The 45,110-nt window shown below is 71.2% G+C and carries 37 protein-coding genes (1 of these 37 only partly in view); 26 read left to right on the forward strand and 11 right to left on the reverse strand.

All coding sequences use genetic code 11. The features are described 5' to 3' along the window. From ACWDR4_RS27845 to mgtA, 4 genes are all read left to right on the forward strand, one after another. Positions 1-1,881 carry the 3' portion of a beta-galactosidase gene (locus ACWDR4_RS27845; RefSeq protein WP_450412757.1) on the forward strand. The gene continues 471 nt to the left of window position 1, outside the view, so only the last 1,881 of its 2,352 coding nucleotides appear in the window; its start codon lies off the left edge, out of view; it ends in the stop codon at positions 1,879-1,881. Positions 1,882-1,981: 100 nt separating this feature from the next. Further along, positions 1,982-3,049, forward strand: a complete 1,068-nt coding sequence (locus ACWDR4_RS27850) for a LacI family DNA-binding transcriptional regulator (RefSeq protein ID WP_450412759.1) — start codon at positions 1,982-1,984, stop codon at positions 3,047-3,049. Between the two features lie 9 nt (positions 3,050-3,058). Beyond that, positions 3,059-3,415, forward strand: a complete 357-nt coding sequence (locus ACWDR4_RS27855; RefSeq protein WP_450412761.1) for an ArsR/SmtB family transcription factor — start codon at positions 3,059-3,061, stop codon at positions 3,413-3,415. Further along, the gene (mgtA, locus tag ACWDR4_RS27860) at positions 3,405-5,906 is read left to right on the forward strand and encodes a magnesium-translocating P-type ATPase (RefSeq protein ID WP_450412763.1); all 2,502 of its coding nucleotides are present in this window, start codon (positions 3,405-3,407) and stop codon (positions 5,904-5,906) included. The genes ACWDR4_RS27855 and mgtA overlap by 11 nt, the downstream gene beginning before the upstream one ends. Before the next feature lie 7 nt (positions 5,907-5,913). On the opposite strand, the gene ACWDR4_RS27865 is transcribed toward mgtA, so the two are convergent. Then, the gene (locus ACWDR4_RS27865) at positions 5,914-7,422 is read right to left on the reverse strand and encodes an LCP family protein (RefSeq protein WP_450412765.1); all 1,509 of its coding nucleotides are present in this window, start codon (positions 7,420-7,422) and stop codon (positions 5,914-5,916) included. An 86-nt stretch (positions 7,423-7,508) separates the two neighbouring features. On the opposite strand from ACWDR4_RS27865, the gene tatA reads away from it, so the two are divergent. Both tatA and ACWDR4_RS27875 read left to right on the forward strand, forming a co-directional pair. Next, on the forward strand, positions 7,509-7,748 hold the full coding sequence (gene tatA, locus ACWDR4_RS27870; protein ID WP_450412767.1) for a Sec-independent protein translocase subunit TatA: 240 nt from the start codon (positions 7,509-7,511) through the stop codon (positions 7,746-7,748). A 10-nt stretch (positions 7,749-7,758) separates the two neighbouring features. Further along, on the forward strand, positions 7,759-8,502 hold the full coding sequence (locus tag ACWDR4_RS27875) for a Type 1 glutamine amidotransferase-like domain-containing protein (RefSeq protein ID WP_450412769.1): 744 nt from the start codon (positions 7,759-7,761) through the stop codon (positions 8,500-8,502). Here the strand turns inward: ACWDR4_RS27875 and ACWDR4_RS27880 are convergent. Then, positions 8,421-8,972, reverse strand: coding sequence for a DUF6114 domain-containing protein (locus tag ACWDR4_RS27880; RefSeq protein ID WP_450412771.1), 552 nt, complete (start codon positions 8,970-8,972; stop codon positions 8,421-8,423). The genes ACWDR4_RS27875 and ACWDR4_RS27880 overlap by 82 nt on opposite strands. Beyond that, positions 8,972-9,703, reverse strand: coding sequence for a DUF6230 family protein (locus ACWDR4_RS27885; protein ID WP_450412773.1), 732 nt, complete (start codon positions 9,701-9,703; stop codon positions 8,972-8,974). Before ACWDR4_RS27885 ends, ACWDR4_RS27880 begins: the two co-directional genes overlap by 1 nt. Before the next feature lie 812 nt (positions 9,704-10,515). Between ACWDR4_RS27885 and ACWDR4_RS27890 the strand changes: the two genes are divergently transcribed. Continuing rightward, the gene (locus ACWDR4_RS27890; protein ID WP_450412775.1) at positions 10,516-11,175 is read left to right on the forward strand and encodes a Tat pathway signal sequence domain protein; all 660 of its coding nucleotides are present in this window, start codon (positions 10,516-10,518) and stop codon (positions 11,173-11,175) included. Between the two features lie 33 nt (positions 11,176-11,208). Here ACWDR4_RS27890 and ACWDR4_RS27895 read toward each other — a convergent pair whose 3' ends face one another. Beyond that, positions 11,209-12,174, reverse strand: coding sequence for a lytic polysaccharide monooxygenase (locus tag ACWDR4_RS27895; RefSeq protein WP_450412777.1), 966 nt, complete (start codon positions 12,172-12,174; stop codon positions 11,209-11,211). A 463-nt stretch (positions 12,175-12,637) separates the two neighbouring features. Between ACWDR4_RS27895 and ACWDR4_RS27900 the strand changes: the two genes are divergently transcribed. Next, the gene (locus ACWDR4_RS27900; RefSeq protein ID WP_450412779.1) at positions 12,638-14,434 is read left to right on the forward strand and encodes a S8 family peptidase; all 1,797 of its coding nucleotides are present in this window, start codon (positions 12,638-12,640) and stop codon (positions 14,432-14,434) included. A gap of 195 nt (positions 14,435-14,629) precedes the next feature. Here the strand turns inward: ACWDR4_RS27900 and ACWDR4_RS27905 are convergent, their stop codons facing one another. Together ACWDR4_RS27905 and ACWDR4_RS27910 are read right to left on the reverse strand one after the other, a co-directional pair. Further along, positions 14,630-15,484, reverse strand: coding sequence for an NAD(P)H-binding protein (locus ACWDR4_RS27905; protein ID WP_450412781.1), 855 nt, complete (start codon positions 15,482-15,484; stop codon positions 14,630-14,632). After that, complete coding sequence (locus ACWDR4_RS27910; RefSeq protein ID WP_450412783.1) at positions 15,481-16,122, reverse strand: ScbR family autoregulator-binding transcription factor; 642 nt, start codon at positions 16,120-16,122, stop codon at positions 15,481-15,483. Before ACWDR4_RS27910 ends, ACWDR4_RS27905 begins: the two co-directional genes overlap by 4 nt. 260 nt (positions 16,123-16,382) lie before the next feature. On the opposite strand from ACWDR4_RS27910, the gene ACWDR4_RS27915 reads away from it, so the two are divergent. From ACWDR4_RS27915 to ACWDR4_RS27955, 9 genes are all read left to right on the forward strand, one after another. Continuing rightward, positions 16,383-17,279, forward strand: a complete 897-nt coding sequence (locus ACWDR4_RS27915; RefSeq protein WP_450412785.1) for a ScbA/BarX family gamma-butyrolactone biosynthesis protein — start codon at positions 16,383-16,385, stop codon at positions 17,277-17,279. A 75-nt stretch (positions 17,280-17,354) separates the two neighbouring features. Beyond that, positions 17,355-18,005 carry a ScbR family autoregulator-binding transcription factor gene (locus ACWDR4_RS27920; protein ID WP_369034686.1) on the forward strand — a complete coding sequence of 217 codons (651 nt, stop codon included), beginning with the start codon at positions 17,355-17,357 and terminating at the stop codon, positions 18,003-18,005. A 202-nt stretch (positions 18,006-18,207) separates the two neighbouring features. Then, complete coding sequence (locus ACWDR4_RS27925; RefSeq protein ID WP_450412788.1) at positions 18,208-19,455, forward strand: damage-control phosphatase ARMT1 family protein; 1,248 nt, start codon at positions 18,208-18,210, stop codon at positions 19,453-19,455. Positions 19,456-19,535: 80 nt separating this feature from the next. Beyond that, the gene (locus ACWDR4_RS27930) at positions 19,536-20,537 is read left to right on the forward strand and encodes an ABC transporter substrate-binding protein (RefSeq protein ID WP_450412790.1); all 1,002 of its coding nucleotides are present in this window, start codon (positions 19,536-19,538) and stop codon (positions 20,535-20,537) included. Next, on the forward strand, positions 20,534-21,460 hold the full coding sequence (locus tag ACWDR4_RS27935) for an ABC transporter permease (RefSeq protein WP_450412792.1): 927 nt from the start codon (positions 20,534-20,536) through the stop codon (positions 21,458-21,460). The genes ACWDR4_RS27930 and ACWDR4_RS27935 overlap by 4 nt, the downstream gene beginning before the upstream one ends. Further along, positions 21,457-22,377, forward strand: a complete 921-nt coding sequence (locus ACWDR4_RS27940) for an ABC transporter permease (protein ID WP_450412794.1) — start codon at positions 21,457-21,459, stop codon at positions 22,375-22,377. The genes ACWDR4_RS27935 and ACWDR4_RS27940 overlap by 4 nt, the downstream gene beginning before the upstream one ends. A 77-nt stretch (positions 22,378-22,454) precedes the next feature. Continuing rightward, positions 22,455-23,219: an ABC transporter ATP-binding protein gene (locus ACWDR4_RS27945; protein ID WP_450412796.1), complete on the forward strand. Its 765-nt coding sequence runs from the start codon at positions 22,455-22,457 to the stop codon at positions 23,217-23,219. A gap of 147 nt (positions 23,220-23,366) precedes the next feature. Then, positions 23,367-25,520 carry a germacradienol/geosmin synthase Cyc2 gene (gene cyc2 / locus ACWDR4_RS27950; RefSeq protein WP_450412798.1) on the forward strand — a complete coding sequence of 718 codons (2,154 nt, stop codon included), beginning with the start codon at positions 23,367-23,369 and terminating at the stop codon, positions 25,518-25,520. 334 nt (positions 25,521-25,854) lie between these two features. Continuing rightward, positions 25,855-26,547, forward strand: coding sequence for a PDZ domain-containing protein (locus ACWDR4_RS27955; RefSeq protein ID WP_450412800.1), 693 nt, complete (start codon positions 25,855-25,857; stop codon positions 26,545-26,547). A gap of 62 nt (positions 26,548-26,609) precedes the next feature. Here ACWDR4_RS27955 and ACWDR4_RS27960 read toward each other — a convergent pair whose 3' ends face one another. Then, positions 26,610-27,365 (reverse strand): metallophosphoesterase, encoded by a 756-nt coding sequence (locus tag ACWDR4_RS27960; RefSeq protein ID WP_450412803.1) that lies wholly within the window; start codon positions 27,363-27,365, stop codon positions 26,610-26,612. A gap of 204 nt (positions 27,366-27,569) precedes the next feature. On the opposite strand from ACWDR4_RS27960, the gene ACWDR4_RS27965 reads away from it, so the two are divergent. Further along, positions 27,570-28,697, forward strand: coding sequence for an aminopeptidase P family protein (locus ACWDR4_RS27965; protein WP_450412805.1), 1,128 nt, complete (start codon positions 27,570-27,572; stop codon positions 28,695-28,697). Between the two features lie 61 nt (positions 28,698-28,758). Continuing rightward, complete coding sequence (locus tag ACWDR4_RS27970; RefSeq protein WP_450412806.1) at positions 28,759-29,706, forward strand: aminoglycoside phosphotransferase family protein; 948 nt, start codon at positions 28,759-28,761, stop codon at positions 29,704-29,706. A gap of 21 nt (positions 29,707-29,727) precedes the next feature. Here the strand turns inward: ACWDR4_RS27970 and treZ are convergent, their stop codons facing one another. Next, the gene (treZ, locus tag ACWDR4_RS27975) at positions 29,728-31,473 is read right to left on the reverse strand and encodes a malto-oligosyltrehalose trehalohydrolase (protein WP_450412807.1); all 1,746 of its coding nucleotides are present in this window, start codon (positions 31,471-31,473) and stop codon (positions 29,728-29,730) included. A 183-nt stretch (positions 31,474-31,656) separates the two neighbouring features. On the opposite strand from treZ, the gene ACWDR4_RS27980 reads away from it, so the two are divergent. From ACWDR4_RS27980 to ACWDR4_RS27990, 3 genes are all read left to right on the forward strand, one after another. Further along, complete coding sequence (locus ACWDR4_RS27980) at positions 31,657-32,208, forward strand: FHA domain-containing protein (RefSeq protein WP_450412808.1); 552 nt, start codon at positions 31,657-31,659, stop codon at positions 32,206-32,208. Positions 32,209-32,373: 165 nt separating this feature from the next. After that, on the forward strand, positions 32,374-33,699 hold the full coding sequence (locus ACWDR4_RS27985; RefSeq protein ID WP_450412810.1) for a M14 family zinc carboxypeptidase: 1,326 nt from the start codon (positions 32,374-32,376) through the stop codon (positions 33,697-33,699). Then, positions 33,696-34,154 (forward strand): SSI family serine proteinase inhibitor, encoded by a 459-nt coding sequence (locus tag ACWDR4_RS27990; RefSeq protein WP_450412812.1) that lies wholly within the window; start codon positions 33,696-33,698, stop codon positions 34,152-34,154. The genes ACWDR4_RS27985 and ACWDR4_RS27990 overlap by 4 nt, the downstream gene beginning before the upstream one ends. Positions 34,155-34,212: 58 nt before the next feature. On the opposite strand, the gene ACWDR4_RS27995 is transcribed toward ACWDR4_RS27990, so the two are convergent. The 3 genes from ACWDR4_RS27995 to glgX form a co-directional block, all read right to left on the reverse strand. Then, positions 34,213-35,472 carry a M14 family zinc carboxypeptidase gene (locus ACWDR4_RS27995; RefSeq protein ID WP_450412814.1) on the reverse strand — a complete coding sequence of 420 codons (1,260 nt, stop codon included), beginning with the start codon at positions 35,470-35,472 and terminating at the stop codon, positions 34,213-34,215. Between the two features lie 346 nt (positions 35,473-35,818). Then, a complete protein-coding gene (treY, locus tag ACWDR4_RS28000) occupies positions 35,819-38,203 on the reverse strand; it encodes a malto-oligosyltrehalose synthase (protein WP_450412816.1) in 2,385 nt (794 codons plus the stop codon). Positions 38,204-38,249: 46 nt separating this feature from the next. After that, a complete protein-coding gene (glgX, locus tag ACWDR4_RS28005) occupies positions 38,250-40,388 on the reverse strand; it encodes a glycogen debranching protein GlgX (protein ID WP_450412818.1) in 2,139 nt (712 codons plus the stop codon). Positions 40,389-40,577: 189 nt separating this feature from the next. Here glgX and ACWDR4_RS28010 point away from each other — a divergent pair, with 189 nt between their 5' ends. The 4 genes from ACWDR4_RS28010 (at position 40,578) to ACWDR4_RS28025 (ending at position 44,991) form a co-directional block, all read left to right on the forward strand. Continuing rightward, positions 40,578-41,402, forward strand: a complete 825-nt coding sequence (locus ACWDR4_RS28010; protein ID WP_450412820.1) for a Tat pathway signal sequence domain protein — start codon at positions 40,578-40,580, stop codon at positions 41,400-41,402. 78 nt (positions 41,403-41,480) lie between these two features. Then, positions 41,481-42,776 (forward strand): copper amine oxidase, encoded by a 1,296-nt coding sequence (locus ACWDR4_RS28015; RefSeq protein ID WP_450412822.1) that lies wholly within the window; start codon positions 41,481-41,483, stop codon positions 42,774-42,776. Between the two features lie 114 nt (positions 42,777-42,890). Continuing rightward, positions 42,891-44,129, forward strand: a complete 1,239-nt coding sequence (locus ACWDR4_RS28020) for an SAV2148 family HEPN domain-containing protein (RefSeq protein WP_450412828.1) — start codon at positions 42,891-42,893, stop codon at positions 44,127-44,129. Between the two features lie 142 nt (positions 44,130-44,271). Next, on the forward strand, positions 44,272-44,991 hold the full coding sequence (locus ACWDR4_RS28025) for an exonuclease domain-containing protein (RefSeq protein ID WP_450412824.1): 720 nt from the start codon (positions 44,272-44,274) through the stop codon (positions 44,989-44,991). Positions 44,992-45,110 lie beyond the last annotated feature (119 nt).

Raw genomic sequence — 45,110 nt, forward strand, 5'->3', positions numbered from 1 at the left:
TGGTTCGCGGCGATCGCCGAGCAGTTGAAGGGGCTCGACCGGGCGCACGGCGGCCCGATCGTCGCCATCCAGATCGAGAACGAGCTGTACGACCAGCCCGGCCATCTCCTCACCCTGAAGCGGATGGCGCAGGAGGCCGGGCTGAGCGCACCGCTCTGGACCTCGACGGCCTGGGGCGGGGTCCGACTCCCGCCCGACGAACTGCTTCCGCTGTACGGCGGCTACACCGAGACCTTCTGGACCGAGTGGGACGGCGGCTGGTCCGACACCTGCCGCAAGCACTTCTTCTTCACCCACCAGCGCGACGACGAGGGCATCGGCTCCGACCTGCGCCCGACACACGTACGGGGCGGAGAACCGGCGCCGACCGACCGATTCCCCTGGGCCACCTGTGAGTTGGGCGGCGGGATGGCCGTGGCCTACCACCGCCGCCCACGTGTCGACGCCGCCGACATCGGCGCGCTCGGGCTCACGAAGATCGGGTGCGGCTCGGTCTGGCAGGGCTACTACATGTTCCACGGCGGCACGAATCCCGCCGGTGAGCTGACCACCCTCCAGGAGTCCCACGCCACCGACTACCCGAACGACCTCCCTGTCCTGACGTACGACTTCCAGGCGCCGCTCGGCGAGTACGGGCAGTACCGGCCCTCGTACGACGAACTGCGCCTCCAGCACCTGCTGTTGGCGGACTTCGGCGAGCGCATCGCACCCATGGAGTCCGTGCTGCCCGAGCGGCAGCCGGCCGGGCAGGACGACCGGGAGACGCTGCGATGGGCCGTGCGCAGTGACGGTGACTCCGGTCTTCTCTTCGTCAACAACCATCAGCCGCACGAGCCGTTGCCCGACCATCCGGACACGTCGTTCACGGTCGGGTTTCCGGAAGGGCCCGAACTGACCGTGCCCAGCGCGCCGGTGACGGTTCCTCAAGGTGCCTATTTCTGCTGGCCGTTACGGCTCGACGTGGCCGGACTGCGGCTCGACTGGGCCACCGCTCAGCCGGTGTGCACGGTCGACGTCAACGGACGTACCGTCCTGGTGCTCGTCGCCACGGACGGGATTCCCGTCGAACTGGCCCTGGATGTCCGGACGTTGAGGTATGTGCACACGCCCATGGGGAAGGTCGGGTCCGCCGACGGGCGCTTCCTCGTCACCGGGCTGCGGCCCGGGACCGATGCCCTCGTCGAGGTCGGCACGCTGGACGGCGGACAGGTCGGCCTGCTGGTGCTGGACGCGGCGACGGCCCGTACCGCCTACCGGGGTGTGGCCTGGGGCGCCGAGCGGCTGGTCCTGTGCGACGCCGGGGACGGGGTCGTCTTCGACGAGCCGGCCGGGGAGGTGCGGTTGCACAGCTCGGCGGCGGAGACCTCCTTCGCCGTACTGCCCGCGCCCGGACGGGCTCCCGGCGAGAACCTGGCCGTGACCGCCGACGGGGTGTTCACCCGCTACACGCTCCCCACGGGTGGCGACTCGGGCACCCTCGACGTCTCTCTCCTCCGGGCCGCCGGACCCGCTCCCGACATCGTCACCGGCGTACAGGACCGGGCCAGTGCGCCCGCCGACAAGTACTTCGACACGGCTGCCGCCGAGTACCTCATCGACGTACCGGACGAACTCCCGCGCAGGGGAACGCTGTTGCGCGTCCACTGGACCGGAGACGTGGCCCGTGCCTACGTCGGGGACACGCTGGTCGCCGATCAGTTCTACGCGGGGCGGGTCTGGGAGATCGCCCTCGACCGGATCCCGGACGGCGCCCTGCGCGTGAAGGTGCTGCCGTTCGCCGCCGAGACACCCGTGTACCTGCCGGTGCCCGCACCGGTGGGGGAGGCCGGGATCTCGCGCGTTGAATGGGTCACCGTACGGACTCAGGTGATCGTCGTGTAGGTCCCGGTCGGTGGTGAGCGTCGCCCGGCGGCCTATCCTGTGGGCCAGCCGGGCGGGGCACGACCGCCACCCACGGGACGAAGCCGAAGGAAGCATCCCCATGACCCGAAGTGCCGGTGGCGGCGCCGCTCCCAAGGGACGCAGCCGGCGCAACTTCGCGGGAACGCGGCCGGTGATGGACGACGTGGCGCGGCTGGCCGGTGTCTCCAAGCAGACCGTGTCGCGGGTGCTCAACGACAACCCCGCCGTGCGGGCCGAGACCCGGGAAGCCGTCCTCGATGCCATGCGCTCGCTCGGGTACCGGCCGAGCCGCAGCGCGCGTTCGCTGGCCAGCGGGCGGACCCGGATGCTCGGGGTGATCTCCTTCGACGCGGCCCGCTACGGGCCCGCCTCCACACTCACCGCGATCAACACCGCGGCCCAGGAGGCGGGTTACCTGGTCAGCTCCATCGCCCTCGACACCGCCGACCGGGACACCGTCGTCCAGGCCGTGGACCGGCTGTCGGCGGAGGGCGCCGACGGGGTCATCGCCATCGCCCCGCAGCGCCGGGTGGGCAAGGCGCTCGCCGAGGCCCACCTCGACACCCCCCTCGTCGTGATGGACAACGCCCTGGGCGACGACACCCCCATGGTCACCGCCGACTCCCGGGGCGGAGCGCGCGCGGCCACCGAACACCTGCTCGACCTCGGCCACCGTACGGTCCGGCACATCGCCGGGCCGACCGGCTGGACCTCCGCCGAACGCCGGGCCGCGAGCTGGCGCGAGACCCTGGAGAAGGCCGGGGCCGAGGTGCCCGAGCCGCTCGTCGGCGACTGGAGCGCCGACTCCGGCTACGAACTGGGCCGGCGACTCGCCCGCGATCCGGACGTCACCGCCGTCTTCGCCTCCAACGACCAGATGGCGCTCGGCGCGCTGCGCGCCTTCCACGAGGCCGGCCGTCGGGTCCCGGACGACGTCAGCGTCGTCGGCTACGACGACATCCCGGAAGCCGCCCATCTGCTGCCCCCGCTCACCACCATCCGCACCGACTTCCAGGAGATCGGCACGTGTTCGCTGCGGCTGCTCCTGGCGCGGATCGACGGCCGGGCGGACCCGGACACGGGCCTTGTCACGGTCATCCCGGCCCACCTCATCGTGCGGAGCAGCACGGGCCCCGTACGGGCCTAAACTGGCCCGGTGGTAACAGGTACGGGCAGCTCCGGTTCCGACGATCCGTCCGCCGAGGTGCTGGCGGAGGCCGCCGGGGCCTTCGGGCTGCTCGCCTCACCCGCCCGGCTGCACATCGTGTGGGCGCTGGCGCAGGGCGAGAGCGATGTGAGCGGGCTCGCCGAGCGGGTCGGCGGCGCGCTGCCCGCCGTGAGCCAGCACCTCACCAAACTGAAGCTCGCCGGGCTCGTCCGGTCGAGGCGCGAAGGGCGCCGGCAGGTGTACTTCGTCGACGACCCGGACGTCGTGACCGTCGTACGGCTGCTGGTCGGGCGGCTGACCGACCGCGCCGAGCACACCCCCGTACGGCACCTCCGTGGAGTCTGATCTTCGGACGCCGCACCGACTCGACGACTTCCCGCGCGGTCTGACCGACGACGAGGCCGAGGCGCGGCTGGCGGACGTCGGGGAGAACGTGGTCCCGGCCGCCCGTCCGATCCGCCGGCCCGTCCGGTTCGTACGGAGTCTGCGGGACCCCTTCACCGCCGTACTGCTCTGCCTCGGGCTCGTCTCGGCGGGCGTCACCGCCTGGGGGACGGCCTCGGTGATCGTGTCCCTGGTCGCGGTCAGCTGTGTGCTGCGTGCCTCGGGCGAGCATCGGGCGGAACGTTTCCTCAGCGGGTTGCGCGAGCTGGTCGCCGGTACAGCGACCGTCCTGCGCCGCCCGGCGGCGGGCGGGCCGCCGCTCGCCCGGGAGATCCCGGTCGCCGAACTCGTGCCCGGCGATGTGATCCGGCTCGGGCCCGGTGACCTGGTCCCGGCGGACGTACGGCTGCTGCGCGCGACCGGGCTGACCGTGCGCCAGGCGCCGCTCACGGGTGAGTCGACGCCGGTGGCGAAGGGCGTACGGCCGGATGCGGCGGACCGGGGCGTGTTCGCGCGGCCCGAGCTGTGCTTCCAGGGCAGTGCCGTCGCCTCGGGGAGCGCCACCGCCGTGGTGGTGGCCACGGGGGCGCGTACGCGGTTCGCGGGCGCGCATGGTGAAGCCGTACGCCGGGAGGGGAGCGCCTTCGACCGGTCGCTGCACGGGGTCTCCTGGGTGCTGATCCGGTTCATGCTGCTCGCCCCGCCGCTGGTGCTGATGGCGAGCGCGGCACTGCGCGGGCAGGGGCCCGAGACGCTGCCCTTCGCCGTCGCGGTGGCGGTCGGGCTGACGCCCGAGATGCTCCCCGTCGTCGTCAGCACCTGTCTGGCGCGCGGGGCCTCGGGGCTCGCCCGAGCCCACGGTGTCGTGGTGAAACGGCTGCCCGCGCTGCACGACCTGGGCGCGGTCGACGTCCTGTGCCTCGACAAGACCGGCACCCTCACCCGGGACCACCTGGTCGTCGAACGCTCGTTTGACGCCGGCGGCCGGGACGACCCGGAGGTGCTCGACTGGGCCGCCACGGCCGCCTGGTGGACCCTCCAGCTGGCCGAACCGCCCACCCCGGACGCCCTCGATGAGGCGCTGCTGACGGTGGCGGGGCCGGTCGGGGAGCGGTACGACGGGGTGGCGGCGCTGCCCTTCGATCCCGTGCGGCGACTGGCCACGGCGGTGGTACGAGGGCGGCTGGGCACCCATGTCCTCGTCGTCAAGGGCGCGGTCGCGGACGTCGTCGGGCGGTGCGCACTGGACCCCGTCGAGCGGGAACGGCTCCTCGCGCGCGCCGACCGGGAGGCGGCGAGCGGGCTGCGGCTGCTCGCCGTCGCCACCGCCGAGCGGCCCGCACGCACCCGCGCCTGGACCCCGGCCGACGTACACGGCCTGACCTTCCGGGGTTTCGTCGCCCTGCGGGACGACCTCACGCCCACCGCGGCCCCGGCCCTGCGCGATCTCACCGCACTGGGCGTAGGGGTGAAGGTCCTCACCGGCGACCATCCGGGCACGGCCGCCCGCGCCTGCCGCGACCTGGGCCTCGACCCGGGGGAGGTGGCGGAGGGCGTGGAGGGCCTTGAGGACGCCGAACTGGCGGATCTGGTCCGGCGTACGACCGTCTTCGCGCGCTGCACGCCGGCCCACAAGGCCCGGATCGTCGCCGCGCTGCGGGCCGATGGTCACACTGTCGGCTTTCTCGGGGACGGGGTGAACGATGTGCCCGCGCTGGGTGCCGCCGATGTCGGGATCGCGCCGCGCGACGCCGTCGACGTGGCCCGTGAGAGCGCCGATGTCGTCCTCGGGGAGAAGGATCTCGCCGCCGTCGCCCACGCCGTCACGGCCGGGCGGCTCAGCAGCGGCAACATCGCCACGTATCTGCGCGTCACGCTCTCCTCGAACCTCGGCAACGTCGTCGCCATGCTCGCCGCCGGGCTCCTGCTGCCCTTCCTGCCGATGCTCCCGGCCCAGGTCCTCGCGCAGAACCTGTGCTTCGACGCGGCCCAACTGGCGTACGCGTACGACCGTCCGGCGCCCGGTGTCCTGGCCCGGCCGACCGTCCTGAGCCCCCGCGACCTCCTCCGCTTCCTCGGTGTCTTCGGCGCGCTGAACGCCGTCGCCGACCTCGCGACCTTCGCCGTGCTCGCCCTCGCGCTGCACGGGCCCGACGCCCTGGACGACCGGGCCGTCTTCCACTCGGCCTGGTTCACCGAGAACCTCCTCACCCAGGCCGTGGTGATGCTGCTCCTGCGCGGCGGGGGCGGGGGCCGGGGCGCGGGAGTCGTAGGGCGGGCGGCCGGTGCGCTCGCCGCCGTCGGGCTGCTGCTGCCCCTCTCCCCGGTCGGGTCCTCGCTGGGGCTGGTGGGGCTGCCAGGGCCGTACTACGCGGGGCTGGTGGTCGTGCCGGTGCTGTACGGGGGTGCCCTCGCCGTCGCTCGTCGGCGGCGAGGGGCCGGTCGGCCGTAGGGCCGGTTCAGCCGTAGCTGAGGTTCGAGCAGGGGTTGTCGTCCGCCGAGCGGGCTCCCGCGGCGACGTCCTTCGGGACCGCGGTGGGTGTCGGCGAGGCAGTGGCTCCGGCCTGGTACGACTCACCGACGACCACGTTGACGCCGTCCGCCGTCACCGGCTGGAGGGCGGCGCCGGGGAAGACGCGGGCCACCGTCTGGGCCTCGGACTTGTGGTCGGGGCCGTACTCGATCACCGTCGTCGCGTGGTCCTGGCTGTTCGCGGTCGCCGTGCCGGTGACCGTGAAACCGTCGGCGGTCAGCTCGGCGGCGGCCTTCGCGGCCAGGCCGGTGACGGTGGTGCCGTTGTAGACGGCGACGGCGATTCCCTTGCCGGACACCGGAGTCGGGGTCGCCTTGGGGCTCGCGCTCGGCGAGGCCTTCTTCTTGCCGCTCGCGTCCTTGCCGTCCAGGGTGCGGTCCGCCTTGAGGGCGGCCCAGAGGTCACTCGCGTCGGGCTCGACGATCGCCACGCGCGCACCCTCGTACCGCCAGGGGATGGTGACGAACTTCGTGTTGTGCAGGTCGATGTTCTTCAGCGACATCGCGAAGGAGATCAGCTTGTCGGCGGAGCCGAGACCGGGGTCCACGGTCAGCGACTTGGTGGCCGCGTCGGCGAGGGGGAGCAGCTTGGTCGGGCTCAGGCCGTTGTTCTTGACCTCCTTCATCAGGCTTGCCACGAAGGCCTGTTGGCGCTTGATACGGCCGATGTCGGAGCCGTCGCCGATGCCGTGCCGGATCCGGACGTAGTCCAGCGCCTTCTGGCCCGAGACCCTCTGCTCGCCCTTGTCGAAGAGCAGCTTGCCGCGCGTGGGGAGCTTGGGTCTGAGGTCACGTTCGTACACGTTCTGGGGGAGGCACACCTTCACCCCGCCCACCACGTCGGTCAGCGCGGCGAAGCCCTTGAAGTCGACGACGACGGTGTGGTCGACGCGCAGCCCGGTGATGCTCTCGACAGTGTTCTGTGTGCAGGCGGGGTTGCCCTTCTCGGTCTCGCCGACCGAGTAGGCCTGGTTGAACATCGTGTCCGGCTGGGCGGTCGTCCACTTGCCGTCGGGCAGTTTGCACGGCGGGATGGTGACCAGGGTGTCGCGGGGGATGGAGACGGCGACGGCGTTCTTGTGGTCGGCGTATATGTGCAGCAGGAACGCGGTGTCGGAGCGGCCGATGTCGTTGACGTCGCCGCCGCCGAGCGCGGCGTTGCCGTCGTTGCGCGCGTCCGAGCCGATGACCAGGACGTTCTCGCCCTTGGACGAGCCCTCGGCGGGGCGGTCGTCCGAGAGGCCGCCCGCGTCGAAGGTCTTGATGTCACCGTCCAGCTTCAGATAGACCCAGCCTGCGCCGGCCGCGACGAGCAGCAGGAGCGAGAGGCAGATCCCCAGTGCCAGCCGTCCACGCCGCCCCGACTTGCGCCGCCGGGTGCCCCCGGCGGACCGGTGTCGTGCTGGTACGGCCCGCCTGCTGGTGCTGGTGGTCATCGGCGCCCTTCTCACGTCTCACCTTGGTTGTACAGTTGCGCAAAGTGGCAACTGTTATGTGTGACGAAGGAAAGGGCTGTGAGGTTGTGCTCCGAAACGGACTGGAACCCTGGCATCTGCTGATCGTGGCGATCGTCTTCATCGTGATGTTCGGCTCGAAGAAGCTGCCGGACACCGCGCGTGCGCTGGGCCGCTCGATGCGCATCCTCAAGAGCGAGGCGCAGGCTTTGAAGGCGGACGGCACGGTGAACGGGGCGGCGGGGGAGGGTTCTTCGCAGGTGGACGAGCCGGTCGTCGACCGTCGGGAGCCTGCCGTCGATCGGTAGGATCATCCGCATGGCCGCTTCCGAACCGACCATCCTCGCGACCTCCGGCGGACACCGCACCGGCGGTCGGACCATGGTGTCGTTCAACGCCCTCGTGCATCACGCCGTCGATCTCTCCGGGGCCCACGGCCGCAGGCCGCGCGTCCTGTACGTCGGTACGGCGATCGGGGACGCCGAGCACTTCGCGGCGCGCATGGGTGAGGCCGCCCGGGTCGCGGGCTTCGACCTCACGCCGCTGCATCTCTTCCCGATGCCCAACGTCGACGACGTCGAGGGCACGGTGCTCGAACAGGACGTCGTCTGGGTCATGGGCGGGTCGGTCGCGAACCTGCTGGCCGTGTGGCGGGTGCACGGACTCGACCGGATCATGCGGCGCGCCTGGGAGGCCGGCGTGGTGCTCAGCGGCGTGAGTGCGGGCTCCCTCTGCTGGTTCAGGGGCGGCACCACCGACTCCTTCGGTCCCGAACTCCGGCCGCTCACCGACGCGTTGGACTTCCTGCCGTACGGCAACGGGGTGCACTACGACAGCGACGCGGGCCGCCGCCCGCTGATCCACAAGCTGGTCGCCGACGGCACCCTGCCCACCACGCACTGCACCGACGACGGGGTCGGCCTCGTCTACCGAGGGACCGAACTCGTCGAGGCGGTCGCGGAGTTGCCGGGCAAGGGTGCCTACGTCGTCAGATGCGAAGGGGAGTCGGCGGTGGAGGAGCGCATCGAGCCGCGCAGGTTGCCCTCTCCGGTGTCTTCCTGACCGTCGTCCGTTGCCGCCGCCTTGGATTCCGGGGTCGTCTGCGCCGCCATGACGGCCTCGCGCTCCCGCTTGGCCTTGCGCCGCTGCCTGCGGCTGACCTTGGGTTCCTGGTCCGGGAGCCAGCCGAAGGCCATGCAACTGCCCACGACTCCCAGGGTGAGGCCCACGAAGAAGCCGCCCAGGTTCGAGGTGACCCATGTGCCCAGCGTCAGCAGGACACCGACGATCGAGTAGAACAGGCGTTGTGCGGGGTTGAAGATGATCAGCAGCCCGCACACGATCATCAGCGACGGCAGCAGATAGCCCGCCAGACCCTGCATACCGATGTGCAGGACGACCTTCAGCGACACCTTCATCGTGACCAGGATCTCCGCCCCGCCCAGGGTGAGCAGCACCCCGGCCAGGAACGGACGGTCGGCCCGCCAGGATCTGAAGGCGGGCCGAACCCCCTGCCGTATGTCGGCCGACATCAGCAACCCGACTCGCTGAAGCTGAGCTTCAGCCCGGGCAGCTTGAACACCGCGGCCGTGGTCGCGTAGTTGGTCTGCCGCAGGTTGGCGATGTGGACGGTGTCCGCCTGCTGGCTGAAGACACCCCGCGGACCCTTGACGCCCGCCTTGGTGAGCGTGCTGGCGTCGTTGCCGATCTCGATGTTGTCGAACGACGCGTTGCCCGACAGCTCGGTGGAGTCGGTCGTCAGGTCGGTCGCGGTCACCGGAGTGCCGCTGCTGCCGGCCTTGATCAGCAGGTTGATGCCGCCGAGGTCGACGCTCTGGCACAGCTTGGTGAGCGACGCGCTCTTGATCGCGGAGGTGATGACCAGCACCTGACCGCCGGTGTCACCCTCGTTCGGGCTGTTCTCGATCATGTGGTCGAGGCCGCCGAACTGCTCGAAGCCGGTGCCGTTCAGCTCGGTCGCGGTGACCACGAACGGCATGCCGGAGATGGCGAACTGGACGCCCAGAGCGCCCTCGGCGGTGAGCACCGCGAGCGTCGCGGCGATCAGGGTGGCCGGCACCGCCATGATGGCGGCGCGGCGTCCACGGACCCGCCCGCGTCGTTCGGCGCCCTTTCCGGCACCTTCGAAGAATTCGGACACGTTGGAGGATCCCGAGCCCCCGGAGCCATCGGAGGCGTTACCGCTCTCCGGCTGCTCGGGGTTGGATCCGGCGGACGACGAGGCGTCCGAGGACGAGGCCATGGCTGCTCCCAAGTGCATAGTCAGTACGTCAATGCTGGTCGGGCTTCAGTGGCGCGTTGTCCTGGCGCGGACAGCGGCTGCGGCGTACGCCTCCTCGCAACTCCCGGCGGTTGCAAGGCCTTTCATGGTTACGCCCCAGTAGCCGCCGAGGAAGTTACCCGTGGTTACTTTGGAGGGTCAAGGGAGTTGTGAAAAAAGGGTGCGGATTATGCGTCACCTGTGGCTTCACGGAGTGATCGAGGGTCGTTCGGGGCGTCCGAAGGGGTCTCCGAGGGCCCTTTGAGGGGTCTCGTGCGAGCGCCGCAAGGGTTCGGAGGGGCGGGCGGAAACCACGGGAAAGTTGGATCGGAAACATCAACTTCCGTTCCGCACCTTGACGTTGACGGTCCCTCAGGTTTAGAACTGCCGTGGTTTCCCCGGATCCGTGGCGCCGGATCCGCAGCGGTGCGAGCCGCTCTTCCCGGACTCATCGCTCATTCCGAAGTCCGCCTCCGAGGCGACGGCGCGGCCATTTCCCCCCTGGGCCGTCGCCGGGTCGCCCTGTCCCGCCCGGTCCGGCCAGGAAGCCTCCCTCCAAGCCTTCCTGCCGGTCACCGGCCGGTTGTCGTTGCCGGTCCGTCACGTACGGAGAAGGCGTCACGGGCCGGCGACGGCTCCTTTCCCGCGCCCTTCAGGTTTTCCCCTGCCCTTCAGGCGTTCGGCGCGCGTTCCCACGCGTACTTCCGCATGCCCTGACCCCCCAGACACCACCCCCCACCTCACCCCCAAAGCACCCCCCAACACCCCCAGTTCCAGAAAGAGGCACCCGCATCATGCGTACTCGCACTCGCTCCGCCCTGGCCCTCGCCGCCGCTGTCGTCGGCCTCTCCGTCGCGGCGGTCACCCCCGCGTCCGCCGCCGACACCGTGCTGACCGTCGGCAGCGCGGCCGGTGACGCCGTCGCCGTGGGCGACGTCCTCAGCGCCTCCCTCGCCTCCGGCACCACCGCCACGCTCTACTCCAGCGCGACCGGAACGAGCGGCGTCAGCTGCGCCGCGTCGACCTTCACCGCGAAGGTCGAGACCAACCCCGCCGCTTCGGGCACGGCCACCGAGTCGGTCACCGCCCACACCTTCGGTACTTGCACCAGCAACGTCCTCGGTGTGCTCGGCGTGACCAGCGTGACCGTCAACAACCTGCCCTACACCACCTCGGTGACCTCCGACGGCACGGTCACCGTCACCCCGGCCTCGGGCTCGACCATCCAGACGACCGTCGTGCTGAGCACCCTGCTGGGCAGCATCAACTGCGTCTACCAGGCGCCCAGCCTGACCGGTACGTCCAGCAACACCGACAACAGCATCAACTTCACCAGCCAGGCGTTCACCAAGTTCTCCGGTTCGTCGCTGTGCTTCAGCAGCGGCTACTTCACCGCCAAGTACGCCCCGGTGCAGGATGTGACGCAGGGCAACGCCACGGTCTTCGTCAACTGACGATCCGTCAATGAGCAGCTGGGCTGCTGGTGTTCACCGGCGGCGCAGCCGCAGGACGAGGGCGGCGGCCACGGCGAGCAGTACGGCCGCGGCGCCGCCCGCGACCGCGTACTGCGGTCCGGTGCCGTCGGTGGTGGACGCCACCGGGGCGCCGGCCACGGTACTTCCGGCCTGTGGGGCGGCGGAGTCGGCGGACTCCGCCGCCTCTTCCGTCTCCGCCGTCCTCGACGGTTCCTCGGCCGCATCGGTCGGCGTGGGGGACTGGGTGGGCTTGGTCTGCGCCGCAGTGGTCGCGGACGCGTCGGAGCTGCCGGCGCTGGCAGAGTTGCCCCCGTCGCTCTTCGCTTTCGGGAACACCACGTCCGAGCACGAGTAGTACGTGTCCGGCGTACTGGAGTTCTGCCAGATCGTGTACAGGACATGGCGGCCGGTCCGGTCCGACGGCAGCGTCATGCCGATGCGGTACGCGTCGCCAGTCATCGAGGGGTCCTTGACCTCGGCGAACGGCTTGTCCGGCAGGTCGGACCACTTCAGCGGTTCGGCCGGGTCGTACCCGGGCTTCGTCAGGAACATCTTGAACGTGCCGGTGTGCGGGATCGTCGAGCGGTATGTCATCGTCAGCCGCGCGCCCGGCGACAACGTGGTCGAGGGCCAGTCGGCGCGGGCGATGTCGAGCCCCCGGTAGTCGGGCAGCCCGCCGCTGCACAGCTTGCCGTCGGGGATCACCGCGCGGTCCCGGCCGCTCACGTTCGCGACCCGCAGGTTGTCCCAGAAGGTGAAGGGGGCCCCGCCGTTCGCGGTGAGCGCCGCCTTGCAGGCCGCCGTACCGGCCGTGCTGCCGCCGTCGGGCGAACAGGCGAAGGCACGGCTGACCGGCTTCGTCGGCGCACCGTGCGCCTGGGCGGGAGCCGCCGCCGACAACGTCAGCAACAGCGGTGCCGCGACGGCGGCGGTGCAGGAGAGTGCGGCGGCCGAGAGAGTACGGCGGTGGGCGGTCATCGGGATGTCTCCTCGACCGAGGGGGGAACAGGTCTGCTGCGGGCCGACCCGAGAACGGGTCCGCCTTCGGGCAGTACGGGAAACGGGCAGACCGCGTTCAATCGCCACACGCACTGCCACACGCACTGTCACTCGCCCCGCTGCACGCACGCCACACGCGCGGCCAATCCCCCGCAACTCGCCCAACCCGGTCAACTGGCCGTCGTTCAGGGTCGGTTTCCGGCGTTCAAGGGTGCGGAACCGGACGGATCGAGGGTTTCCCCTGTATCCGGATGACCTTCTCTTTGCCTACTGTTCCACCACAGCCGCCCCACAGGTAACCCCGGAACGGGCCGCTCGCGCTTGGCCGGCCGCCGCGCCGCTTTTCGACTGCACCCCCCGCCGCTTCGACGACGAAGCGAATCGACCGCCACTCCGCGCCGCCCTCCAGGCTGCCCGGAGTACGGCCACGAAAGGCAAGCCCTTGCGTACCTCACTCACCCGTGTCTCGGGGCGGAAGCTGATATCCGTCGCCGCGGTCTCCGCCGCGCTGGTCGCCGCCGCCACCACCTCGGTCGCCGTCGCCCAGGAGCCCGCCGCTCCCGCCGCCGCCCCGGAAGCCGCCGCACAGGCGGTCGCCGCCCCGGCCGAACGACTCATCGTCGGCTACAAGGCCGGCGCCGCCGAGGCGAAGTCGAACCAGGCCGCCGACGCCGACGCCGTCGCCAAGGGCAAGGAAGCCGGCGAGAGCCTGGACTTCCAGCGCCGCCTCGGCACCGGTGCCGCCCTCGTCGACCTGGGCGAGCAGCTCAGCAAGGCGGACGTCGCCGACGTCATCGCCGAGTACCAGGCCGACCCGCAGGTCGCCTACGTCGTACCGGACCGCCTCAACAAGCCGCAGGCCGACCCGAACGACACCGAGTACAGCAAGCAGTGGGACCTCTTCGAGACCACCGCGGGCATGCGTGTTCCGGGCGCCTGGACCACCGCGACCGGCACCGGCGTGACCGTCGCCGTCATCGACACCGGCTATGTCACCCACTCCGACCTGGCCGCCAACATCGTCGCGGGCTACGACTTCATCGCCGACACCGCTGTCGCGGTGGACGGCAACGGCCGTGACAGCAACCCGGCCGACCCGGGCGACTGGTACGCCACCGACGAGTGCGGCACCGGCACCGGCTCCAGCAACTCCTCCTGGCACGGCACCCACGTCGCGGGCACCATCGCCGCCGCCACCAACAACAGCAAGGGTGTCGCGGGCATCGCGTACAACGCGAAGATCTCCCCGCTGCGCGTCCTCGGCAAGTGCGGTGGCTACGACTCCGACATCATCGACGCCATCACCTGGGCGTCGGGCGGCACCGTCTCCGGTGTCCCGGCCAACGCCAACGTCGCCAAGGTCATCAACATGAGCCTGGGCGGCTCCGGTGCGTGCACCACGGCCACCCAGACCGCGATCACCAACGCCGTCAACCGTGGCACCACGGTCGTCGTCGCGGCGGGCAACAGCAACGCCAACGCGGCCAACTACTCCCCGGCGAGCTGCGCCAACGTCATCTCGGTCGCCGCGCTGAGCCGTACGGGTGCCAAGGCCTCGTACTCCAACTTCGGCGCCTCCGTGGACATCGCGGCCCCCGGCGGCCAGACCAGCACCGGCACCGCCAACGGCATCCTGTCCACGCTGAACTCAGGCACCCAGGGCCCGTCCACCGAGTCGTACGCCTACTACCAGGGCACCAGCATGGCCGCCCCGCACATCGCGGGCCTCGCCGCGCTGCTGAAGTCGGCGAACTCCTCGCTGACCCCGGCCCAGATCGAGTCGGCGATCAAGACCAACTCCCGTGCCCTGCCCGGCACTTGCTCGGGCGGCTGCGGCGCCGGCCTGGCCGACGCCACCAAGACCGTGCAGGCCGTGAGCGGTACGACCTCGGGGACCACCTTCTCCTCCAGCACCGCCGTCTCGATCCCGGACAACAGCTCCGCCGTCGAGTCCTCGATCGCCGTCACCGGCCGGACCGGCAACGCCCCCTCGGCCCTCCAGGTCGGCGTCGACATCACCCACACCTACCGCGGTGACCTGGTCATCAGCCTGGTGGCGCCCGACGGCACGGTCTACGCGCTGAAGGCCTCCAGCACCTCGGACTCCGCCGACAACGTGAGCACCACGTACACGGTGGACGCCTCCAGCGAGACCGCCAACGGCACCTGGAAGCTCCGCGTCCAGGACGTGGCCGCCTCGGACACCGGCACGATCAACAGCTGGAAGCTCACCTTCTGATCCAGTGAGCTGAAGGTGTGACACAGACGGGCGGGTCGGCAGGCGTGGATGGACGCCGGCCGGCCCGCCGCTGTCATGTGCCATACGCGATGACTTGGGGATATCGGGTGCGGGAACCGCGCCCGATAGGGGCGCAGGGAACTGCGCGACCAGCCCCCACCGACCCGCAGCGAACGAACCGCCCATCCAGCGGAGCTACCCCCCGCTGAACTCAGCCAGATGCTCCGCTGCCCACTCCCGGTACGAGCGAGCGGTCCGCCCGAGCAACTCCGCGACCGTCGGCTCCACTTGCCCCTTCGCCCCGTCCTGCCCCCGCGCCGCACTCTCCACGAGCGCGTGGGCCACTGCCTCCGGATAACGCGAGAGCAGCCCCCGAAGCAGCTGACCCTCCGTCAGTTCCACGAACTTCAGGGGTCGTTGCAGCAACTCGCCCAGGATCTCCGTCTGTTCGACCGGGGAGACCCCGGCGGGCCCGGTCAGCGCGTACGCCCGCCCCGCGTGCGACTCCGGGTCCGAGAGCGCCCGTACCGCCACGTCGGCGATGTCCCGCGGGTCGACGTTCGCGTTCCGCGAGGTGCCGTAGGGGCCCCGGACGACCCCCTCCTCCCGGACGGAGCGGGCCCAGCCCAGGGTGTTGGACATGAAGGCGCGCGGACGCAGGAAGGTCCACGCCAGGCCGGAGGCGCGCAGGAGCTCCTCGTTGTACCGCTGCCACCGTGTGATCAGGTCGGTGGCCCCGGGGTCGGTCACCGCCTGGGCAGACAGCTTCACCACCTGAGGTACCCCCGCCGCTCGGGAGGCCGCCACGAAGTTCTCGTCCTGGGCCGGCGCCAGCGGATTCGCGGTGACGAGCAGGGCGGACCGTACGCCGACCAGCGCCGCGCGCAGCCCGGCGGGGTCGTCGAAGTCCCCGCGCACCACCTCGATTCCGGGACCGGCGAGGGTGACGCGGTGCGGGTCGCGGGTGAGCAGGCGCAGCGGGCCGGTGCCCGCCAGACGTTCGGCGACCAGCCGACCGACGGTGCCGGTGGCCCCCGTCAGCAGAATCACGGGACGGGGACCGCGGAGAGGATGCGGACGCCGCGGTCGGCCCGGCTGTCCAGTCCGAGCAGGAGCCCCGGTACCGCGATGCCGGGCAGGATGTGGGACCACAGGACCGAGATACGGTGCGCGAGGTCCGCCCGGTTGGTCAGGGCCCGCGACATCAACTGGATGCCCGCGAAGCCCCCCACCAGCAGCTCCACCGTGTCCTGCGGCTTCACCGTGGGCAGCAACTCGCCCTGGGCGCCGGCTTGTTCCATCAGCACGATCAGCCGCTCCCCCCACTGCCGGAACGGTCCGCTGTGGTCGACCCCGGGGGGCGTCGCCTGGTCCACCGTCAGTCGCACGCTGCCTCGCAGCAGAGAGTCGGTCAGCAGCCGCTGCGCCACGACGAACGTCATGTCGATGATCTCCTGCAGCTTGCAGGCCTGTTCCGGGACCGTGCCGAACGGCACCTGCTCGTCCAGTACCGCCTGGGCGATGGACTCCTTTGAGGGGAAATGGAAATACAGGGCGCCCTTGGTGACCTCGGCCCGTTCCAGGACCATCGCGATGGTCGTGGAGGTGTAGCCGTGTTCGTCGAAAACCGCGCCCGCGGCTTCCAGGATCGCCCTGCGCGTCCTGATGGCGCGCTCCTGTTTCGCCATAAGAGCCCCTCCTTGGCGCCCAGTTGGCCGGTGTCCGTATTCGGTGCCGTATTCAGTGCCGTGCTGGTGCGTGACGGCGCGTGGTCAGGTGCGCCGGAACCGCCGATCATAGGGCCGGACCGACTGATCTCGTTGAAAACAAACCGGTCGCCTCGTACTCTAACGCTCACCGGAGCGGGCGCCTTTCCGTCTGCCACGCCATTCGGGGGACCGAGGGAGAGACATTGCTTCCAGTGCCGCAGTCTGCCGAAATCCCAGCCATGACGGCGAGCGTTCCGCGCCAACTCGTGCACCGTGCGGCGATCGCGGAAACGTTCCCCACCGGCTGGTCCCGAACAGAGACCGACCGGTTCAGCGTCTCCGCGCAGTGGCCGCGAGTCCACTGTTTACACGTGTCGCCCGACCGGACGACGTACGATCCGCTGCTCGTCGTGGAGACCGTGCGCCAGGCCGGAACCCTGCTCAACCACACCGAGTACAAGGTGCCCCTGGACCACCAGTTCGTGCTCCAGGAGTTCCGGATCACCACGTTCCCCGAGCACTTGGGCGTCGGGCCGGTCCCCGCCGAACCCATCATCGACATCACCTTCTCCGACATCCGCCATCGAGGCAAGCGCCTGGTTTCGGCCCGCTACACGGCCGACGTCCTGCTGGACGGTGAGCTGGTCGCGCATGCCGACGTCGCCTTCACCTGCACCAGCGGTGCCGTCTTCAGCAGGCTGCGCGGCGGTCGTACGGCGGCCGACGTGACCGCATTGCCCGTTCCGCCGGGGCTGCCGGCCGCCGACGTGGGCCGGGACTCGGCGGCGGACGTCGTCCTGGCACCGCATCAACAGACCGACCGTGACTGGCAGTTGCGAGTTGATACCGGTCATGCTGTTTTCTTCGACCATCCCCTCGATCACATACCGGGCATGCTGCTCCTGGAGGCCGCCCGCCAGGCGGCGTTGGCGCGCACGGGCCCCGACGGCGGGCTGATGCCCGTGTCCTTCGACACGACCTTCCATCAGTTCGCCGAACTGGACCTGCCCACCTGGATAGAGTCCACGGACCAAGGTGACGGGGCCCTGAAGGTGGTGGGAACACAGGAGGGACACACGGTTTTCGAGTGTGTGGTGGGCACCGCGGAACGGTCGGCTATCTTGTACAGGGAGTAAGAAACAAACGGCATATCCCGTTTTTCTTCAGGGAGTTCGGGAGCGCCGGGACGGTGTGGGAAGGGGTGGGCGCCGATGGCGAGGCAGTTACGCGCCGAGCAGACCCGTGCGACGATCATCACGGCCGCGGCCGACCTGTTCGACCGCCACGGCTATGAGTCGACCAGCCTGAGCGACATAGTCGAGCACGCCCATGTCACCAAAGGCGCCCTCTACTTCCACTTCGCGGCGAAGGAAGATCTGGCCCACGCCATCCTGGAGATCCAGTCCAGAACCTCCCGGCGGATGGCCAGGGACATCGACGGCCGCGGCTACTCCTCGCTCGAAGCGCTGATCCGCATCACCTTCGGGATCACCAGGATGGCCGTCGAGGGCCCGATCTCCAGGGCGGGCCTGCGTCTCGCGGCCGGCGACGTCGTCGTACGGCCGCCGCTGCGGCACCCGTTCCGCGAGTGGTCGGAGATCGCGTCCGGCAAACTCCTGGGCGCGGTCAAGGAGTCCGACGTCCACCCGGACGTCGACGTCGACGCGATGGCGCACTCCCTCGTCAGCTTCTTCGTCGGCAGCCGCGTGGTCAGCCGCGCGGTGGAGCCGGTGGCCCGCCAGCCCCGGCGTACGGCGGACATGTGGCGGCTCACCATCCGGGCCCTGGTGCCGACGCCGAGGCGGGCGCGGTATCTGAGCCTGGTGGCGCAACTGGAGCGGGAGATAAGGGTCGTGGCGTGAGACGGGCGGTCGGATTCGTTGCGCGGTGCCTGCGTCTTCAACCGTGCGGCTACTGGGGAGGGGCTTGCGGTTGAGTGCCGGGTGACTGGTCAGTTGTGGCTGGTCGCGCAGTTCCCCGCGCCCCTGAGGGAGTTCCCCAGCCGCTCAGTCGCCGCGTTGCGCGTTCCGGGCCGGGTGTTTCGTGGGCGGTAGCGTGAGGCGCATGCCTGCTTCCGACTCCGTGTCCCCGCCCGTGATCCTCTCCAACGAGCCGGGATCGTTCCCCTGGAGCGTGCTGGCCGAACGGCATCCCGCGCTCATCCGGAAGGTGCGGGACGCCTTCCCGTACGGCCCCGAGCAGCACCGCGCGCTCGACGCGCTCCTCAAGAACTGCACCGAGGGAGTCGTCGAACCGCTCCCCACCGAGGCCGAGGACCGGGAGCAGTGGGAGGAGTGGGGGACCCAGGAGTACGCGGGCCGATCGTGGTTCGACGTGCCGTGGTTGTGGGCGGAGGGGTACTTCTACCGCCAACTCCTCGAAGCGGTCGGGTACTTCGGCGGAGGCGGAGGCGGAGGCACCGATGGCAGCCGCAGCGGGGGCGAGGGTGCCTGGCGTGGGATCGACCCCTTCCGTCCTTTCAAGCTCGCCGAACTGGACGCCCCTGAGACCGACGAGGAACTGGCCGCGCTCGACGACCTGGTGGGCAGGCCCGAGGAGGAACAGGCGCGCGCCCTGCTCCACGGGTCGCTGTGGGGCAACCGGGCCGACCTCGGCTTCCGGCTCTCCGGCGCGGACAAGGGGACGGACGAGGGTGCGGACAAGGGCGGGGACGCGGCGGGACTCGTCGCCGACGACAGCGAGTCCTTCTGGTCGCTGCTCCGGCCCACCCGACGTGACCCCGGCACGGTCTGCCTGGTCGCGGACAACGCCGGCCGGGAACTCGTCCCCGACCTGCTGCTCCTGGACCACCTGCTGACCCGGGGGTACGCCGAACGCGCCGTCCTGCACGTGAAACCGCACCCGTTCTTCGTCTCCGACGCGACCACCGCCGACGTCGTCGACGCCCTGCGCCGACTGACCCGCGCACCGGGCGAGGCCGCCGCGTACGGGCGCCGCCTCTGGTCCGCGATGGCCGACGGCCGCCTCGAGGTACGCGCCCACCCCTTCTCCTGCGCCCCGCTCCCGTACGCGGCGATGCCCGACGACCTGCGCGAGGACTTCGCCTCGGCCACGGTCACCGTGATGAAGGGCGACCTGAACTACCGCCGTCTCGTCGGTGACCGACTCCGGCCTCCGACCGCGCCGTTCGCGGACGTCACCGCGTACTTCCCGGGCCCGGTGGCCGCCCTGCGCACCCTGAAGTCGGACGTGATCGTCGGCCTCGACGCCCGTACCGAGTCCGCACTCGTCGCCGCGGAGGGGCAGCGCTGGCGGACGAGCGGCACGCGTGCGGTGATTCAGGTGTCGTAGCCGCTGCGGCGGCGGTGCGACGGACCGATCGACGCATCGACCTGTGGTGATCATGTCAAATCTTTGATAGGTGTGAGCGCATGGCGTTACGTCCATTGCGCTCGGAAACTCCGGGAAGCTCAGGAAGCTTCGCAAGAGGAAAACTCGCGGCGGCGCTGGCCGCCCTGACTCTGGCCGTCGCGGCCTGTGGCGGCGACGGCTCGGACTCGTCCTCCTCGGACGGCGGCGGGAAACGGATCGATGTCGCCGCCCTGCCACTGATCGACTGCGCCGCGCTCTACGTCGCGCGTGACCGCGGTCTGTTCGAGAAGGAGGGCCTCGACGTCCGTATCACGCAGATCCAGCAGAGCCTCCAGGCACTGCCCGCGCTGGCGAAGGGCCAGGTGGACGTGGTCGCGAGCGCGAACTACGTCACCTACTTCCAGGCCCATGAGAAGGGCACCCTCGACATCCGTATCGTCGCCGAGTCGATCAGAGCCGCGCCGCACATGATGGACGTCCTGGTGCCGAAGGACTCGGACATCAAGACCGTCGCCGACCTCAAGGGCCGAAAGCTCGCCGTCAACGTCCTGAACAACGTCCAGTCGCTGACCTTCAACGAGGTCCTGGAGACAGCCGGCGCCGAGCGCCCCGACTACCGCCAGGTCCCCTTCCCGCAGATGGGGGCCGCCCTGGAGAAGGGGCAGGTCGACGCCGTCCACGCGGTCGAGCCCTTCGACAGCGTCATCCAGGACGAACTCAAGGCAAGGGTGCTGATCGACGGCGCCTCCCCGCCCGTCGAGGCGATCCCCCTCAGCGGCTACATCACCACCAACCAGTACGCCACCGAGAACCCGGAGACCCTCGCCGCCTTCCAGCGCGCCATCAAGGCCGCCGCGCAGATCGCCGGCGAGGACCCGTCGGCCGTACGGGCCGTGGTGCCGACGTACACGAAGGTGACGGCGGACCAGGCGAAGTCCGTCGATCTGCCGGCCTTCCCACCGGTCATGGACGCCACCCAGATCGCCCGGCTGACCGAACTGATGCAGAAACAGGGGCTGTTGAAGAAGGCGATCGATCCGTCGACGCTGTTGGTGCGGTGAAGCGGGTACGAGTACGAGTCGACGGACGGGTGCGGGTACGCGTACCCGTACTCGCCCGCGTACGGCAGGAGCCGGTGCTCGGTGTTCTCGGTGTGCTCCTCGCCTTCGGTGTGTGCGAGGCGATGAGCAGGGCCGGGATCGTACGGCGCAGCTATCTGCCGCCGGCGTCCGAAGTCCTGGCCCGGGCCGTGGAGTTGGCGGGTGACCGGGCCTTCCTGGACGGGGTCGGGGCGACCCTGCGCGCATGGGCCCTGGGACTGGGCCTGGCCTGCGCGATAGCGATCCCGCTGGGGCTGCTGCTCGGCAGCGTGCCGGTCGTCGACGACGCCGTACGCGCGATCGTCGAGTTCCTGCGCCCGTTGCCGTCCGTCGCACTGATCCCCCTGGTCTCCCTGCTGCTCGGGTCGGGCACCGAGACCAAGGTCGCGCTGATCACCTATGCCTCGGTCTGGCCGATCCTCTTCAACACCGTCTACGGACTCGGTGAGACCGACCCCCTCGCCAAGGACACCCTGCGCGCCTTCGGCTTCGGCCGCCTCTCCGTGCTGCTCCACGTCGAACTCCCAGGCACGGCGCCCTTCATCGCGGCCGGTATCCGTATCTCGGCCGCGGTCGCCCTCATCCTCGCCGTCGCCACGGAGATCCTCGCCGGCTTCGGCGAGGGCCTCGGCATCTTCATCGCCCAGGCGGGCACGGCGACGGACGGCACCCGGGACGTGCTGGCCGGTGTGGTGTGGGCCGGGACCCTGGGCCTGGTCATCGACGGGGTGCTCGTGCGGTGCGAACGGAGAGCGTTTCCGTGGACACCGGAACACCGGACAAGCGCGCAGCGCACCCGCGAACACCGGCCACGCGACGCGTCCGCGCCGGTGCGAGGCGAGCGGTCCGCCGCCGCCGACTCCGACCACGAGGTCCACCCATGAGGGGCCGCCCCGGACCCACGGCCGGGAAACCCCCGCGCACGGACACCGACAAGGAGACAGGGACCGCCGGTACAGGGACCGCAGGGACCGGGACTGTCTCCCCGGCCCCCGTCGCCTCCCGTACCGCCCGTGTGGGCCCCCTCGCCCGGGGCGCGCTGCTCCGCTGGCTCGTGCTCGCCCTCGCCGTGGGTGTCTGGCAGCTCGCCGCCCGTGCGCACGGCAGCGTCTACTTCCCTCCTCCCGGCCGCATCGCGCACCACGCCTACGATCTGTGGTTCTCCGGCCCTGCCCGGCAGCTCTTCCTCACCGACGCCGCCGTCGACAACATCCTGCCCAGCCTCGGCCGGATGGCCGCCGGGTTCGCTCTCGCCGCCGTCGCCGGGGTGGCCCTGGGTATCGCGGTCGGGCGGTCGCGCCGGGCGTACGCGCTGTGCAACCCGGTCCTCCAGTTCGCGCGCGCCGTCCCGCCCCCGGCCCTCGTACCCGTCTTCGTCGTCGTGCTCGACTTCGGTACGCAGATGCAGGTCGCGTCGATCGCCTTCAGCGCCGTATGGCCCGTGCTGATCAACACGGCGGAGGGGGCCCGCAACGTCGACCCGTTGCGGCTCGAAGTCGCCACCGTGCTGCGTCTGACCGCGTTCGAACGGCTCTGGCTGCTGCTTCTGCCCTCCGCGCTGCCGCGCATCTTCGCGGGGCTTCGGCTGACCCTCTCGCTCTCCCTCATCCTCATGGTGTTCTCGGAGCTGCTGCCGGGCACCGCCAACGGCATCGGCTTCACCCTCACCGACGCCCAGTCGCGCTCCGACCTGCTGACCGTCTGGGCGGCCCTGGTCCTGCTCGGCGCCCTCGGGTACCTCCTCAACACCGGCCTGCTGACGGTCGAGAAGCGGCTGATCGGCAACGGGCGGCCCCAATGACCCCATGCCCTCAATACCCGGGCCCGCAGTGCCCCGCCTCTCAGTGCCCAGCCCCTCAGGACAGGTGACCGATCCGGATGCTCACCCTCGACTCCCTCGGCCAGCACTACGGCGACCACAGCGTCCTGCGGGACATCAGCCTCACCGTGCCCGACGGCCAACTCCTGTGCGTCGTCGGTCCGTCCGGCTGCGGCAAGTCCACGCTGCTGCGCACCATCGCCGGACTGCTGCCCGCCCACGAGGGCACGGTGACCGTCGACGACACGCCCGTCTCCGCTGTGCCCGACCGGCTCGCCGTCGTCTTCCAGGACTACGGACGCTCCCTGTTCCCCTGGCTCACCGTCCGCGAGAACGTCGCGTTGCCGCTGCGCCGCCGCGGTCTCGGCCGGGCCGAACGACGCGGTGAGGCGGAACGGATCCTGGAGCGCGTGGGGCTGGGCGGCGCCGCCCGCCGCCACCCCTGGCAGCTCTCCGGCGGGATGCAGCAGCGCGTCGCCATCGCCCGCGCGCTCGTCTGCCGCCCCTCCCTGCTTCTCATGGACGAGCCCTTCGGCTCCTTGGACGCCCAGACCCGGGAGGACCTCGAAGACCTGCTCCTCGAGGTGCACCGCACGGACGGCGCGACCATCGTCTTCGTCACGCACGACATCGACGAAAGCGTGTACGTCGGCGACCGCGTCGTCGTGCTGTCCCCGGGCCCCGGCGCCCGGGTCCTCCTCGACCTCCCGGTCGGACTGCCCGGCCCGCGCGACCAGATCGGGACACGGGGCCTGCCCGAGTTCGTGGCGCTGAGGGCGCAGGTCGGGCGGGCGGTGCGCTCGGGGGCGGATGAGGTCTCGTAGTAGTCGCAGGAAATCTCGTAGTGCTCGCATGTCGAGTGAACTCACAGCGCCCGTCCGGAATCCCGGAATCGGTCCTGATTCACGCGATGGTGTGATCATGTCCCGCTCCGTGGATGGCTCGTCCGGGGCAGGGGTAGGGCCCCGCCCATGACACAGCCGTTCGTACTCCCGCACTTCTACATGCCGTATCCCGCGCGCCTGAATCCGCATCTCGACGAGGCGCGTGCCCATTCGACCGTCTGGGCACGGGAGATGGGAATGCTGGAGGGCTCAGGCGTCTGGGAGCAGTCCGATCTCGACGCGCACGACTACGGGTTGCTGTGCGCGTACACGCACCCCGACTGCGACGGTCCCGACCTCTCCCTCATCACCGACTGGTACGTGTGGGTCTTCTTCTTCGACGACCACTTCCTGGAGGTCTTCAAGCGCAGCCAGGACCGGGACGGCGGCAAGGCCTATCTGGACCGGCTGCCCCTTTTCATGCCGCTCGACCTCTCGACTCCCGTACCCGAGCCGCAGAATCCGGTGGAGGCGGGCCTCGCCGACCTGTGGGCACGTACGGTTCCGTCGATGTCCGTGGACTGGCGCAGGCGGTTCTCCGTCGCCACCGAGCATCTGCTGAACGAGTCGATGTGGGAACTGTCCAACATCAACGAGGGGCGGATCTCCAACCCCGTCGAGTACATCGAGATGCGCCGCAAGGTCGGCGGTGCGCCCTGGTCGGCCGGGCTCGTGGAGTACGCGACCGCCGAAGTGCCCGCGTGCGTCGCGGAGTCGAGGCCGCTCAGGGTGCTGATGGAGACCTTCTCGGACGGCGTCCACCTGCGCAACGACCTGTTCTCCTACCAGCGGGAGGTCGAGGACGAGGGCGAACTCAGCAACGGCGTGCTCGTCCTGGAGACCTTCTTCGGGTGCACGACCCAGGAGGCCGCCGACACCGTCAACGACATCCTCACCTCACGGCTCCACCAGTTCGAGCACACCGCGCTCACCGAAGTGCCCGGCCTGGCCCTGGAGAAGGGCCTCACACCGGACCAGGTCGCCGCGGTGGCCGCGTACACGCGCGGGCTGCAGGACTGGCAGTCCGGCGGCCACGAGTGGCATCTGCGCTCCAGCCGGTACATGAACGAAGGGGCCCTGGAGGAGTCGCGGCCGTTCGGGGTCGGCGGTTTCGGTACGTCCGCCTCCAACATCGGCGCACTCCTGGCCTCGGCCGGCGCCGAACGCCTGCGCGCCTACACCCATGTGCCCTACCAGAAGGTAGGCCCGTCCCGACTGCCGGATTTCTACATGCCGTTCCGGCTCACCCTCAGCCCGCACCTGGACGGCGCCCGGTACCGCCTCACCGACTGGATGCACAGCATGGGCATGCTCCAGGAGGGCGTCTGGGACGAGGACAAACTCGCCGCCGCCGACCTGCCGTTGTGCGCGGCCGGCATCCACCCGGACGCGACGGCCGACGCCCTCGACCTCAGCTCCGGATGGCTGGCCTGGGGCACGTACGGCGACGACTACTACCCCCTCGTCTTCGGTCACCGCCGCGACCTGGCCGCGGCCCGCCTGTGCACCGAGCGTCTCTCCGCCTGCATGCCCATCGAGGGCGACGAGTTCCCGGTTCCGGTCAACGGCATGGAACGCGGCCTCATCGACCTGTGGCGGCGTACGACGGTCGAGATGACCCCGGACCAGCGGCGCACGTTCCGTGCCGCGGTGGACGTGATGACCGAGAGCTGGGTGTGGGAGCTGGCCAACGTGACCCAGAACCGCATCCCCGATCCGATCGACTACCTGGAGATGCGCCGCGCCACCTTCGGCTCGGACCTCACGATGAGCCTGTGCCGCATCGGCCACGGCCGGACGGTTCCACCGGAGGTCTACCGCAGCGGCCCCGTTCAGTCGCTGGAGAAGGCGGCCTCCGACTACGCGATGCTCATCAACGACGTCTTCTCGTACCAGAAGGAGATCGAGTACGAGGGCGAGATCCACAACGGCATCCTCGTCGTCCAGAACTTCTTCGACTGCGACTACCCGACCGGGCTCGGCATCATCCACGATCTGATGACCCAGCGCATGCAGCAGTTCGAGCATGTCGCCGCCCATGAATTCCCGGTCCTGTACGAGGACTTCAAGCTCACGAACGAGGCACGCGCGATCATGGACGGTTATGTGGACGAGCTGCGGAACTGGCTGTCCGGCATCCTGAACTGGCACCAGCAGGTGTCCCGCTACAAGTCGGACTACCTGGCCCGCAGGTCCCACGGCTTCCTGCCGGACCGCGCCTCGGCACTGCCGGTCGGCTGACGGCGGCCGGCCCCAGGTCAGCCGAGGTCGCGCACCCGCTCCGCCGTCTCCTCGGCGAGCTCCCGTACGCCCGTGGCGGCGTTCCCCGAGAGCTCGCCGAGTATCGCGTCCGCGGAGGCCAGCCGGACGTCCTCCGGGTCCTCGGCAACCAGATCCTGCGTGTCATGGGCAGTTCGACGGCGCGTACGGCCGGTTCATGTACCACGGCGGTCACACGGCCTGAGGGACCGGGCGGACGCCTATGGCTGCCCATTTCTGACCCTGTGCCAGTCTCACTCTTTCGTGGCTCGTTGTGCGCCGGTGCGCCGGGTAGAGCACCTGCCGGAGGCGATCCATGGAACAGACCGCACTGCGTCCCAAGCCCATGCCCGGTCAGGAACCGGCCGGCGGCACCACATCCCGTCCGGCCCGGCGCCCGCATGCCGCGCCCCGGCGCGGCCGACGGCTGACGGCCCTGCTGTTCGGCCTGTTCATCGGGACCGTCCTGGTCCTCGCGGGCGTCGGACTCGGCACGCTCGGCGCCACGGTGATCGGCATGAGCAAGCTCGCGGACCTGCAGCGTCAGGCGGGACAGGACGGGCGGCCAGGGCAGCAGGGCCAGGGTCAGGGTCAGGGGTCGGACTCGGCGGGCGCGCGAAGTGGTGCGTCCCCGGAGTCCGGGTCCGGGGCCGAGTCCCGGTCCGGGGCGGGATCCGGATCCGGTGCGGGCCCTTCCAAGCAGCCCTCGGGCGGCGCGAGCCCGGCCTCCTCGGTGTCGGCCGTGACCGCGACCCTCGGTGTCGAGGCCGTGGACGCCGAGAAGGTGGGAGCGCTGGTCGTCGGCGTCCACATCCCGGGCCCGGGCTATACCGCGGGCCTGGTCCGAGGCGACGTACTGCTCACCTTCGGTGGGGCCCGGGTCGACTCGGCGGCCGATCTCGCCCGTGTGGTCGCCCGCACCCGTCCCGGTGCGGAGATCACCCTCACGGTCCGTCACCGCAGCGGCGGCTACCAGCAGTTGGTGGCGATCCCGGGCGTCGTCACCTGACCGCACCTCCGTCACCTGACCGCCTGCGCCATCTGACCGCCTCTGCCACCTGACGCCCTCCGTCAGACAACCACCCTGAAGTGGCTGGTCAGCCGCCCGTCGTCGGACAGCACATGAAGGGCGAGGCCGACCGGTGCGTCCCGGTCCGCGGCCCCCTCGCCCTCCCAGGGCAGCCGGAGGGTCCACGTCACCCCCGGCCCGACGACCAGCGGCCGGCCCTCGAAGGTCGTGGCGGCCGGGGTGTGCGCGTGACCGGTGATGAGCCCGGCGATCTGCGGCCTGCGTTCCATCAGAGCGGCCAGCCGGTCGGGCCGGCCCAGCTGGTAGGCGTCCGGCAGGGGATGGTGCAACGCGACGGGCGGATGGTGGAAGGCGAGCAGCGCCGGGACGCCCTCGTCCAGTTCGTCGAGCGTCGCGTCGATCCAGTCGTACGTCTCGTCGTCGAGGGCGCCTTCGTCGCTGCCCGGCACGCTGGAGTCGCACATCAGGACGGCGGCGTCGTCGAAGACGTGCGCGCTGTTGACCGGCCCTTCGGTGGCGGGCAGCCCGAGCAGCGCCTTGCGGTAGGGCGCGCGGCTGTCGTGGTTGCCCGGGCAGGTGAGTACGGGGAAGGGCGCGTCGCCGGTGCGCAGCCCGAGGATGTGCGCGGCCTCCTCGTACTCGGCCTCCGTGCCGTGGTCCGCGATGTCCCCGGTCACCAGCAGGGCGTCCACGTGCCCCGGCAGCTCCCACAGCCGGTCGCGCACCCGTTCGGCGCGCGCCGTGGACCGCGCGGTTCCGTCGAGGTGCAGATCGCTGATGTGGGCGAGTACGAGCATGGACTTCCGCCTCCCTTAATGGTTCATGGAGATCTAACCATTAGATCTAATGGTTGCTCAACTCCTATCCGTTAGTTGAATGGACCGGAGTGGGGAGGGGAACGGGCGGGAGACGGGTGGTGAGAGCTGCAAACCGGCTCGCGCCGCCCCGCGCATCCGGGCAGGATGCTGCCCGTAGCCCCTCGCCCTTCCACGGAGGCCCGGATGACCGGCAGCAGCCCCGCGTCCTTCACCGCCGACGACTACCGGGCCCGGATGCGGCGCGCCGCCCGGGCGGCCGAGGACGCGGGGCTCGCCGGGCTCCTGGTGGCACCGGGACCCGACCTCGTCTGGCTCACCGGCTACGCGCCCACCGCGGTCACCGAACGCCTCACCCTGCTCGTCCTGGCCGCCGGACAGGACCCGGTCCTCGTGGTCCCCGCCCTGGAGGCCCCGGACGCGGCACACGCGGCGGGCGCACCCGCCCTGACCCTGCGTGACTGGACCGACGGCAAGGACCCTTACGCGGCCACCGCACCCCTGCTCGACGCAGCAGGCCGCTTCGGGGTCAGCGACAACGCCTGGGCACTGCATCTGCTGGCACTCCAGAAGGCGCTGCCCGGCACCTCGTACGTCTCCCTCACCGAGGGACTGCCGATGCTGCGCGCGGTGAAGGACGCGGCGGAACTGACCCGCCTGGCAGCCGCGGGCGCGGCTGCTGACGCAACGTACGAGGAGATCCGGAAGGTTCCCTTCGGGGGGCGCCGCGAGAGGGACGTCGCGGGTGATCTCGCCGATCTGCTGCGGCGGTTCGGGCACTCCGAGGTCGACTTCACGATCGTCGCCTCCGGCCCCAACGGCGCCAATCCGCACCACGAGGCCGGCGACCGGGTCATCGAGCGGGGCGACATGGTCGTCCTCGACTTCGGCGGCCTCCTGCACGGCTACGGCTCCGACACCTCCCGCACGGTCCACGTCGGCGAACCGGACGCCGAGCAGCGCAGGGTCCACGACATCGTGCGCGAGGCCCAGGAGGCGGGCTTCCGCGCCGTGCGGCCCGGCGCCGCGTGCCAGGACGTCGACCGGGCGGCCCGCGCGGTCATCACCGAGGCCGGGTACGGCGACTACTTCATCCACCGCACCGGCCACGGCATCGGCGTCACCACGCACGAGCCGCCGTACATGATCGAGGGCGAGGAACGGCCCCTCGTCCCCGGCATGTGCTTCTCCGTGGAGCCCGGCATCTACCTGCCCGGCCGCTTCGGCGTACGCATCGAGGACATCGTCACGGTGACCGAGGACGGCGGCCGGCGCCTCAACAACACGACCCGCGAGCTGGTCACCGTGGACTGACGACCGCTCACCAGGAGTTCCGCCCCTGCCAGCACCCCCTCCGGACGACAACGGCGCGACCATGACACAGGCACCGACACCCACCGCGGACACGGTCCGCCGACTGGTCCGTTCCCTGCTCGCGGACAGCGCCCTCGGCACGACCGCCACGGCCGGACCCGACGTACGGCCCGTCGGCGCGGGCGACGAGGGGTCCACCTGGTGGGTCGGCGCCCGGCACGTCCTGCGCCTGGCCCCCGACCGGGAGACGTCCGCACGGCTGCGCCGCGAACTGCGCCTGCGCGAGCTGGTACGCCCGCACCTCGGCGTCGCCGTCCCCGTCGGTGTGGCGCACGGCGAGTGGACCGGCGGACTGGCCTACACGCTGGACACCAGGGTGCCCGGCGGCTCGGCCGAGGAGCACGACGTCTCCGCCGTCGGCGAGGCCGACCTGGCCGCGCTGCTCACGGGCCTGCGCGAGGTGCCCGTACGACAGGCCGAGACGCTCGGTGTGCCACGGGTCTCGCCACGCTCCCTGGAGGCCCTGCGCCGGGCCGCCGAGCGTGCGGCCGAACGTCTCGCCACGGCCGACGAGTTCGACCCCGCACGGCTCCACCAGCTGACCCCGTCCGCCGCCACGCAGCTCGCCGCACAGGCCGGTACGTCGGTCCTCGTCCACCACGGTCTCAGGGGCGAGCACCTCGTGGTGAGCGCCGACGGACGGGTGCGCGGTGTCCTCGACTGGACCGACGCGGTCGTCGGCGACCCGGCCGAGGACATCGCCGGCCTCGCCCTCGCGGTCGGCTCGCCCGCCGCCGTACGCGCCGCCACCCTCGCCGGTTACGCGGCCCGCCCCTGTCTGCGCGGCCTGTGGCTCGCCCGCTGCGACACGGTCGTCCGGCTCGCCGAGAACCTCACCGGCCGCGACGCCGGCCCACGGCCGCTGCTGCGGGTCCAGCTGCGGCGCGCTTGGGAGGCGATCCTGCTGGAACGGGTGACGGAACTGCGGGAGCAGGACGAGGAAGGGTAGGTCTCGCGCCCACAAGAGAACTCAGTCCTGCTCCAGCACCACGCAGGACTCCCCGGGGACGTGCAACAGGCCGTCCGCGCCCGGCAGTTCCACCGGTTCCCAGGCGGCGAGCACCGTTGCCCGTCGCGGGCCCAGGGGGATCGCCGCCGGCTTCGCGGCGAGGTTCGCCACCACGCGTACGTCCCCGCGCCGGAAGGCGAGCCAGCGGGCCTCCTCGTCGTACGCGACCTTGATGTCCGACAGGTCCGGGTCCGTGAGGTCGGGCTGGGCGTGGCGCAGGGCGATCAGCTCGCGGTACCAGGACAGCACGTGCGCGTGGGGCTCGCGTTCGGGCTCGGACCAGTCGAGGCAGGAGCGGTCGCGGGTCGCCGGGTCCTGCGGGTCCGGGACGTCCTCCTCGGCCCAGCCGTGCGCCGTGAACTCCCGGCGCCTGCCCCGCCGTACGGCCTCCGCGAGGTCCGCGTCCGTGTGGTCGGTGAAGAACTGCCACGGAGTGCCCGCCGCCCACTCCTCGCCCATGAACAGCATCGGCGTGAACGGCCCGGTGAGCATCAGCGCGGCGGCGCAGGCCAGCAGACCGGGGGAGAGGGAGGCCGAAAGGCGGTCCCCCTGGGCACGGTTGCCGATCTGGTCGTGGGTCTGCGTGTAGCCGAGCAGCCGGTGCGCGGCGATGCCGGTGCGGTCGAGCGGGCGGCCGTGCAGACGGCCCCGGAAGGTCGAGTACGTGCCGTCGTGGAAGTAGCCGCCCGAGAGCGTCTTGGCGAGCGCCGCGAACGGGGCCCGCGCGAAGTCCTCGTAGTAGCCCTGCGACTCACCGGTCAGCGCGGTGTGCAGGGCGTGGTGGAAGTCGTCGCTCCATTGGGCGTGCAGTCCCAGACCGCCACCCGCGCGCGGGGTGACCAGTCGTGGGTCGTTGAGGTCGGACTCGGCGATCAGGGACAGTGGCCGGCCCAGTTCGGCGGCGAGGGCGTCCACGGCCCTCGACAGCTCCTCCAGGAAGTGGCACGCGCGCGTGTCCCGCAGTGCGTGCACCGCGTCCAGCCGCAGCCCGTCGATCCGGTAGTCGCGCAGCCAGGCCAGCGCGCTGCCGAGCAGATACGCGCGCACCTCGTCCGACCCGGGCGCGTCCAGGTTCACGGCGGAGCCCCACGGCGTCTGATGCGTGTCCGTGAAGTACGGGCCGAAGGCGGGGAGATAGTTGCCGGAGGGGCCCAAGTGGTTGTGCACGACGTCCAGGACCACGCCGAGGCCGAGCGCGTGCGCCGCGTCGACAAAGCGCTTCAGCGCCTCGGGGCCGCCGTACGGCTCGTGCACGGCCCACAGCGAGACCCCCTCGTACCCCCAGCCGTGCCGCCCGGGGAACGGGCACAGTGGCATCAACTCGACGTGCGTCACGCCCAGTTCCACGAGGTGGGCGAGCCGTCCGGCCGCCGCGTCCAGCGTGCCCTCGGGTGTGTACGTGCCGATGTGCAGCTCGTACAGGACCGCGCCCGGCAGCGCGCGGCCCGGCCACTCGGTGCGCCAGGTGTGGAGCCCGTGGTCGACGACGGCGCTCAGTCCGTCCGGGCCGTCCGGCTGGCGGCGCGAGCGCGGGTCGGGCCGTACGGGGCCGTCGTCCACGGCGAAGCCGTAACGCGAGCCGTCCCGGGCCTCGGCCTCGCCGGACCACCAGCCCGTGCGCTCCGGATCGCGCTCCAACGCGCGCGTGCCCGAGTCGCACTGGAGCGTCACGCGACTGGCCTGCGGTGCCCACACCTCGAAGTGCACGGACGGTTCCCCTTCGTCTGCCGGTGGTGCCCACCGGGAGGTAGCCCGTCCCATCGTGCTTCAAACGCCGCCGCTCCGCGCTTGAATCTTCACGTTTGCCCCGGGTGTCGTCAGGTCGGACCGGCGGGCCGCCGTTTCCGCGTGTTCTGGACACCCCGCGCGCACTGCCCGACAATCACGAACGTGACGTCGTCCTTCGAGTTCCACACGTATCCGGCTCGTCTCTCCGACGCGGAGCGCGACCGGGCGCTGAAGGTGCTGCGGGACGGGGTCGCCCTGGGCAGGCTTTCCCACGACACGTTCATCCGGCGCATGGAACTCGCGCTGGCCGCCCGCCGGTCCGACGAACTGGCCGTGCTCACCGCCGACCTGCCCACCGAGAACCGCCTGTCCCGCCTGGTGTTCGGGACGGTCGAAGCGGTCTCCGGCTTCACGGTACGGCTGCGCAGGGCCTGGCAGTCCGAGCGGCTCCCCAAGCTGCTGCTGCCCCACCCCGGCAGCGGCCACCCGTTGCGCATAGGGCGCGACCCCGCCAACGGCCTCCGGCTCACCCACGAGACGGTCTCGCGCGTCCACGCCGAACTCCGGCACCAGGGCGGCCTGTGGGTGCTGCGCGACCTCGGCTCGACCAATGGCACGACGGTGAACGGCCGACGGGTGATCGGCGCGGCCGTCGTCCGGGACGGCGACCAGATCGGCTTCGGACACATGGCGTTCAGGCTCGCCGCCGAGTGACACCGCGCCTGCGGGACCGTCCCCGCAGAGCAATTCACTTTGCCTGCTGCGGTGTTGACGTACCCCCGGAGTCGTGACTGACTGTGCGTGCGCCATGTACACCAGGTGAACCGACGGTCCCGCTTGTGGAGGTGTGCCCTGTCGCCGCTCCTCCGCTACCCGTCCGTGGACGAGCTGGCCGACCGGGCCGCCGCACTCGTCGCCCGGTACCCCGCCGACGCCCGGCTGCGCACGGTCGGCACCTCGCGCGGCGGTACCCCCCTGTGGCTGCTCTCCGTGGGGCACGGTGACCGCCAGGCCCTCGTCGTCGCCGGACCGCACGCCAACGAGCCCGTGGGCGGCGCGACCGCCCTCAGGCTGGCCGAGCGGGCGCTCGCCGACCCCGGACCGACCCTCCGCGCGGACGCCACCTGGAACCTGCTGCTGTGCCTCGACCCCGACGGCTCGCGCCGCAACGAGGGCTGGCTCGGGGGCCCGTACACGCTCGGGCACTACTTCCGGAACTTCTTCCGGCCCGGCTTCATGGAACAGCCCGAATGGCTGCCCGACGGCGCGGCCGGCGCCGCCCTGCCGGAGACCCGCGCACTCCTCGCCCTCCAGGACGAACTGCGGCCGTTCTTCCAGTGCTCACTCCACGGCGTCGACGTCGGCGGCGCCTTCGTCGAACTCACCCGCGACCTGCCCGGCCTCCCCCAGCGCGTCGCCCAGACCGCGGCCCGGCTCGGCATACCGCGCGAACTCGGCCCGTTCGACACCCTGTACTGGCCCCGCCTGGGACCCGCCGTGCACTGGATACCGCCGCCGAGGCGCGGCGACCTGGCCGCCGCCATGACCGAGGCCGCCGTCGAGTCGACCTGGTTCCATCCGCACCGGCACGGCACCGTGACCGCGATCGTCGAGGCGCCCATGTGGGGCGTCGCCGCCGTGGAGGACGACAGCCCGCCCGCCGACGCCGACGCGGTGCTGCGCACCGTCAGCCACACGCTGCGGCACGACATGCAGTACCTGGACGTGGTCCTCGGACGCCTGAGACCCCACCTCGCGCGCGTGCCGGACGCGGAGCGTCTCCTCGCCCCCGTGGACGACTACCTCCTGGTCTGCCCCGGCCTCGCCGACACCTGGGACCCCGACACGGACGACGGCGGCGCACGCCCCCTGCCACCGCTCAGCACCGCCCACCTGGCCACCCTGCGCATCGCCGGGCGGAAGCTGGCCCTGCGTACGGCGGGGCTGCTCCACCAACTGGCGTGCGCTGCCGGTCCGGGGGCCGTCGACGTCCGGTGCGCGCTCGACCGGCTGATCGACGACTGGTGTGCCGACTACCGCGACGGCTGCGGGGCACGCTGGATACCGGTCGCCCGTCAGGTGGAGTACCAGTCGCGCGTGGCGCTCGCCGCGTTCGAACTGGCGGGCCGCCACGCGCGCGTGGGCTCCCGTTCGGGTGACTCGGGCTGGGGCGCGGAGTCCGCGGTGCCGATGCACAGGGAATGACCCACACGATCACCACCGGCAACACCATCAACTCCGTCCGGACCAACGGGACCGTCAGGACCGTGCGAGCGGTACGCGGTGCCCTGCTGGCCGTCGGTCTCCTCGTCGCGGGCTCCGCCCCCGCCCAGGCGGTCTCCCAGGAGAGCCCCGGCGACAACTGGCTCTACGTCACCGTCACCCCGGGCGAGTCGGGCTCCGGCGACACCCGCGGCACGCTGGTGCTGTGCGCCCCGCCCCAGGGGCACGCGCAGGCGGCCCGGGCCTGTGCGGACCTCGCGGCGGCGGACGGCGACATCGGCGGCATCCCGCCGAAGAAGGTCATCTGCCCGATGCTCTACTCCCCGGTCACCGTGCACGCGCACGGGGAGTGGAACGGCCGCCCGCGGGAGTACGACAGGACCTTCTCCAACGGATGCGAACTGGGCGCACGGACCGGGGCCGTCTTCGCCTTGTAGGGGTCCATTGGGGGCGCCCCGGACAGGCGAACGGTACGGAGCAGGCGAACGGTTTCGCCTAGCTCCTCCGGGCGGTCCCCTCGCGCGCGTGCCGCGCCGCGGCCACCACCGTGCGGGCCTGGTGCTCGACCTGATGCTCCAGGGGCACCCAGCGGGCGCCGAAACGGTCCATGAAGGCCTCGCTCCAGACCGCGACCAGGTGTTCCAGGCGCGGTGCCGCGCGGTCGTCGGTCTCCCGCAGGACCCGCAGCAGCATCGCGGCGGCCCGCAGCGGCAGCCGACGGCCGAACGCGTCCACGCTGCCGACGTACGCCATCGTCGTGTCGGCGGGCGGTGTGTGCGTCCAGTCGGCGGCCAGCCCCGGCAGCAGCTCCAGCGCCCACTGGGCGGCCCGCAGCAGCGGACCCTCGGCGCCCTTGAGCCGGGGCAGCGCGTCCGCGAGGACCCGGTCGACCTCCAGCCCGTCCCGCAGCAGCCGGTCCGCGAGCCGCCGTATCGCCGCCGCCGGCGCGGGATGCGGGGCCGGGTCGTCCACCAGGTCGCTGGCCCACATCGGCACCTCCACGACCGCGGTCAGACCGCCGTACCGGTGGGCGTGGTACCAGGTGCTGTGCCGGGCGTCGTCCGGCATGCTCGGGTACGCCGCGGCCGAGCCCGGCGCCGGCATCACATGCACGCCGGGCCCCGAGGCGGGCCAGCCCGCCGCGTCCGAGGCGCCCGTCTCCACCGGGATGTGCAGCTCCGCCGCCGACTTGGCGAACGGCTCGGCGAGCCCGGGCACGTCCCTCGTCAGCTGCACCCAACTGCCGCCGACGTCGGTGCCGTGCAGGGTGACCTGGAGGTAGGGCCGCAGCTCGTCGATGACGCCGATCAGCGCGCGGGTCTCCGGCGGCAGCCGGTCGGGCGGCAGCACGGAGGGCGACCACTCAGGCTGTTCGGGCCCGGCGGGCCGGTAGAAGCCGAGGTGGTAGTCGAGCAGGCTGCGCGGCGCCGGTGTGACGTGCAGGCTGGCTCCGTCCGGGTCCGCGCACAGCAGGAAGTGCCAGGAGGCCGCCGTCCGCAGCTCGCTGTCGTACAGGGCCCGTTCGGCGAGGGCCAGGAGCGTGGAGCCGCCCGTGGGCTCGTTTGCGTGGGCACCCGCGACGACGAGCACGGCGCGTCGTGCGTGGCCTACGGACAGCAGGTGCAGAGGCCGTCCCGCGCGGGAGGAGCCCACCTGCCTGAAGGCGCACAGGCCGGGCCGGTGAGCCGCCAGCGCCCGGGCGGACGAGACGAGTTCGTTCACACTGGGGTAGCGCAGCTCCGGCAGGAGACTCACCCCCGTCTGGTCCACCCTGCGTCGCAATCCGCAGTACCCCATGGCGTCCAGGAACTGTCAAGGAGCTGACGGGGCGGCTCCAGGGGGCGCCCAGGAGCATTCACCGCCGACGGTGAGGAGGGGGACGACCGGGGGAACGGCCGGCGGGGACATCTGCCGCGCGGGACGCCACGTACAGGCTCCGCCGAGGGCACGCACGCGTGCCACCGACCGGGCGCGAAGGGAGCGACGGCGCTCACCACCAGGAGCCGGTCATCCGGCACACGCGCCGGGAGTGCGCGCGGCCGTGAGCCGGGCGCCAGGGGACTCAAGGGGGCGCGCGGCGACATGTTCGCGCCCCCTGCTGTCACTCCTCGCCGACCCGCTCCAGCAGCGCCACCGGCAGCCGCGCGAAAAGCTCCTCCACGCGCGCGTGCCCCGTGAACTCCCGCTCCGGAGCCAGCAGATCGGCCCACCGGCCCGGCGGCAGCGGCAGCCGCGTGTCCTGCCAGCCGCCCGTGTCCGCCAGCCGCAGCGACAGCCGGGTGACCGCCGTGACCACCTCCCCGGAGCGCGCGAACGCCGCACAGTGCGCCGCCGCCGGGCCCTCCGCGACGAGCGGCGTGTACGTCGCCGTGTCGCCGAACACCGCCGGACGCCGCGCGCGCAGCCGCAGTGCCGCCCCCGTCAGCTCCGCCTTCTCGCCCGGCACGTCCGGCGGAAACCGAACGGGACGCCGGTTGTCCGGGTCCACCAGCGCCCGGTACTCGCTCTCCGTGCCCTGGTAGAGGTCCGGTACGCCCGGCATCGTCAGATGGACCAGGGCCGCGCCCAGGACGTTCGCCCGGACATACGGCTCCAGGGCGCTCCGCAGCGCCGCCACGGCCTCGCCGGGCGCCCCGCACGGGCCCGCCGCCACGAACGCCGCCACAGCCTCCTCGTACGCCGGTTCCTGCTCCGTCCAGGCGGTGTGCAGGCCCGCCTCCCGGACGTGCTTCAGCAGGGCGCCCTGGAGCCGCTCAGGGGCCGCCGGGCCCAGACCGAAGGCCGTCTGCCAGGCCGCCCACGCCAGTTGGGCGTCGGGCACGCCCTCACCGGTGCGCGTGACCTCCGCCAGGACGTCGGCCCAGCGCTGCGGGCACTCGGTGAGCACGGCCAGCGCCGCGCGTACGTCGGCGCTGCGCTTCGTGTCGTGCGTCGACAGCACCGTCCCCGTGGCCGGCCAGTCGCGCTGCACGCGCGCGCAGTAGGCGTGGAAGTCCTCCGGGGACACCGCGGGACTGCCCGGGCCGCCGCCGACCTCGGTCGCCGACAGCAGCGGCACATAGCGGTAGAACGCCGTGTCCTCCACGGACTTGGCCCGCAGCGCCGACGCCGTCTGCGCGAACCGGTCCCGGAACTCGGCCTGCCCGGGCCCGTCGCCATACCGCCCCAGCAGCAGATTCCGTACGACGTCCACGGCCCCGCCCTCCTCCGGGACGGCGAACGCCCGCCGGGCCTCCTCGGCGGCCTCCTCGGTGACCACGGAGGCCGCGTCCCCGGGGGTGTAGGGGCGGTAGACCTCCATGCGGACCAGCAGCTCGCGCAGCGCGGTACGCAGGGCCCAGGGGGCGCGGTCGCGCAGGGCGAGGTCCGGGGAGGCGGCGCAGAGACGGTTCGCCACGCGGGTCAGCCGGTCCACCTCGGTGGCCAGCTCATGCGTCACCACCTTGTACGCGGCCCGCCGGACCGTCGCCTCCCAGTGCCCGCCCCGGTCGGCCTGAGGGGCCGCGAACCGCCGGTACTGGCCGAGGAGTTCGCCCACCCCCGCCGGGTCCGTGAACAGGCCGTCCACGTGCCGCAGGGCGTCGTACCCGGTGGTCCCCGCGACCGGCCAGCCCGCCGGCAGATGCTCCCCGTCGGCCAGGATCTTCTCGACCACCGTCCAGCGGCCCCCGCTCGCATCGTGCAGCCTGCGCAGATACCCGCCCGGGTCCGCGAGACCGTCCGGGTGGTCGACCCGCAGCCCCTCCACCACGCCGTCGTCGAGCAGCTCCAGCAGCTTCCCGTGGGTCGCCGCGAACACCTCGGGGTCCTCGACCCGCACCCCGATCAGCTCCGAGATGCTGAAGAAACGCCGGTAGTTGAGTTCGGTGCGGGCCAGCCGCCACCACACCGGGCGGTACCACTGGGCGTCGACGAGCTGCGGCAGCGGGAGCTTCTCGGTGCCCTCGCGCAGGGGGAGGACATGGTCGTAGTAGCGCAGGATGTGGCCGTCGTACCCCAGGTGCGCGTCCTGCCACCGCTCGACCTTCAGCTGGTCGCTCACCGCGCCGAGCGGCTGCCCGAGCACCGGCAGCAGCATCCGGCCGCCCTGCGCCTCCCAGTCGATGTCGAACCACCGCGCGTACGGCGACCCGGGGCCCTCCCGGAGCACCTCCCACAGGGGGCGGTTGTGGCGCGGGGACATGGCCATGTGGTTGGGCACGATGTCGGCGACCAGCCCCAGACCGTGCTCCCGCGCGGTGCGCGCCAGCGCGCGCAGCCCCTCCTCGCCGCCGAGTTCACCGCGTACGCGCGCGGGGTCCACGATGTCGTAGCCGTGCGTCGACCCCGGGACGGCCTCCAGGAACGGCGACAGATGCAGATGCGAGACGCCGAGCGAGGCCAGGTACGGCACGGCAGCCGCCGCGGCGCCGAACGGGAACGCGGGCTGGAGTTGCAGCCGGTAGGTGGCCGTGGGCACGACCGGGTCAGGGCGCTCAGGTGTCATGGGAACCTACGTACCCTCCCCGAGGCCTTTCGTGTCATCGCCACGACTACGCGGGTCGTTGCAGCACCGTCAGGCTGCGGTCCGTCAGGGTGAGCCGGTCGCCCGCCTCCACCTTCGCGCCCGTGCCGGGAGGCACACCCTCGGGGCGGGCCGTGTCGATCACGACCTGCCAGCGGCGGCCGTGGTTGACCGGCACCACGAACTCCAGCGTCTTCGGCGAGGCGTTGAACATCAGCAGGAACGAGTCGTCGGCGATGCGCTCACCGCGCGCACCGGGTTCGGAGATCGCGTTGCCGTTGAGGAACACGCTCATCGCGCCCGCCTGCGACGAGTCCCAGTCGCGCTGGACCATCTCCTCGCCCGCCGGAGTGAACCAGGCGATGTCCGACAGGTCGTCGTGGGTGCCCTCCACGGGGCGGCCGTGGAAGAAGCGGCGCCTGCGGAAGACCGGGTGGTCCTTGCGCAGCCACACCATCGCGCGCGTGAAGTCCAGCAGGTCACCGGTGCCGGGCTCGCCGTCGCCGTCGGCATCGTCCTCGGCCGGCCACGGCACCCAGGAGACCTCGTTGTCCTGGCAGTACGCGTTGTTGTTGCCGCCCTGGGTGCGGGCGAACTCGTCGCCGTGGCTGATCATGGGCACGCCCTGGGACAGCATCAGGGTCGCGATGAAGTTCCGCAGCTGGCGCCCGCGGAGGGCGAGGACGTCGGGGTCGTCGGTCTCGCCCTCGGCGCCGCAGTTCCAGGACCGGTTGTGGCTCTCGCCGTCCCGGTTGTCCTCACCGTTGGCCAGGTTGCGCTTCTCGTTGTACGACACCAGGTCGTTGAGGGTGAAACCGTCGTGGCAGGTCACGAAGTTGATCGAGGCCAGCGGACGGCGGCCGTCGTCCTGGTAGAGGTCCGAGGAGCCCGTCAGCCGGGACGCGAACTCCGCGAGCGTGCGCGGCTCGCCCCGCCACATGTCCCGTACGGTGTCGCGGTACATGCCGTTCCACTCGGTCCACAGCGGCGGGAAGTTGCCCACCTGGTAGCCGCCCTCGCCCACGTCCCACGGCTCGGCGATCAGCTTCACCTGGGACACCACCGGGTCCTGCTGGACCAGGTCGAAGAACGACGACAGCCGGTCCACCTCGTGGAACTGCCGGGCCAGGGTGGCCGCGAGGTCGAAGCGGAAGCCGTCGACGTGCATCTCGGTGACCCAGTAGCGCAGCGAGTCCATGATCATCTGGAGCACGTGCGGGGACCGCATGAGCAGCGAGTTCCCGGTGCCCGTGGTGTCCATGTAGTAGCGCTGGTCCTCGGCGAGCCGGTAGTACTGCGCGTTGTCGATGCCCCGGAAGGACAGCGTCGGGCCCAGATGGTTACCCTCCGCGGTGTGGTTGTAGACCACGTCCAGGATGACCTCGATACCGGCCTCGTGCAGCGCCCGGACCGCCGACTTGAACTCCAGGACCTGCTGGCCGCGGTCGCCCCAGGAGGCGTACGCGTTGTGCGGGGCGAAGAAGCCGATCGTGTTGTAGCCCCAGTAGTTGTTCAGGCCCATGTCCACCAGCCGGTGGTCGTTCACGAACTGGTGCACCGGCATCAGCTCCAGGGCCGTGACGCCGAGTCCGGTCAGGTGTTCGATGATCGCCGGGTGGGCGAGTGCCGCGTACGTCCCGCGCAGCTCCTCGGGCAGCGCCGGGTGGCGCATCGTCAGGCCCTTCACATGGGCCTCGTAGATCACCGTGTGGTGGTACTCGGTACGCGGGCGCCGGTCGTCGCCCCAGTCGAAGTACGGGTTGACCACGACCGACGACATGGTGTGCGGCGCCGAGTCGAGATCGTTGCGCCGCTCGGGTGAGCCGAAGTGGTAGCCGTAGACCTCCTCGCCCCAGGTGACCGCGCCGCTGATCGCCTTCGCGTACGGATCGAGCAGCAGCTTCGCCGAGTTGGTCCGCTGGCCGCGCTCGGGCGCGTACGGGCCGTGCATACGGAGGCCGTACCGCTGACCCGGCATCACGCCGGGCAGATACGCGTGCCGGACGAACGCGTCGCTCTCCCGGAGTTCCACCGCCGTCTCCGAGCCGTCGTCGTGCAGCAGACACAACTCGACCCGGTCGGCGGCCTCCGAGAAGACCGCGAAGTTGGTGCCGGCGCCGTCGTACGTGGCACCGAGTGGGTACGCCTCTCCTGGCCAGACCTGCATGCACCCGACTCTTTCAGTTGTGGTTCGCCGCTGGGTCGACTCCGCTCCGAGTCTCCCCGAAAGTGATGGAACCACCTACGACTTACGTCCCTCTTACCGGTCGTCCAGTGCGTACCCGCACAAACGGGTGCGTCAAAACTTTCGTTCTTTACATACTCCCTGGGCTGTGAGGGGGAGTAAGGGGACAACGTGCGCAAGATCGTGCGTCGCCACCTGGGCAAGGTGGTGGCGGGTACGGGGATCGCGGTGGCCGGTACGGCCCTGATGGTCGCGGTGACGCTGCCGGGATCGGCGGGGGCCGACGAGTCGGGAGGTACGGGGACCGCGGGGAGTTCGACGGGTACGGGCGGGAGTGCGGGGCAGTCCGCGCAGGACCAGGCCGCTGTGCCGCCCGGTGTCGTGGAAGAGGTGCCCGCCGAGGGCGAGAAGGGCAAGGGCCGTGATCCACTGACCGACGGTGAGACGGCGCGGGTCGAGCGGATCGCCCTGAACCGGCAGCTGCGCGACTCCAGTGAGAACGTCGAGGGGCAGCGCGGCCCGCAGCGGATCGGCATCGACCTCGCCGACCCCGAGGCCGCCGAGGTGGACGACCCGAACGCGCCCCGGCGCGCGGACGTGTCGTACTACGACTACAAGGACGACACCCTGGTCACCAGGACCGTCAACCTCGACACGGGCAAGGTCGAGCGGACCGGCACCCAGCACGGCGTACAGCCGCCGCTGAGCCGCGCCGAGACCGCCGAGGCGACGCAGCTGCTGATAGCCGACGCGCTGGGCGCGGGCCTGAAGGCCGACTACAAGGACGCCACCGGCAAGGAACTCACCTCGCCGGACCAGCTCCTCGTCACCAGCATGATCTACCGGGCCACTCCGGGCGCCCAGCCCGCCGTCCTCGACACCTGCGGCGACCACCGCTGTGTGCGGCTCTTCCCGAAGGTGAAGAACGGGCCGTGGATCGACGCCCGTTCGCTCGTCGTCGACCTGAGCGCCCGCAAGGTGGCCAAGCTCGGCTGACCCGGGGGGTCTTCTCACCCTCGCTCCTCTCGTCTCTCACTCTCTTTCCACTCTCTCCTCCTTGGGAGTCTCTTCGTCATGCGCGAAAAGTCGTTGCTCGTCGGCCTCTCCGTGGTCGCGCTGGCCGCCGGCCTCACCACGGCGGCGGGACCGGCCGCCGCCCAGCCGAAGGCCGGGCCCGTACCGCCCGCCGAGTGCAGTGCGCCGTACCGGATCGAGCAGAAGCTCGCCACCGGCACCACCTGGCGGATGTGCTGGCGCTACGAGAGCGAGGCCGGGCTCGTCCTGGAGAACGTCTCGTACCAGCCGCCGGGCCAGTCCCCGATCAAGGTCCTCAACTCCGCGAAGCTCGGCCAGATACACGTCCCCTACGACGACGGAAAGGCCGAGTACAGCGACCTCACCCAGGCGGGCTTCGGCCAGGGCCTGATGAACATGGCGCCCGGTGAGTGCCCCGGCGGCACCATCAAGACCGTCAAGGTGCCCGAGGCGTGGGACCCGGACAACGCCAACGTCAAGGGCCTGTGCACCACGACCCGTTCACGCGGCCACGCCTACCGGATGCAGGGCGACACCGCGAACAAGGTCTGGCAGACCCAGGGCAAGGACCTGCTCGTCTACACCGTCAACCAGGTCGGCTGGTACGAGTACATCACCGAGTGGCGCTTCCAGGACGACGGCACCGTCAACATGAACGTCGGAGCCACCGGCAGCCTCGCGCCCGACGACTACGACGCGGGCGACGGCCGTGGCTGGCCCATCGGCAAGGGCGCCAAGGCGTACGCCACCAGCCACAGCCACAACGTCTTCTGGCGGCTCGACTTCGGCCTCGACGGCTCCTCCAAGGGCAAGGTCGAGCAGTACGACTCCGTGGTCAGCCCGCCCGCGAACGGCCAGGAGGGGCCCACCAACAAAACGACCCGCACCCAGGTCAAGAAGGAACTCGCGGGCGACGCCAAGAACATGCGCTGGTGGCGGGTCGTCAGCGCGACCGGCAAGAACAAGGACGGCCATGCGCGGTCGTACGAGATCGTGCCCGCCGCGACCACCAAGTACCCGGGCCGCAGCTTCACCCGGCACGACATCTACTTCACCGAGTACAACAAGTGCGAGCAGTTCGCCAGCGACAACCTGCCCAACTGCGGTGCCGGTGCCAAGAAGTCCGTCGACGGATGGGTCAACGGACAGACCCTCACCCACCCGTTGGTCTGGGTGAACGTGGGCTTCCACCACATAGCCCGGGACGAGGACCAGCAGCCCATGCCGGTCCACTGGCAGGGCTTCTCCATCGCCCCGCGCGATGTCACGGCTATGAATCCGCTCACTCCCGCCGCACTCGCCGACCAGAACGGGCATGTCGAAAGCGGTAGTTGAGAAACGACCTGTCCATCGGGCTGCACCGTCGACCGCTCCCGGAGTACCCTTCCTTGATCGTTGGCCGGGACCGGCCACGGGGAGAAGCTCGGGGGAGCGGAAGGCGGTGCACGGGTGGGCTCGGGAGGGCTGGAGCTGCCCCCTGGTGACGAGGGTCACGAGGGGAACTCCACAGAGGTCCCGCCCGGCGCGGTGTCCCTGGCACGGCCGATGGAGACGGGTTCCATTGGACCGGAACTGGACTGGGACGCCGACGCCTGGCGTGAGGTGCGTACGCGCGCCCAGCGGGCCGGCCGGGCCTACATCTGGCTGAACCTGGTCGAACAGCGGCTGCGCGCCGTCGTGGCCGCCGTGCTACGCCCCATCTACGAACCGGTCCACGGCGACGAGTGGGTGGTCGCCGCCGCCGGACCGGCCGGCCAGGAGTGGGTGCAGCGCGCGGTCGCCGTACGGGAAGTCAGCCGCCGCAAGGGCTACTTGCTCGACCCGGCAGACGACAACGTCCTCAGCTTCCTCACGTTGCCGCAGCTGCGCGAGCTGATGGTGCAGCACTGGCCGTGCTTCGAGCCGTACGTCGACGAGCGCCGCGACGTCGAACTCGCCCTGGACGAGCTGGAGGTGACCCGCAACGTCGTCTCCCGCAACCGGGCCCTGTCCGAGGCCGTCCTCAACCAGGCCGAACGGGCCTCGGGCAAGCTCCTGGAGACCCTCGGCGCGGGCGGTGACGTGCCCTCCGCGCGCCGGTTGCCGGTGGACGCGGTCGAGGACCTGGTGGGCGAGCGGTACGGGGACGTGGTCGCCGTGCACACCGACCGGGTACGGCTGATGCGCCAGTTCCCGGCCGAGGACATCTTCGGCGGTGCGCGCCGCCTCGACGCCATCGGCATCGGCCTCAACCTGCTCGTGCAGAACTTCTCCGGGCGGCGGCTGGTACGGCTGGCGGAGTCGGGCTGCCGGACGAGACTGCTGTTCCTGAACCCCGCGTCCAGCGCGGTGAAGCGGCGTGAGCGGGAACTCGGCATCAAGCGGGGCGAGTTGAGCCGCGCGGTGGAGATGAACATCCTGCACATGCGCCGGGTGCGGTCGAAGCTGCGCGATCCCGGCGCCTTCGAGATCCAGGTCTACGACGAGACACCCCGCTTCACGGCCTACCTCGTCGACGGGGACGGCTCGGACGGGGTCGCGATCGTGCAGACGTATCTGCGCCGGACGCGGGGGATGGAGGCGCCGGTGCTGGTGCTGCGGGGCGGCAGCAGGGTGGTGAAGTCGGACGAGTCGGAGGAGATCGGCATCTTCCCGACGTATCGCGAGGAGTTCGAGGTGGCCTGGGCGGATTCGCGGCCGGTGTCCTGACTCGGCTGACTGACTGGCCGATCTACCTGACCTGCCTGACCTGCGCAGCTTCCATAAGCGGAATGCGGTCCTCTGATTGTCAGTGGCTCATGGGATCGTGGAGACCACTGGGGGAAAGCACCACCAAGAAGGGGGGCCAGGCATGGGCTGGCACCATGAGCTGCTGATCGGCTTCGACCTGGAGACGACCGGGACGGACCCGACCGAGGCACGCATCGTCACCGGCGCGGTGATCGAGGTGAGGGGCGGTGAGCCGCTCGGCCGCCGGGAATGGCTGGCGGATCCGGGCGTCGAGATTCCGGCGGACGCGGTGGCCGTGCACGGCATCACCAACGAGCGCGCGACCAGTGAGGGGCGGCCCGCCGACCAGGTCGCGGGTGCGATCGCGGACGTGCTGGCGGGGTACTGGAAGACGGGCGTGCCGGTCGTCGCCTACAACGCGAACTTCGACCTCACCCTGCTCTCGGCGGAGCTGCGGCGGCACGGTCTGCCGTCCCTGCGGGAGCGGTTGGGCGGGCTGGATCCGGCTCCGGTGATCGACCCGTACACGATCGACCGCTCCGTCGACCGCTATCGGCGCGGCAAGCGGAACCTCGAAGCGGTGTGCACGGAGTACGGGGTCGCGCTGGACGCCGCCCATGACGCGTCGGCGGACGCGTTGGCCGCGGCGCGGTTGGCGGGTGCGATAGCCGAGCGGTATCCCAAGGTTGCGGGGTTGGGGGCGGTGGAGCTGCATCGGCGTCAGATCGAGTGGTACGCGGAGTGGGCGGCGGATTTTCAGGGGTTTCTGCGGCGTAAGGGGGAGGCGGACGCTGTGGTGGATGGGAGTTGGCCTGTGCGGGAGGTTGGGGCGGGGGTTTGAGGGTGCGTTGAGGGCCTTTTGGTCTCGCCCCCGCCGCCCCTACCCGTCCCATCCCTGGGGGCTGCCGCCCCCAGACCCCCGCTGTCGGCCTGAACGGCCTCGTCCTCAAACGCCGGACG

This window comes from Streptomyces sp. NPDC000878, assembly GCF_053599695.1.

Excerpts from the sequence above, each read along its gene's own strand:
- ACWDR4_RS27850 (WP_450412759.1), top strand. The coding sequence starts at position 1,982 with ATGACCCGAAGTGCCGGTGGCGGCGCCGCTCCCAAGGGACGCAGCCGG.
- ACWDR4_RS27865 (WP_450412765.1), bottom strand. The coding sequence starts at position 7,422 with ATGACCACCAGCACCAGCAGGCGGGCCGTACCAGCACGACACCGGTCC.
- ACWDR4_RS27875 (WP_450412769.1), top strand. The coding sequence starts at position 7,759 with ATGGCCGCTTCCGAACCGACCATCCTCGCGACCTCCGGCGGACACCGC.
- ACWDR4_RS27880 (WP_450412771.1), bottom strand. The coding sequence starts at position 8,972 with ATGTCGGCCGACATACGGCAGGGGGTTCGGCCCGCCTTCAGATCCTGG.
- ACWDR4_RS27885 (WP_450412773.1), bottom strand. The coding sequence starts at position 9,703 with ATGGCCTCGTCCTCGGACGCCTCGTCGTCCGCCGGATCCAACCCCGAG.
- ACWDR4_RS27890 (WP_450412775.1), top strand. The coding sequence starts at position 10,516 with ATGCGTACTCGCACTCGCTCCGCCCTGGCCCTCGCCGCCGCTGTCGTC.
- ACWDR4_RS27895 (WP_450412777.1), bottom strand. The coding sequence starts at position 12,174 with ATGACCGCCCACCGCCGTACTCTCTCGGCCGCCGCACTCTCCTGCACC.
- ACWDR4_RS27910 (WP_450412783.1), bottom strand. The coding sequence starts at position 16,122 with ATGGCGAAACAGGAGCGCGCCATCAGGACGCGCAGGGCGATCCTGGAA.
- ACWDR4_RS27915 (WP_450412785.1), top strand. The coding sequence starts at position 16,383 with ATGACGGCGAGCGTTCCGCGCCAACTCGTGCACCGTGCGGCGATCGCG.
- ACWDR4_RS27920 (WP_369034686.1), top strand. The coding sequence starts at position 17,355 with ATGGCGAGGCAGTTACGCGCCGAGCAGACCCGTGCGACGATCATCACG.
- ACWDR4_RS27925 (WP_450412788.1), top strand. The coding sequence starts at position 18,208 with ATGCCTGCTTCCGACTCCGTGTCCCCGCCCGTGATCCTCTCCAACGAG.
- ACWDR4_RS27930 (WP_450412790.1), top strand. The coding sequence starts at position 19,536 with ATGGCGTTACGTCCATTGCGCTCGGAAACTCCGGGAAGCTCAGGAAGC.
- ACWDR4_RS27940 (WP_450412794.1), top strand. The coding sequence starts at position 21,457 with ATGAGGGGCCGCCCCGGACCCACGGCCGGGAAACCCCCGCGCACGGAC.
- ACWDR4_RS27945 (WP_450412796.1), top strand. The coding sequence starts at position 22,455 with ATGCTCACCCTCGACTCCCTCGGCCAGCACTACGGCGACCACAGCGTC.
- cyc2 (WP_450412798.1), top strand. The coding sequence starts at position 23,367 with ATGACACAGCCGTTCGTACTCCCGCACTTCTACATGCCGTATCCCGCG.
- ACWDR4_RS27955 (WP_450412800.1), top strand. The coding sequence starts at position 25,855 with ATGGAACAGACCGCACTGCGTCCCAAGCCCATGCCCGGTCAGGAACCG.
- ACWDR4_RS27960 (WP_450412803.1), bottom strand. The coding sequence starts at position 27,365 with ATGCTCGTACTCGCCCACATCAGCGATCTGCACCTCGACGGAACCGCG.
- ACWDR4_RS27965 (WP_450412805.1), top strand. The coding sequence starts at position 27,570 with ATGACCGGCAGCAGCCCCGCGTCCTTCACCGCCGACGACTACCGGGCC.
- ACWDR4_RS27970 (WP_450412806.1), top strand. The coding sequence starts at position 28,759 with ATGACACAGGCACCGACACCCACCGCGGACACGGTCCGCCGACTGGTC.
- ACWDR4_RS27990 (WP_450412812.1), top strand. The coding sequence starts at position 33,696 with ATGACCCACACGATCACCACCGGCAACACCATCAACTCCGTCCGGACC.
- treY (WP_450412816.1), bottom strand. The coding sequence starts at position 38,203 with ATGACACCTGAGCGCCCTGACCCGGTCGTGCCCACGGCCACCTACCGG.
- glgX (WP_450412818.1), bottom strand. The coding sequence starts at position 40,388 with ATGCAGGTCTGGCCAGGAGAGGCGTACCCACTCGGTGCCACGTACGAC.
- ACWDR4_RS28015 (WP_450412822.1), top strand. The coding sequence starts at position 41,481 with ATGCGCGAAAAGTCGTTGCTCGTCGGCCTCTCCGTGGTCGCGCTGGCC.
- ACWDR4_RS28025 (WP_450412824.1), top strand. The coding sequence starts at position 44,272 with ATGGGCTGGCACCATGAGCTGCTGATCGGCTTCGACCTGGAGACGACC.